The sequence below is a fragment of the Stenotrophomonas sp. ASS1 genome, assembly GCF_004346925.1.
Lineage (GTDB): Bacteria > Pseudomonadota > Gammaproteobacteria > Xanthomonadales > Xanthomonadaceae > Stenotrophomonas > Stenotrophomonas maltophilia_A.
In genome coordinates, this window is sequence record NZ_CP031167.1 from 2,080,738 (window position 1) to 2,138,408 (window position 57,671).

Consider the following 57,671-nt stretch of genomic DNA (forward strand, 5'->3'; position numbering starts at 1 on the left):
AAACCCTAGGATGCGCTCGCGCCCCACGCCATGGGCCCGGTTTACCGGTCCGGCCCCGCCCATGTGCCCCCTCGGACTTGATGAGACGACCCCATGTCTTCCCTGGCTCATCCCAAGCGTTCGCCCCTGCGCTTGAACCGTTTTGTCTTCTTCAGCTCTTCGGTGTCGATCGGCATCCTCGGGCTGCTCACCGTTCTTTATCCCGAAAGCAGCGAGCACTGGCTGCAGTGGGCGCAGGCCGAAGTCTCGGCGGCGTTCGGCTGGTGGTACATGCTGCTGATCGTGCTGTGCCTGGGCTTCGTGCTGTGGCTGGCGTTCTCACCGTATGGCCGCATCCGCCTGGGCCACAACGAGGAATCACCGGCGTTCGGTTACGTGGCCTGGGTGTCGATGCTGTTCTCGGCCGGCATCGGCATCGCGCTGCTGTACTACGGCGCCTACGAGCCGCTGGACCACTTCCTCAATCCGCCCGGGCAGCCCGGCGGGACCGTGGCCGCCGGCCGCGAGGCGATGGTGCTGACCTTCCTGCACTGGGGCCTGCACGGCTGGGCGCTGTATGCGCTGGTCGGCGTGGCGCTGGGCTATTTCGCCTACCGCCGCGACCTGCCGCTGGCGCTGCGCTCGGCGCTGTACCCGATCTTCGGTGAGCGCATCCATGGCCGCATCGGCGACATGGTCGATGGCTTCGGCATCCTTGCCACGCTGATCTCGATGGTGACCAACCTCGGCATCGGCGCGCTGGTGGTGCAGTCCGGCCTGGTCTACCTGTTCCACATCCCGGATACGCCGCAGGTGCTGGTGGCAATCGTGCTGGTGATGATGGTGGTGGCCACCATCGGCGTGGTGGCGGGTGTGGAGAAGGGCATTGCCTGGCTCTCCAACCTCAACGTGCGCCTGCTGTGCGGCCTGCTGCTGTTCGTGCTGGTCACCGGCCCGACCCTGCACCTGTTCGATGGTCTGATCCAGAACACCGGCGATTATCTCGGCGCATTCGTGCGCAAGAGCTTCGACATGTACCTCAACGACCCGAAGGGCCGTGAGTGGATGGGCTCGTGGACGCTGTTCTACTGGGCGTGGTGGATCGCCTGGGCGCCGTTCGTCGGTCTTTTCGTGGCGCGCATCTCGCGTGGTCGCACCATCCGCGAAGTGATCATGGGCGTGCTGCTGATCCCGCTCGGCTTCACCCTGGCCTGGCTGTCGATCTTCGGCAACACCGCCATCGACCTGGTGCTCAACCACGGCCAGGCGATCCTGGGGGACGTGGCCCAGCATGATGCGGCGATGACGCTGTTCAAGCTGCTGGAGTACCTGCCCGCCGCGCCGTACGTGGCCGGCGCCGCAGTGGTCATCGGCTTCGTGCTGTTCCTGACTCCGGTCGATTCGGGCACGCTGATGATCGCCAACCTGTGCACCCGTCGCGTTGACGACGGCGTGGAGGATGGCCACGACGCGCCGATCTGGCTGCGCGTGTTCTGGGCGGCCGGCATCACCGTGGCCAGCGTCGGCCTGCTGCTGGCCGGCAACTTCAGTGCGATGCAGACCGCGGTGGTGCTGTGCGGCCTGCCGTTCTCGTTCACCCTGGCGTTCTACATGTGGGGCCTGCTGAAGGCCCTGCGCACCGACCCGGACGCCCCGCGGCGGTGATCGGGCACCTGGCATCTATCCCGATGCCGTCGGTGACGCAGTAGAGCCAGGCCATGCCTGGCTGCGGAGAAACAGGAAGGGCCGGATCTGTGAGGATCCGGCCCTTCTTCTTGTTGTAGAGCCGAGCCATGCTCGGCTGATGCTGTGGCAATGTAGCCGAGCGCAGGCTCGGCTCTACAGGTGACGCGTTACTTGCTGGCCAGCTGGCGCAGTACGTACTGCAGGAGGCCGCCGTGGTGGGCGAGGAGGCGCGCTTGCGAACCACTGGTTCGCGCGTCCCCGCAGCGCCCCCGCGCTGGCGCGGGGGCCGGGCTTCCGCCCTTTGATACTGCAGGACGGTTCAGCGACCTGCCAACTGGCGCAGTACGTACTGCAGCAGGCCGCCGTGGCGGAAGTACTCGACTTCCTTCGGGGTCAGCAGCATCACCGAGACTTCGAAGGTCTTCCTGGTGCCGTCGGCCTTGGTCGCGGTGACCGTAGCGCGCTTGCTGGCACCGTCCTGCAGGCCGGTGATGTCGATCACTTCCGAACCGTCCAGGCCCAGGCTCTGTGCGTTCTCGCCGTTGCGGAACTGCAGCGGCAGCACGCCCATGCCGACCAGGTTGGAGCGGTGGATGCGCTCGAAGCTCTCGGCCACGACCGCCTTCACCCCCAGCAGCAGGGTGCCCTTGGCCGCCCAGTCACGCGACGAGCCGGTGCCGTATTCCTTGCCGGCCAACACCACCAGCGGCACCTTGTCAGCCTTGTACTTCATGGCTGCATCGTAGATCGCCAGCTTCTCCGGCTGGCCGCCGCCGGCCGGGTAGTACAGGGTGTTGCCGCCTTCCTCGCCACCGAACATCAGGTTCTTGATGCGGATGTTGGCGAACGTGCCGCGGACCATCACGTCATCGTTGCCGCGGCGGCTGCCGTAGCTGTTGAAGTCGGCCGGCTGCACGCCGCGTTCCTGCAGGAAGCGGCCTGCCGGCGAGTCCTTCTTGATGTTGCCGGCCGGGGAGATGTGGTCGGTGGTGATCGAATCACCGAACAGGCCCATCACGCGTGCACCGTGCACATCGTCGATGCTGCCGGTCTGCATGGTCATGCCATCGAAGTACGGCGGGTTCTTGATGTAGGTAGAGGCATCGCTCCACTCGTACAGGTTGCCGTCCGGAGAATCGATGGTGTTCCAGCGGGTATCACCCTTGAACACATCGGCGTAGTTCTGCTTGAACATCTCCGGGCCGATGGTGGCGGCGATGACGTCGCCGATTTCCTTGTTGCTCGGCCAGATGTCGCGCAGGAACACCGGCTGGCCATCGCTGCCGGTGCCCAGCGGCTGGGTGGTCAGGTCGATGTCGGTGGTGCCGGCGATGGCATAGGCCACCACCAGCGGCGGGCTGGCCAGGTAGTTCATCTTCACTTCGGGGTGCACGCGGCCCTCGAAGTTGCGGTTGCCGGACAGTACCGAGGTGACGACCAGGTCGCCGGTGGCGATGCCGGCGCTGACTTCGGTCGGCAGCGGGCCGGAGTTGCCGATGCAGGTGGTGCAGCCGTAGCCGACCACGTAGAAGCCGATCTTCTCCAGCTCCTTCAGTACACCGGCCTTTTCCAGGTAGTCGGTGACCACACGCGAACCCGGCCCGAGCGAGGTCTTGACCCACGGCTGGCGGTTCAGGCCCTTGGCGGCCGCATTGCGGGCCAGCAGGCCGGCGCCGATCATCACCGCCGGGTTGGAGGTGTTGGTGCACGAGGTGATGGCCGCGATGACCACCGCGCCGTCCTTCAGGCGGACCTTGCGGCCTTCGGTTTCGATGTCGGCGTAGCCCTTGGCCAGCTGCTCGTTGCCGACCGCGGCACCGCCGCCTTCGTTGACGAACGAGGAGACATCGTCGCTGCGCTTGTCACGGTTGGCGGTCATGCCGACCAGGGCTTCGCGGTAGTTCTTCTGCACGTCTTCCAGCAGCACGCGGTCCTGCGGGCGCTTCGGGCCGGCCAGCGACGGCTTCACCGTGCCCATGTCCAGTTCCAGCGTGGTGCTGTACTGCGCGTGCGGGCTGCCCGGTTCGTGCCACAGGCCCTGCGCCTTGGCATAGGCTTCGACCAGATCGATCTGCTCTTCGCTGCGGCCGGACAGGCGCAGGTAGTTCAGCGACTCGGCGTCGATCGGGAAGATGCCGCAGGTGGCGCCGTATTCCGGCGCCATGTTGCCGATGGTGGCACGGTCGGCCAGCGGCAGGTGCTGCAGGCCGTCACCGTAGAACTCGACGAACTTGCCGACCACGCCCAGCTTGCGCAGCATCTGGGTGACGGTCAGCACCAGGTCGGTGGCGGTGGCGCCCTCGGGCAGCTTGCCGGTCAGCTTGAAGCCGACCACCTGCGGGATCAGCATCGACGACGGCTGGCCGAGCATGGCCGCCTCCGCTTCGATGCCGCCCACGCCCCAGCCCAGCACACCGATGCCGTTGATCATGGTGGTGTGGCTGTCAGTACCGAACACCGTGTCCGGATACGCAATGGCCTTGCCGTCCTTGTCCGCGGTCATCACCACGCGGGCCAGGTTCTCCAGGTTCACCTGGTGGACGATGCCGGTGTTCGGCGGCACTACCTTGAAGTTATCGAAGGCCTTCTGGCCCCAGCGCAGGAAGCCGTAGCGTTCCTGGTTGCGCTGGAATTCGATCTTGCCGTTGAGGTCCAGTGCGTCCGGCTTGCCGAACACATCGACCTGCACCGAGTGGTCGATGACCAGTTCGGAGGGAATCTGCGGGTTGATCTGCTCAGGCGAGCCGCCGAGCTTGACCACCGCGTCGCGCATCGCGGCGAGGTCGACCACGCAGGGCACGCCGGTGAAGTCCTGCAGGACCACGCGCGCCGGCATGAAGGCGATTTCGGTGTCCGGCTCGGCCGCCGGGTTCCAGCGGGCCACGGCTTCGATGTGGTCCTTGCCGACGGTGATGCCGCCGTCCTCGTGCCGGAGCAGGTTCTCCAGCAGGATCTTCATCGAGTAGGGCAGGTGGGAGATATCGAAGCGCTGGCCCAGCGTGGGCAGGCTGAAGTAGTCGTAGGTCTTGCCGCCGACGTTCAGCTGGCTGCGGGTGGAGAACGAATCGCTCATGCGGGGTAACTCCTTCTTGCGGATGGCTTGCAGTGGCCCGCGCATGGGCGGACCTGCTTGCGGTCGCCGCAGGCCTGACGGCCCCGGTGGTTCCAGTATGAACCCGAAACTGAATGGATTCACCCGGGCCGGGTTCCGGCCTGCGGCATCGGTTCCAGACTACAGGGGAAGGTGTATGGCGTGTGTCACGTTTGTGGCCGATCCTTTGCGAGGCAAGGGCTGGCGGGGTGCCGGTCCTGTTCAGGGTGGAAGTATGCCCGGGGAAGTATGTATAATTTGTGCATACTCTGGAGGGCCTACCGATGGAAGCCACTGTTGCAGAACGCGGACAGATCACCCTGCCCAAGGCGGTGCGTGATGCCCTCGGCCTGACCAAGGGCACGCTGCTGAAGGTCGAGCTGGACGGCAGCCGCATCATCCTGCGCAAGAGTGTTGACGATGCCATTTCACGGGCGCGCGGCAAGTTCGCGCTGGACGGTTTCGAATCGTCCGACGCAGCGGTACGTGCGGTGCGTGACGAGGAATAAGCCGTGATGATCGCCGTCGACTCTCCGGTGCTGGTCGAGCTGCTCAGCAATGGCCCGCAGGCCGATGCCGTGGAAGCCATCCTCAGGCAGAGCCTGGTCGGTGGCCGCGTGGTGGTCTGCGGCGCGACCCTGGCCGAAGTCTGCGCATCGCTGCGTGGCGGTGCCGAGGTGCTCGAAGCGCTGGAAGAAATGGGCGTGCACTTCAACCCGATGGAAGCCAAGTCGGCGCTGCGCGCCGGCGAGATGCACCGCCGCCACCGCCAGCGCAGCGGCAGCCGCCGCAGCCTGGACGAATTCATGGTCGGCGCCCACGCACTGCTGCAGTGCGATGGCCTGATCACCTGGAACGACACGTTTTACCGCGACTACTTCAAGGGCCTGAAGCTGATCGTGCCGCAAGCCTGAGCCCACTTTTTTTCAACCTACGCATTACCCGGGAGTTGTCATGTTGGAAGCCTACCGCCACCACGTCGCCGAGCGCGCTGCGCTTGGCATCCCGCCGCTGCCGCTGAGCGCGCAGCAGACGGCCGATGTCATCGAACTGCTGAAGAACCCGCCGCAGGGCGAGGCCGAGTTCCTGCTCGACCTGCTGACCCACCGCGTGCCGGCCGGCGTCGATGACGCGGCCAAGGTCAAGGCCTCGTACCTGGCGGCGATCGCCCTGGGCAGCGAGCAGAACCCGCTGATCAGCCGCGAGCGCGCCACTGAACTGCTGGGCACCATGCTCGGCGGCTACAACGTTGCCCCGCTGGTGCAGCTGCTGGACGACGCCAGCGTCGGCACCATCGCCGCCAACGGTCTGAAGAAGACCCTGCTGGTGTTCGATGCCTTCCACGATGTGCAGGAAAAGGCCAAGGCCGGCAACGCCAACGCCCAGGCCGTGCTGCAGAGCTGGGCCGACGCCGAGTGGTTCACCAGCAACCCGGAAGTGCCGCAGAGCCTGACCGTCACCGTGTTCAAGGTGCCGGGCGAAACCAACACCGACGACCTGTCGCCGGCGCCGGACGCGACCACCCGCCCGGACATCCCGATGCACGCCCTGGCGATGCTGAAGAACAAGCGCGACGACGCGCCGTTCACCCCGGAAGAAGACGGCAAGCGCGGCCCGATCCAGCAGATCCTGTCGCTGAAAAACAAGGGTCACCTGGTCGCCTACGTTGGCGACGTGGTCGGCACCGGTTCCTCGCGCAAGTCGGCCACCAACAGCGTGCTGTGGTGGACCGGCGATGACATTCCGTTCATCCCGAACAAGCGCGCCGGTGGCGTCTGCCTGGGTTCGAAGATCGCCCCGATCTTCTACAACACCATGGAAGATGCCGGTGCACTGCCGATCGAGCTGGACGTGTCGAAGATGGAGCACGGCGATGTGGTCGAGCTGCGTCCGTACGAAGGCAAGGCGCTGAAGAACGGTGAAGTGATCGCCGAGTTCCAGGTCAAGTCCGAAGTGCTGTTCGACGAAGTGCGCGCCGGTGGCCGCATTCCGCTGATCATCGGCCGTGGCCTGACCGGCAAGGCGCGTGAAGCGCTGGGCCTGGCCCCGACCGACCTGTTCCGCCTGCCGGTGCAGCCGGTCGATACCGGCAAGGGCTTCTCGCTGGCGCAGAAGATGGTCGGCCGCGCCTGTGGCCTGCCGGAAGGCCAGGGCATGCGCCCGGGCACCTACTGCGAACCGAAGATGACCTCGGTCGGCTCGCAGGACACCACCGGCCCGATGACCCGTGACGAGCTGAAGGACCTGGCCTGCCTGGGCTTCTCGGCCGACCTGGTGATGCAGTCGTTCTGCCACACCGCCGCTTACCCGAAGCCGGTGGACGTGAAGACCCACCACACCCTGCCGGAGTTCATCTCCACCCGTGGCGGCGTCTCGCTGCGCCCCGGCGACGGCGTGATCCACAGCTGGCTCAACCGCATGCTGCTGCCGGACACCGTCGGCACCGGTGGTGACTCGCACACCCGTTTCCCGGTGGGCATTTCGTTCCCGGCCGGTTCGGGCCTGGTCGCCTTCGCCGCTGCCACCGGCGTGATGCCGCTGGACATGCCGGAGTCGGTGCTGGTGCGCTTCAAGGGCAAGATGCAGCCGGGCGTGACCCTGCGTGACCTGGTCAACGCGATCCCGCTGTACGCGATCAAGTCGGGCCTGCTGACCGTGGCCAAGGCTGGCAAGAAGAACATCTTCTCCGGTCGCATCCTGGAAATCGAAGGCCTGCCGGAGCTGAAGGTCGAACAGGCGTTCGAGCTTTCCGACGCCTCGGCCGAGCGTTCGGCGGCCGGTTGCTCGGTGCGCCTGAACAAGGAACCGATCATCGAGTACCTCAACAGCAACATCACCCTGCTGAAGTGGATGATTGCCGAGGGTTACCAGGATCCGCGTTCGCTGCAGCGCCGTATCGAGAAGATGGAAGCGTGGCTGGCCAACCCGGAGCTGCTGGAGCCGGATGCCGACGCCGAATACGCTGCCGTCATCGAGATCGACCTGGCCGACATCCACGAGCCGATCGTGGCCTGCCCGAACGACCCGGACGACGTGAAGACCCTGTCCGAAGTGGCCGGCGCCAAGATCGACGAAGTGTTCATCGGTTCGTGCATGACCAACATCGGTCACTTCCGCGCCGCTGCCAAGCTGCTGGAAGGCAAGCGTGACCTGCCGACCCGCCTGTGGGTGGCCCCGCCGACCAAGATGGATGCCTCGGAGCTGACCAAGGAAGGCGTGTACGGCACCTTCGGCGCCACCGGTGCACGCATGGAAATGCCGGGCTGCTCGCTGTGCATGGGCAACCAGGCGCAGATCCGCGAGGGCTCCACCGCGATGTCGACCTCGACCCGCAACTTCCCGAACCGCCTGGGCCGCAACACCAACGTGTACCTGGGTTCGGCGGAACTGGCGGCGATCTGCTCGCGCCTGGGCCGCATCCCGACCAAGGAGGAGTACATGGCGGACATCGGCGTGATCAACGCCAATGGTGCGGAGATCTACCGCTACATGAACTTCGACCAGATCGAGGAATACCAGGACGTGGCCAAGACCGTCGCCGCCTGATGCGGTAACGAAAAGCCCCCGGCTCGCGCCGGGGGTTTTTTGTGAGCGGACGACGCATGGTAGTGCCGGCCGCTGGCCGGCAACCCGTTGAAACGAAGAACCTCCGGTGAAAGCCGGGTTTTTATTGTGCCCGGCCAGGTGGCCTAGCCCATGCGCATCGCGGTTCGGGTCTGCTCCTGGGCGTGGTCTTGCTGACCGACCTGCTGTGCCTGCGCAATCTGTTCGGCCTTGGCGATCGACTGCTCTACCGGCGTATTGATTGCCTCGCTGATCGGAACCGACGCCCGCAGGTGTGCCGGATTGCCCGGTGCTCCCTGAACAACGAACAGGCGAGGGCCCGAGCCATCGCTGGGTGGACTGCCCAGGACCACATGATCAACGCGTTCGAGGCCGCTGCTCTTGGCCGTCGCAAGCAGGCTGGCCGTCATGCGCTCACTGGTTTCATCGAAGCTGCGCCCGTGCCTGGCATCCACGGCGGATACACCATCGCGGATCTGCTGGTAGAGCACATGGTCTGGATGGCCTTCCTTCCTGGGATCCAAGCCTGCCTTGTCCAAGGTTGACTCAATGCTCTCCTGCAATGGACTCCTGGGAGAGAAGCCGGGATTGCCGAGAGAGGGCGAGCCCTTGTCGGTTGCATCCTGGGTCAGTTGCTCCCCCGGCCTGAGCGCATTCTGGGCCCGCTGCTCCGCTTCAGCCTCGCGGCGGGCATATGCACCGGCTTCCTCAATACCGCGCAGGTAATTGACCCCGTCGCGCAGCAGGCCAGGTCCGCCGCCGACCAGCACGGTCGCGCCTGCGCGCAACTGATGAACATCACTGCGGTAGTCGACAATCCGGCGCAGGTCTTCAGGATCTGTGATCCGGGCCTGGGGATTGTCCAGTACAGACTGCACCGGGCCCTTGTCGGTCACGCGATCAAGGAAATGAACCAATCGATGGGAGTCGCCCAACTGGACCGCCACCGCGGCGGACATGACATGGCCGCTTTTCATCCCAGGTGTTCCAAGCGAGGCGATGCGCTGGCCGTGCTCGGCGTTGCGCAGGACCTCCAGTTCCCTGGGCAGCGCATACATCTCGACCTTGCCGTAATGAGGACCGCCCGCACTGACCAGGTCGCCTGCCATCACATGGTTGGTGAAGGGCGCCGCGTTGGCCGGCTGGCCCTCAGGAAGGCGATACGCCAGCCCGGCAGCACCGTAAGGATTGAATGCGTTGCCGGGGAGGTTGTAGTGGTGTGCAGTGATCTGGGCGAGCGCGCCGCCCAGCGAGTGGCCGGTGACGTACACCGGACCATACCCATTCTCTTTAGCCAGATCGATCGCCTGCTTGGTCAGTGCGAGGGCATCACCGAGTTGTGCGTTGACTCTTGCGGTGACCATCGCAGCGTCGATGCCGCCGTCAATCAGAGGCTGGCGATCAAACTCGGTACCGCGATGGGTGACGATTACTTCTTTGGATTCGAGATTATGGTAAATGACGCCTTGGTAGCCGGTGGCGGAGTTTAGGCTGGCCAATACACGATATTCCGTCCCGGCAATGGTAACAATGGCCTTGGGCGCAGGGAGCGGATCCTTGTAGACATGATCTGAGAGGGCTGCATTTGCTCCAGGATTCATTGGGCTGTTCCTTCAGTCCGTGTGGAGATTTCGATTGGGAAGTAATCCTTTCGCTTATCTTGAGGCATCTTCTCGTACCAAGTCGAAGGCTCGGTAGGCGTCCACTCTGGCGATCCCCCTGAAGTCATGGGGCGTAAGGCGCGATGTACGTAGGTAGTAGCGAGTTTCTCGGTTTCAAGCTTTGTGAATGAAGTCCATGCGGTTGCTTGGATAGGGCGATCATCGATGATGAAGGCGAATGAAGCTTCCACGAGCACGGGTGTCCAAGTGCACGGGCCGCGACCGTAATAGTCGGCAACTTCCATGCCATCGTTGAATACAACACTGCTGAATTCAGTGGCACTGAGGCGCTGTGCCTGAAGCTCAACCTTGTGCTGGTTCGGCTCGTACTGCACCCCCTCCCAATTGTTGACCGGAGGGAGACAGAGTGGGTCTATCTCATACGTGACGAAGACCGAAGGAACGGGGACATCCACGGGTGCATCATGGACCCGAATCACAATCGGCAGCGCATCCTTTGGCGCCGGATTCTCGCGATAGACCGGGTATGAGCGTTCCTTGTTGCAGCCCGGAACGGCCATTGTGATCGAGGCGATCAACCAAACGTGAGCAAGGGTCGGGAGAACTTTCAGCATGAGCGGTCCATGTCGCTGCAGGATTTTCCTTGATCCCTGGAACATGCGGTCTCATCACGAACGACGGCGCCCCATCCGGGCAAATGCGACAGGTTGCGCAGTGGGTATTGCCCGTTACCCGGACATCCCTCCCTGCGTACCCGAGCAGCGCGGCCTTGCGGGGTAACGTTCATCGGCGTTCCATTGCTGTGCGATACCTGACTATACGACCCGCTCCAGCCGCGCTCCAAGTCGGTGTCCTGCGGGCCTCCCGTTTGGCGCGCATGGCTTGCGGCAGGGTCCAGCCTCGAGCAGCGCCGTTGAAACATCAATGGTCGAAGGTGCTGCCGGCGGATCGGCAATTGCGCCTGACGTCTCTTGGAGGTGTCCAGCAGGGTGCAGAGCCGAGCGTGGGCTCGGCTCTACAGAGGCCTGTCAGCCGCGGGCGAGGGCCAGCAACCGCTCGGCAATCCGCTCCAGCGGCACCTGCTCTTCGGCAGCGCCGAGCTTGAAGGCGGCACCGGGCATGCCCCAGACCACACTGGTGGCCTCGTCCTGCACCAGCGTCGGGGCGCCGGCCTCGCGCATCTCCAGCAGGCCACGGGCGCCGTCATCGCCCATGCCGGTGAGAATGGCGCCGATGGCGTTGCCGCCGGCGTTCTGCGCGACCGAGCGGAACAGCACGTCCACCGCGGGCTTGTGCCGGTTCACTGCCGGGCCGTCGTCGACCCGGCAGCGCCAGCGTGCACCGTCGCGGATGATGCGCAGGTGCTTGCCACCCGGTGGCAGGTAGGCGTGGCCGGGCAGCACTGCTTCGCCGTCGCTGGCCTCACGCACTGCCATGGCGGAATGGCGATCCAGTCGTTCGGCGAAGGCCGTGCTGAAGCTGGCCGGCAGATGCTGGGTCATCACCACGGCCGGGCCGTCGGCGGGCATGCCTTCCAGCACTACACGCAGGGCCTCGGTGCCACCGGCCGACGAGCCGATCGCGATCAGGCGGTCGGTGGTACGGAACTGCGGCGCGGCGGGGCGCATCGCCGGGGCGGCGTCCAGTGTCAGTTTGGGCAGGGCGGCACGCACCAGCGGGCGCACACGCGAGCGCGCCGCCATCTTCACCTTGGCGATGATCTCGTCGGCGTAGGCCTGCAGGCCGCGCGCCACGTCCAGTTTCGGCTTGGAGACGAAGTCCACCGCGCCCAGCGCCAGTGCCTGCAGGGTGGTGTCGGCGCCGCGTTCGGTCAGCGAGGAGATCATCACCACCGGCAGCGGGTGCAGGCGCATCAAGTTTTCCAGGAACGCCAGGCCGTCCATGCGCGGCATTTCCACGTCCAGCGTGATCACGTCCGGAGCCAGGCGCTTGATCTTCTCGCGCGCCAGCAGCGGGTCGGCGGCGGTGCCGACTACGTCGATGGACGGATCGCTGGACAGGATTTCCGTGAGCATCTGGCGCACGACGGCGGAGTCGTCGACGATCAGGACCCGGCAGGGGGCGTTGCCGGTCAGGGTCATTCGAACAGCTCCACGCCACCGGTGACCGGGGCCTTGGACAGGCGTGCACGCACGGCCGATTCGGTCGCGGCCACTTCGGCTTCATGGGCATGCGGCAGGCGCTGCACCACCACGCGGCCGGTATCGGCGAAGAACCAGATCTTGCGCGGATGGATGCCGCACAGATCCTCGGCAATGATCGGAATGTGCTCGGCCTGCAGGTACTGGCGCACGAACTCGGCGTTGCGGGTGCCGACCGGGTTGCTGGTGAAACCCTTCAGCACGTTGGCACCACCGAACACCTTGGCTTCGATGCGCTTGCGGTGTGCGCCGCGCTTGAGCATGTCGTTGATCAGCAGTTCCATCGCGTAGCTGCCATAGCGCGCAGGTGCGCCGTCGCCGGCATTGCCCTCGGGCAGCAGGAAATGGTTCATGCCGCCGATCTTCAGCACCGGGTCGCGCAGGCAGGCGGCCACGCAGGAACCCAGTGTGGTGGTCAGTGCGGTGGTGTCGTCGACCACCAGGTACTGGGTCGGCAGCAGCTTGGCTGCAATGGTCTTGAAGCGCGCGTCCTGGTAACGCATCACATCATCGGTGCGCAGCGATGCGTTCATGCGCCGGCCTTTGCCGCACGGCGGTACAGAGTGCGCCCGCAGGGCTGGATCAGGTCGGCGGCGTGCAGGTAGTTCTCCGAGTGGCCGGTGTAGAGCAGGCCATCGTCGGACAGGTGCTGTACCAGCCGGCCGAGGATCGCGCGCTGGGTCGGCTTGTCGAAGTAGATCATCACGTTGCGGCAGAACAGTGCGTCGAACGGGCCGCCGACGTCGTAGCGCGGGGCAAGCAGGTTCAATGGGCGGAACTCGATCAGCTCGCGCAGCGCCGGCAGCACGCGGCACTGGCCCTCGTTGGGGCCGCTGCCGCGCTGGAAGTAGCGGCGGCGCAGATCCGGATCGAGGCTGGTGACGCGGTCGATGTTGTAGACGCCACGGCCGGCGGTGGCCAGCACCTGGGTATCGACGTCGGTGGCGATGATGCGTACCGGTGGCTTCAGGGTGCCGAAGGCTTCGCAGGCGGTGATCGCCATCGAGTAAGGCTCTTCGCCGGTGGAGGCGGCGCACGACCACAGCAGCAACGGTGTGCGGCTGGAGCGCTGCTGCAGCTCCTCGCGCAGCTTGTCGAAGTGGTGCGGCTCGCGGAAGAACGAGGTCAGGTTGGTGGTCAGCGCGTTGGTGAACGCCTGCCACTCGTCACCGTCTTCCTGCTCCAGATGGTCCAGATACTGCTGGAAGCTGCGCATGCCCAGCGTGCGCAGGCGGCGCGACAGGCGGCCATAGACCATATCGCGCTTTGCCGGGGCAAGGGCAATGCCCACGCGCTGGTAGATCAAGTCGCAGACGCGGCGGAAATCACGGTCGGCGAACTCGAATTCGCGCGGGCCGGTGACGATGGGAGTAGGACTTTGCACGGGGGACGTGTCCATCGGCAGAGGCGGCGGCCGAAGCCGCCGCGGGTGGGTCTCAGAATTCCTGCCAGTCGCTGTCGCTGGCGGCGAAGGTGCTGGCGTTGCTGCTGCGACGTACCGGCGTGGGCGTGCTGGTCGGCTGCGGACGTGCCACGGTGGTGATGCGCGCCGGTTCCACGCGTTCGGCGACAGCCTTCACTGCGGCGGAGACCTGGTTGTCGAGGCGGAAGATCGCCACGGCGTCGGCCAGCTGCGCGGCCTGGTCTTCCATCGCACGTGCGGCGGCGGTGGCTTCTTCCACCAGTGCAGCATTCTGCTGGGTGGTCTCGTCCATCTGCACCACGGTCTGGTTGACCTGCTCGATGCCGGCCGACTGTTCCTGCGAGGCGGCGGAGATCTCGGCCATGATGTCGGTCACGCGCTGCACCGAGGCGACGATCTCGCCCATGGTGCTGCCGGCCTGGTGCACCAGGCTGGAGCCTTCGGCGACCTTGCCGACCGAATCATCGATCAGGCCCTTGATCTCCTTGGCCGCGGCGGCCGAGCGCTGGGCGAGGGTACGCACTTCGCTGGCGACCACGGCGAAGCCACGGCCCTGTTCGCCGGCACGTGCGGCTTCCACTGCGGCGTTCAGCGCCAGGATGTTGGTCTGGAAGGCGATGCCGTCGATGACCGAGATGATCTCGGCGATCTTCTTCGACGAGGCTTCGATGGCCGACATGGTGTTGACCACCTGGCCGACCACGCTGCCGCCTTGAGAAGCAACACCCTGCGCGCCGATCGCCAGCTGATTGGCCTGGCGGGCGTGCTCGGCGTTCTGGCGCACGGTGGAGGTCAGTTCCTCCATCGACGCGGCGGTTTCTTCCAGATTGGCGGCCTGCTGCTCGGTACGGCGCGATAGATCGCTGTTGCCCGACGCGATCTCGCCAGCGGCGAGGGTGATGCTGGACGCGCTGGCCTGGATCTGGCCGACGATCTGGGTCAGCTGGGTGACGGTGGTGTTGGCGTCGTCCCGCATGCGTGCGAACACGCCCTGGTAGTCGCCGTGCATGCGCGCGGTCAGGTCGCCTTCGGCGATGGCCGACAGCAGCTGCGAGAGCTTGCCGAGGTTGTCATCGCTGACCGCCATCATCGCGTTGAGGTTTTCCAGCATCAGGCGGAAATCGTGATCGAAGCGCTGCGCGTCGCCACGGCGGCTGAAGTCGCCTGCGGCGGCGGCACTGGCCAGCTGCTTGATCTCGGCGTTGATGCGGCCGAGGTTGGCCTTGACCGTGTCGACGGTGGTGGTCATCGCGGCCTTCTCGCCGGGGTAGCGCGCGACGTCGCGGCTCAGATCGCCCACCGCGTACTGCTGCACCACGTCCAGCACATCGTGCAGGGTCTGCACGTGGCCGCCGACCAGGGCATTGGTTTCCTGCACCATCAGCCCGTACTCGCCGGGGAAGGCGCTGGCGTCGATGCGGTAGCTCAGTTCGCCGCCGTCGTGGCGACGCGCCATCTCGCGCTGGCCGCTGATCACCGCGTGCAGCTGCTGCTGCATGCCGGACATGGCGTCCAGCAGGCGGCCGGTCTCGTCATGCGGCTGCGGGCCGATGTGGCTGTCCAGCTTGCCGCGGGCGATACCCTCGGCGACGGCCGTTGCCTGCTTCAGCGGTACGGCGATGCGGTTGCCGATGAGCCAGCTCAGGGCCAGCACGATCAGTACCAGCACGCCACCGGAGACGGCCATGATGGCGGTGAACACCAGTGCCTGCTTCTGCACGTCGTCCATGTAGACGCCACTGCTGACCACCCAGTTCCAGGGCGCGAACAGGCCGGCGTAAGCCACCTTCTCGACCTCGCCCTTGCTGCCGGGCTTGGCCCAGCGGTAGTTGACGAAGCCGCCACCGGCCTTGGCTGCTTCCACCTGGTCGTAGTAGATGCGCACGCCGTCGTCGGTGCGGAAATCCTTCATGTCCTTGCCGACCAGGTCCTTGCGGAACGGGTGCATCAGCAGGCGGTAGCCGGTGTCGTAGATGTTGAAGTAGTAGGCATCGTTATCGGCGCGCATCACTTCCAGCGCCTGCAGGGCGGCGGCCTTGGCAGCGTCCTCGCTGAGCTCGCCGGTACCGGCCAGGCGATGGTAGTGCTGGAGGATGCCGTAGCTGAGTTCGACCTGGGTCTTCAGCGCGGTCTTGCGGGTCTCGGTCAGGTCGAGGTACTGCATGCGGGCGGCGATCACCGAGAGCGCGATCACGCCAAGCGCGATGAGCAGCGTCAGCAGGTTGAGCTTGCGCCGGACGGAGAGGTTGCTGAAGTAGTGTTGCCAGCGATGCATGAGATTCATCGAGCAGGACCAGGTCGAAGCGGGCGGGCGGCGCCGTGCCGGTCACAGCGGGACAAGCGGTGACAACCCCGTTATCGGCCGCGCGGGCGGGGGATTGAGGTGCGGTGTCCGAACGTATTCAGGTTTCCTTGCAGCGGCGGCTGCGACGCTGCCTGCGGCAGGCTTTTGAAGCAACAGCAACAGCAACAGCGGTTGGTCGGCTCTGAATTTTCAGTGGGAGGCTGGGTCGGGGTGGGCTGGCGGGACACGCCGTAAACCCCGCTCCGCGGTCCGGCCCAGCCGCTGGCGGCTGGGCGTTCGGGCGCTTGCGAAGCAGTGCTTCGCAAGCAAAGCGCCCTCACCCTTGGGGGCTCGATGGCGCCATCCATGGCGCCAACGGTCCCGCCAGCCCACCCCGACCCAGCCCTCTCGGCATTCCTGTGACGGACGGCAAGAGCGTTGGGTTTCCAACTGGGAAGAGGGGGCAGATGCGTTTTCCTGCGGAAAGCGAATCTGAACCCGGAAGCGGTGCTGTTGCTCTTGCTCTTGCTCTTCTTTCTTCAATCCGGGGTGGACGCGCACGGAAACTGTCCGTGGCCGGGAGGGTGGGCTGCGCAGGGGCGTGAGCCGCATGGATGCGGCGACCGAGCTTACATGGACGTACTTGCAGCGGCCCCTGCGCAGCCCACCCTCCCGGCCAACCCTCAGTAGCCACGCGCCTACCGCGACCACCCCGAGGGGCTTCGCCGTTGGCTGGATATCCAGATACCCCGTAAACAAAAACGCCCCAGCGCAGGGCCAGGGCGTTCTCGTACGTCAGGTCAGGCAGGCATCAGAACTCCTGCCAGTCTCCGTCGGCCAGTTCGGTGGCCATGGGGCGACCACCGGCGATGCGGCGGGCCGGCGAGGCGACCGGGGCCGGTGCGGCCGGTGCGGCAGCACGCGGGGCCGGGGCAGCGGCGATGCGTGGGGCAACCACGGTCTCGGCTTCATCCACCACGAAGATCGACACGGCCTCGCTGAGGTGACCGGCCTGTTCTTCCATTGCGCGTGCGGCGGCGGTGGCTTCTTCCACCAGCGCGGCGTTCTGCTGGGTGGTTTCGTCCATCTGCACCACGGTCTGGTTGACCTGCTCGATGCCAGCACTCTGTTCCTGCGAAGCCGCGGAGATCTCGGCCATGATGTCGGTCACGCGCTGCACCGAGGCGACGATCTCGCCCATGGTCGCGCCGGCCTTGTGCACCAGCGCAGAGCCGTCGTTGACCTTGCCGACGGAGTCGTCGATCAGGCCCTTGATCTCCTTGGCTGCCGCTGCCGAGCGCTGGGCGAGGGTACGCACTTCGCTGGCGACCACGGCGAAGCCACGGCCCTGTTCGCCGGCGCGTGCGGCTTCCACCGCGGCATTCAGCGCCAGGATGTTGGTCTGGAAGGCGATGCCGTCGATGACCGAGATGATCTCGGCGATCTTCTTCGACGAGGCTTCGATGGCCGACATGGTGGTGACCACCTGGCCGACCACTTCACCGCCCTGCGAGGCGACGCCATGGGCGCCGATGGCGAGCTGGTTGGCCTGGCGGGCATGTTCGGCGTTCTGGCGCACGGTGGAGGTCAGCTCCTCCATCGAGGCGGCGGTTTCTTCCAGGTTGGCAGCCTGCTGCTCGGTGCGGCGCGACAGGTCACTGTTGCCCGAGGCGATCTCGCCGGCGGCCGAGCTGATCGCGCGGCTGGACTGCTTGATGCGGGTGACGATCTCGCTCAGCTGCGCGGCGGTCGCGTTGGCGTCGTCTCGCATACGGGCGAACACGCCCTGGTAGTCACCGTGCATGCGCACGGTCAGGTCACCCTGCGACAGTGCGGCAAGCAGGCCGGAGATCTGTTCGATGCTGCCGGCGTTGGCATCCAGCAGGCCGTTGATCTGCTGGGCCAGCTGCAGGAAGAAGCCTTCCTTGTCGGTGGCATCGATGCGGCCGGACAGGTCGCCGGCAGCGGCCTGGGCGATCACGCGGGCCACTTCGGCTTCCACCTGCGCTTCCTGGGTGCGGTCGCGCCATTCCACCACGTAGCCGACGGTGTCGCCGCCTTCATTGCGGATGGTGGAAACCACCTGGGCGAACTGGGCATCGCCGTACTGCATCGGGCGACGGGCGACGCCGTGTGCCTTCAGGTTGCCCAGCAGGGTCTGGTCCATCTCGCCGCGATGCTCCAGCACGGTGACCGGCTTGCCGATCAGCGAGGCCTGCGCGTCGAAGTCCGGCAGGTCGCGGCGCACGTCGTCCTGGTACTGGCTCAGGGTCTGCTGCAGGGCGCGATTGGTGTAGACGATGGTATTGCTGGTGTCGGTCAGGTACACGCCGGTGGAGCTGTAGTCCAGCGCGGTGCGGATGCGCAGGTTCTCGCGGGCGACGGCCTGGTCGGTTTCGGTGCGCTCGCGCAGGTCGCGCTGCATGCGCTGCATCGCCTGCATCAGTTCGCCCACTTCGTCCTGGCGGCTGACGTCGATGTGGCCATCGAGCTTGCCGCCGGCCACATCGTTGGCAACCGAGACGGCGCCGCGCACGCTGCCGACCAGGGCACGGGCAAACAGCCAGACCAGCACCAGGCCGAGTGCGGCGCCGCCCAGCAGGGCGATCACGGTCAGCACGGCCGAGGCGGAGTAGGTGGATTCGGCCTCTTCGCGCGAGGCGCGGGCGAGGCGGTTGTCTTCGGCGATCAGCGCTTCCAGCGCCGACGCGGCCTTGCGGTGCTTGGTGCGGGTCTCGCCGACGAAGGTATCGATGGCGTCGTCCGGCAGGTCCAGTTCCAGCATCTCGGTGACGCTGTCATAGGAGGCCAGGGCATCCTTCCACTCCTTGGCGAAGGTGTCGAACAGCTTCTTCTGCTGTGCGTTGTCGACCAGCTTCGGATAGTCCTTGATCGACTTGTCCATGCTGGTACGCAGCTCGACGGTCTGCTTGCGTGCATCAGCCTTGACGTCGTCACTGGCGCGGATCAGCTGCTGGTAGGCGGCGTTGCGGTATTCACCCAGCATGCCGCGCATCTCGCCGGCCATGCGGATGCTCTCCATGCGAGAACCCGCCAGCTCGGTGGTGACGTTGTTCAGCGAGTGCAGGCCGCGATAGGCGACGATACCCTGCAGCAGCATCACCAGCAGGAGGACACCGAAGGTCAGCAGCAGCTTCGGCATCAGTTTCAGGTTGTTGATCCACGGCATGGGCGTTGCGAGCTCCTAAGGCAGACGCGCCCGGGCATCGGGCCCGGTTGCAGCAGAAACCACGCCGGCACCAGGTCCGGCGTGGTTCGACGGACAGCGGATTACTTGATGTTGGCCAGCTTCAGGCCGGCCGGCGAGCTGACTTCGATTTCGGCGCGCGAGGCGTCGCGCTGGATCTTTCCGATCACGCAGACGGTCTTGCCTTCCAGGGTTTCCAGCGGGAAGGAGAACTTGCCGCGGTTCTCGCCAGCGATGCGGGCCGAGAAGGTGTGGCGCGGGAAGGCGCCGCCCATGTACAGGAAGGTCGGCTGGCCTTCGGAACCTTCTGCGTAGCGGGCCTTCTCGACCTTGCCGCAGACCATGCCGTCCTTGCCGACCGAGCGCGGTGCCAGTTCCGGCGGGATCATGTCGGCCGACTGGGCGAACGCGGCGGAAGCAGTGGTGGCCAGGACAGCGGCCGAAACGAACGCAAACAGGGACTTCATCGAGGTGTATCTCCGGGGATGGTGATGGTCGTTCCGGTCCTGCGCGCTCCTGCGCGACCGGCTTCTGTCCCCCTATCGGCACTGCCGGAGGGAACTGAAGGGGTTTGTGACCAGAACGTGAAGCAGGTCCGTTCGATCAGGCAGCGGCGTCTTCAACGACGCTGGCCTGGCCCATGTCGGCGCTGTCCAGCAGGGTCTCGATGTCGAGCAGGATCAGCATGCGGTCGTCCTGCGTGCCGATGCCGGAGATGAAGCGGGTATCGACGGCGGCGCCGAATTCCGGGGTCGGGCGGATCTGCTCGGCCGACAGCGGGATCACGTCCGAGACGCTGTCGACGACGATGCCGACCACGCGGTCGTCGACGTTCAGCACGATCATCACGGTGAAGGCGTCGTAGCGGGCATCGTCCAGGCGCAGCTTCAGGCGCAGGTCGATCACCGGGACGATGGTGCCGCGCAGGTTGATCACGCCCTTGATGTAGTCCGGTGCATCCGGGACCCGGGTCACCGCGTCATAGCCGCGGATTTCCTGGACCTTGAGGATGTCCACACCGTAGTGCTCGGCACCGAGGGTGAAGCTGAGGAATTCGCCACCGGCGCTGGCGGCGGAGCTGGTCTTGTCGTTCATCGAGGGGTCCTGGTTCTGCCGGAAGTCCCGGTGTCAGGCTCGATATCGGCCCCTCGTCGGGGGACTTTAGGTGCCGGGGGAAGGCATCCACGCATGGCGTGGATCTACCGGGGAAGATGGGGGCATCCACGCATGGCGTGGATCTACACGGGAAGCGGTAGTGCCGGCCGCTGGCCGGCAACCTGGCAACAATGTGGATACGACCACAGCCGGCCAGCGGCCGGCACTACCGGTCGGATGGCCTTACAGCTCGCCGTTGCGGCGCGCCTTGCGCTGGCGGTCGATGCGGAAGATGTAGCGCTGGATGGCACTGTCGGCGCCACGCGGCAGGATGTCGAAGCGCATGCCCACGCGCTTGATCTCGATGCCATTGGGTTGGCGCTGCGGCAGCAGGTTGCAGACGACCAGCTCGATCTCCAGGTCGGGGCCGTCGGGCAGCGACAGCATCGCCGGGTAGCGCTTCTGCAGGCTGAACACCGCGCAGTCGGTAGGTACGGCCACCGCCAGGCCGCCGCCGCTGATGTCCACCACCCGCATCGACAGCGCTTCGGCACGGCTCTCGCCGGCGGGGATCAGCAGCTGGGGCGAATCGGTGACTGGGGTCTCCAGCCGGTACATCTCACGTCGTTGCAGATGGACCAGTTCAATCGGCAGAGGGGCACGGAAGGCGACGTGGCCGTCGTTGTCCACACGCTGCAGTGCCTGCAGGCGGAACCGCACCAGCACGCGTTCGAGCTGGGCAAAGCACAGCAGATGGTCGGCCTGTTCGGCGGCGCGGTTGGACGCCTCCTGCGGGCTGCCATCGAGCAGCAGGGTGTCGTCGTCCTCGTCGAGTTCAAGCAGCGCGGTCGGGAACGAGCGGTCGCGGCCGTCGATATGCGCATTGATCAGTGATCGCTGGTCGATCAACGATCGCAGCAGCTGCCGCAGCTGGCGCGGATTACGGACCAGGAAACGTTCGTCAGCGGCATCAGCCGCGTGGACATCATGCACTGCAGTGTCGTTGCCGTCGGACATGGAATCTACGGTCAGGGGCGGGCGCCAGCACGCGTTGGCGCGAGGCTCGATGGGGATATCGGCCACTGTGCCCGATTATGAAGTGAGAATTGCATCACTTTCCATGCGTCAGGGGTCGGATCCCTTTCCCGAAGGAAAGGGATCCGACCCCGGGTACATCAGAACTCCTGCCAGTCGCCGTCTGCGGCCAGCGCCGGCTGGGCCGTCGCCGTGCGCAGCGTACGCGCCGGGACCGGCTTTGCGGCCGATGCGGCGGCTGCGACCTGGCGCGGTACCGGTGCCGCCAGCGGGCGTGCCGGGATGGCCGTCGTGCCCTGTGATGCCAGCCGGAAGCGGGCCACGGCTTCACCCAGCTGCACGGCCTGGTCTTCCATTGCACGTGCGGCAGCGGTGGCTTCTTCCACCAGCGCAGCATTCTGCTGGGTGGTCTCGTCCATCTGCACCACGGTCTGGTTGACCTGCTCGATGCCGGCACTCTGTTCCTGCGACGCTGCGGAGATCTCGGCCATGATGTCGGTCACGCGCTGCACCGAGGCGACGATCTCGCCCATGGTGCTGCCGGCCTGGTGCACCAGGCTGGAGCCTTCGGCGACCTTGCCGACGGAGTCGTCGATCAGGCCCTTGATCTCCTTGGCGGCCGCAGCCGAGCGCTGGGCGAGGGTGCGCACTTCGCTGGCGACCACGGCGAAGCCACGGCCCTGTTCACCTGCGCGGGCAGCTTCCACTGCAGCATTCAACGCCAGGATGTTGGTCTGGAAGGCGATTCCGTCGATGACCGAGATGATCTCAGCGATCTTCTTCGACGAGGCTTCGATGGCCGACATGGTGGTGACCACCTGGCCGACCACTTCACCGCCCTGCGAGGCGACGCCATGTGCGCCGATGGCGAGCTGGTTGGCCTGGCGGGCGTGTTCGGCGTTCTGGCGCACGGTGGAGGTCAGTTCCTCCATCGACGCGGCGGTTTCTTCCAGATTGGCGGCCTGCTGCTCGGTGCGGCGCGACAGATCACTGTTGCCCGAAGCGATCTCACCGGCGGCGAGGGTGATGCTGCCGGCGCTGGCCTGGATCTGGCCGACGATCTGCGTCAGCTGCGCGACGGTGGTGTTGGCGTCGTCACGCATGCGTGCGAACACGCCGTTGAACTGGCCGTCCATGCGCGCGGTCAGGTCGCCGGCGGCGATCGACTGCAGCAGCTGCGAGAGCTGGCCGAGGTTGCCGTCGGCCACCTGCATCATGCTGTTGAGCTGCTCGATCATCACGCGGAAATCGTGATCGAAACGCTGCGCATCACCGCGCTGGCTGAAGTCGCCGGCGGCAGCCGCCGAGGCCAGCTGCTGGATCTGCGTGTTGATGGCCAGCAGGCTGGCCTTGGCCGCATCCATCGACTCGTGCAGGATCGCGCGGCTGCCGGGCAGGCGGCGTGCGTCCGGGGTGAGGTTGCCGGTGGCGTACTGGTTGAGCACGTCGATGGCATCGCGGATCGCGTCGAGATGTTCGAAGATGACCGTGTTGATGCCGCTGGCCAGCTGCCCGTAGACGCCCGGGAAGTCTTCCGGAATGCGATGGCTGATGTCCGGACCGGCGTGCATCTGCGCCATCAACTGGGTCTGCTCGGAGAAGCGGCGCAGCATCGCGGTCATTTCGGTGGTGGCGGCCAGCATCTTGCCGGCTTCGTCCTTGCTGGTGGCCTGGGTGCTGACGCTGAGATCGCCACGGGCAACGGCCTGGATGGCATGCACGGCCTTACCGAGCGGGCCGGTGACGGCGCGCGAGATGACCGTTGCCAGGGTTGCGGCGACCACAACCAGCAATACTACGGCGGCAATGATCGCCAGCATGCTGTTGCGGTGGGTGGCGTTGGCGTTGTTGATCTTGTCCTGCATCAGCGAGCTGCTGTACGCGCCCAGTGCCTTGAGGTCTTCAAAGGCTTTGCGGCGCAGCGGGCGTGACTGGTCGTCGGAGATCTGCCGTGCGACGACGCCATCGCCGGCGGTGGCCGCTTCGCGCAGCTTGGCATTGGCTGCGAAGTAGCCATCGACGTCGGCCTGCACGGCGCGGTAGAGCTCGCGCTCCTTGGCGCCGGCCGGCAGCTTGGCGTACGCGGCCAGCTGTTCGCGCACGACGGCGGCGGTGTCGTCCATGCGCTTGTTGTAGTCGGCCACCTTCTCGGGCTGGTCCAGCATGCTCAGCTGGGCCAGCTCATAGGTTCGGAACTCACCTAGCTGCGAGCGCACTTCGCCGAGGTACTGCACGGACGGAATATCGTTGGAGGCCATCGCGCTCAACTGCGCGTTGGCCTCGGACAGGCGGACCAGAGCGAAAGCGCCCAGTACGACGGTCATCAGGGTGGTGAGGGTGAACCCCACGGCCAGCTTGCGGGCGATGGGCAGATCGTGGAACCACTTCATGCAGGGTGCTCCAGGTGGGCAGGGCGCCGGCGTCGTTGCGTCGGCTGGGGGTGGTTGCAGAGCGAACGGTGGTGCCCGGTGGGGGTTCGGTGACGGCCGTCAAAGCGAAATAGCGGCGCAGTTCGGATGGACTTTATGGACGCAGATCACATTCGGTTGCGTAGGGACGGCGGCGCGAAAGTGGCGCCATGACAGGGATTTCGCTTGAACGGCAAGGTTGCGCCCGAAACCTTCGTGCAGACGGAGTTCACGGTATGCCTGGCGAAGCGAGCGCGGTCAGATCGTGGCCGTGCGCGCAAACGAAAACCGCCGCCCCGAAGGGCGGCGGCTCAGTGCACGCATGCAACGTAGATCAGGCGGCCTGCGGCATCCGCAGCGAGCGCACCAGACCGCCGATGTCGACGATCAGGGCCACGCGGCCATCGCCAAGGATGGTGGCACCGGATACCCCGCCGATGCGGCGGTAGTTGTTCTCGATGTTCTTCACCACCACCTGCTGCTGGCCGACCAGCTCGTCCACTTCCAGCGCAATTTTCTGGCCATCACCTTCAACCACCACCACCAGCGATTCGCTGCCCGGTGCGCGGTTGCCGTAGCCGTAGTACTCGCTCAGCGACAGGATCGGCAGATACTCGCCACGCACGCGCAGCACGCGGCCTTCGCCGGCCATGCTGCGGATGTCCTCGGCCTGCGGCTGCAGGGCCTCAAGCACATAAGCCAGCGGCAGGATCAGGGTTTCACCGGCCACCGCCACGGTCATGCCGTCGAGAATGGCCAGGGTCAGCGGCAGGCGGATCAGCGTGCGGGTGCCAGCGCCGAGGCTGCTTTCGATCTGGACCTCGCCCCCCAGCGCCTGGATGTTGCGGCGGACCACGTCCATGCCGACGCCACGGCCGGACAGGTCGGTGACTGCATCGGCGGTGGAGAAACCCGGCTGGAAAATCAGGTCCCAGACCTGCGAATCGGTCGGGTTGTCCGGCACCGCCAGACCGCGTTCGGTGGCCTTGGCCAGGATCTTGGCACGGTCCAGGCCGCGGCCGTCATCGCTGACTTCGATGACGATATGGCCGCCCTGATGCGAGGCTGCCAGGGTGATCGTGCCGGTCTCGTCCTTGCCCGCACCGCGACGTACGTCGGGCATTTCCAGACCGTGGTCGATCGAGTTGCGCACCAGGTGCACCAGCGGATCGGCGATCTTTTCGATCAGGCCCTTGTCCAGTTCGGTGCCTTCGCCGACGGTGCGCAAGCGTACCTGCTTGCCGAGGCGGCTGGACAGGTCGCGGACCAGGCGCGGGAAGCGGCGGAACACCGCATCGACCGGCAGCATGCGCACGCCGATCACCGCTTCCTGCAGGTCGCGGGTGTTGCGTTCAAGCTGGTCCAGGCCGGCGAACAGGCTCTCGGCGTGCACCGGGTCCAGCGCGTGCGAGACCTGCTTGAGCATGGCCTGGGTGATGACCAGTTCGCCGACCAGGTTGATCAGCGCATCGACCTTGTCGACGCTGACCCGGATCGAGGTTTCGGCTTCCTGGCCGCCAGCGCTGCTGGCAGCGGCGGCGGGTGCCGCCGGTACAACGGCAGCCGGTGTGGAAGGGGCGGGTGTGGCAGGTGCCTCGGTGGCAAGGCTCGGCGGCGCAGCCGGACGGATGTCCAGTTCGCAGTCGTCCAGCACCCAGGCGAAGGTGTCTTCGATCTTGCTGCGCGGCACCTTGCCGACCAGGCCCAGGTCCCACGCCAGGTGGGCCTCCAGCGGGTCGAGCTGGGCGAAGCCGGGCAGGCGTTCCATGCGCGCGGCGACCTGCAGCGAACCCAGGTGCTCAAGTTCGCGGATGATGCGCAGCGGGTCGTTGCCGCTCATGAATAGCGATGGCGCCGGGGTGAAGCCGATCTGCCAGGCTTCCGGCGTATCGTCCACCTTGGCTGCGGCGGCCGCGGGGGCGCTCGCTGCGGCCTCCCCGGAAAGAACCGCCTCCAGGCGCGCCTTCACCGCAGCAACTGCGGCGGGATCGGCGGCCTGGCCGTGTTCGGCTTCGCGCAGCAGGGCGCGCAGCACGTCCACCGAGGACAGCATGGCGTCGACGGCGTGGCCTTCCAGCGCCCGCTTGCCGGCACGCAGCTCATCGAGCAGCGTTTCCAGCACATGGGTCAGGCCGGCGATCGCGTCGAAGCCGAAGGTGCCGGCGCCGCCCTTGATCGAGTGGGCGGCGCGGAACACCGAATTGATGATCTCCGCGTCCTGCTGCCCCGATTCCAGGGCCAGCAGGCCAGCCTCCATCGCGTCGAGGCCTTCGCGGCTCTCCTCGAAGAAGGTGGCGTGGAAGCGTTGCAGGTCCATGCTCATGGCAGTGGTGGTCCGGAAGCGAAGAGGGGGAGCGGTGGCGGGCGATCAGCCCAGCACTTTCTGCACGGTGGCGACCAGCTGTTCCGGATTGAACGGCTTGACCAGCCAGCCGGTGGCACCGGCGGCCTTGCCTTCGGACTTCTTGTCGGCGGCCGATTCGGTGGTCAGCATCAGCAGCGGCGTGAACTTGTAGTCCGGCAGCTGGCGCAGTTCGCGGATCAGCGCGATGCCGTCCATGTTCGGCATGTTGACGTCGGTGACTACCGCATTGAAGCGCTGGCCCTTGGCGCGACCGAGCGCGACCGCGCCGTCTTCAGCTTCTTCGACGGCAAAACCGGCCGAGGTGAGGGCGAAGGACACCATCTGGCGCATTGACGCCGAATCGTCCACCACCAAGATACGTGCGCTCATGCAGCGTTCTCCACAGATTTCAGGTTGTCATGGGTTACGTCCAGGCCCAGGGCCTGGGTGACGCCCAGCAGGCGCGCGGCGTCACGGAAGGTTGCAGTGCAACCGAGGAAGCCGGTGCCGAGGCCTGCCTCGCGGCGGGCCTGCACGAACGCACACAGCACCTGCACGGCGGCCGTGTGGATGCGGGCGACCTGGCTGGCATCCAGGGTCAGCTCGCCTGCCTGCGCCACCAGCGGGGCGAGGCGGTTCTTGAGCTCGGTGGTGCTCTCGATGCCGAGATCCCCACCCAGTTCGACAGTGCTCATCGTTGCTCCGGACAAACGGTTCCGTGATCCATAACGGCACCCCGGTGGGGTTCTTTAGGGGAATCGACGCGGTGCGTCGATGCGGGCGCAGCTGAAAAGGGGACGGAGGGGATCAAGTCGCAAGCGACCTGGCTCTACGGCAGCCCCCTCGGCAACGGCGACCGCGCAGTGGGGACGTAAGGTGTTGATCCAACGGATCAACTCCTTGCGTCCCCGACAGGCACCGCGTCGGCGCAAAGCGCCGAGCCACTTGCGACTTAATCCCCTCCGTCCCCTTTTTTCGTTCAACTCAACAGCCGGGTGGCATCCAGCAGGATCATCGGGCGCTGGCTGACCCGGGCGACGCCACGGAACAGGTCGTTGGAGATCTGGCAGATGCGCGCGGTATCGGGCGGTTCGATCTGCGAATCGGTGAGGTTGGCGACATCTTCCACTGCCGACACGCGCAGGCCGATGGTCTCGCCGTCTTCCTCCAGCACCACGATGCGGGTCTGTGAGTCGTCTTCGGCGGCCGCGGCGCCCAGGTGCAGGCCGAGATCCATCACCGGTACCACCTGGCCACGCAGGTTCATGATGCCCAGCATGGCCGGCGCAGTGCCGCGCAACGGCAGCAGCGGCACCGGCAGCACCACTTCCTGCACTTTCAGCAGTTCCAGTGCATAGGCCTGGGTGCCGCAGCGCAGGCGCAGCCAGCGCGAGGTGCGCTCGCCGGCGCGTCGGTTCTGCGGATGCGGGCTGCTGGCGGGCCGATGTGCCTGTGCCTGCAGCTCCTGCCAGCTGCTCGGGCGGTTGCCTGCTGGCGCGTCCACGGCCACGCGCGGGGGCGGTGCGGCATCGGTGCGCGCAACTGGAGCGGGTGCTGTGACCACGGCCGCTGGTGGCGCAGGAACGTCCTCGCCGCCGGCAGCGGCCTCGAACGCGGCCTCCAGGCCGGGGCTGTCGGTGTGGGCGAGTCGATGGCTGTCGGCCGGATCGGTCTCGTAGATCACTTCGTCCGGCAGGTCGTCCCATGTAGGTTCCGGGCCAGACTTGGCGGTGGCGGTGGCGGTGGCGGTGGCGGGAGCAGGGGCCGTCTCGTGGATCACCTCGTCAGGCAGGTCATCCCAGGTCGGTTCGCGCTCGGGGGCGGCGACAGGCATTGCGGCGGCCTCGAAGGCGGCCTCCAGTGCTGCGTCGTCCTCTGCCGCGGCAGCAGCAACAGTCTCCGTTTCGTAGATCACTTCGGCGGGCAGATCGTCCCAGGTGGGTTCGCGCTCAGCCGTTGCGGCCGCGTCGAAGGCGGCTTCGAGTGCGGCGTTGTCGACGGCAGGCGCAGCGGCGACGGTCTCGGTTTCGTAGATCACCTCGGCCGGCAGGTCATCCCAGGTCGGCTCGCGTTCGGCGTCGGCTGCAATTGCCGGGGACGCTTCGTCGCTCGCCGGCGGCGGTGCAGCCGGTGGTGCCGCGGCGATCGCTTCGCCCAGCAGTTCGTCCAGGTAGTCGTCCAGTACACCGGTGCTGTTCATGCGGCCTGCTCCAGAGCGCGGGCATCCTCGCCGAGGATCCAGTTCAGCGCGCGGCGATAGGCGGCCAGGCCGCGGCCCGGGTAATCCTCACCAACGCTCGGCAGGGTCAGGCCGGCGGCGTTGCTGATGCGGGTGTCGATCGGAATCGCGTCTTCCCACACACGGGTGCCGTGACGATCCTGCATCGTGCGCAGCGACTCGTTGCCTGCGCGGGTGCGGCGGTCGAACAGGGTCGGCAGGATCGAGATCGGCAGCGGGCGGCGGCGCGAGCGTTCGACCATCTCGCCGGTGCGGACCATGCCATCCAGGCCATGCAGGGCCAGCGGCTCGGCCTGGGTGGGGATGATCAGGCGATCGGCTGCGGCCAGCGCATTGATCATCAACAGGCCGAGGGTGGGGGCGCAGTCCAGCAGGATGTAGTCGTGCTGGCCCTGGTGGCGGGCAAGCGCATTCTGCAGTGCCAGGCCAAGGCCGGGCTGGTTGGCGCTGCGTCGCTCCAGCGTGGCCAGCGCCGACTGCGCGCAGACATAGTCCAGGCCATGGATGCTGCTGGCATGGCACAGGCTGGAAAGATCGGCGGGCGGGGCGCCGAACAGCTCCAGCACGCCAGCCGGCGGCGGGTCCACCGGTACGCCGAACGCGCGGCTGAGCGAGGCATGCGGATCGAGGTCGATCAGCAGCACGCGATGGCCAAGTGCGGCCAGTCCGCGGCCGAGGGCGAGGGTGGTGGTGGTCTTGCCGACTCCGCCCTTCTGGTTGGCGACTGCCCAGATGCGCATCGGATTACTCCTTCATTGCCGGGGGAACGGCGGCGCCGACGCGGCTGCCAGCCGGCACCGGCGGCAACTTCACCGGTGCGATGGGGGAGGTGGGGGCGGTAGCCGGAGTTGCCGCGGCTTGTTCGGTATCGGTGTTCCGGGTGGCGCCGGTGGCTGCGTTCAGGCGCTGGCCGAGTGGGTCCACCGAGTGCGAGGTGTCGGCCAGGATGATGACCATCACCCGGCGGTTGCGGTTGCGGCCCTGTGCGCTGTCGTTCTCTTCGCGCGGGCGGAACTGGCCGTAGCCGACCATCGCCAGCCGCGACGGCTGCACGCCCTGGTCGGCGAACAGGTGCACCACGCTGGCCGCGCGCCCGGCCGACAGTTCCCAGTTCGACGGGAAGGTGGCGGTGGCGATCGGCACGTTGTCGGTGTGGCCTTCCACGCGCACGCTGTTGGGCACGTCGCGCAGGACCTCGGCCAGGCTGGCCAGGGTCTGCCGCGCATGCACGTCCAGCGCCGCCGAGCCGGTGGGGAACAGGATGTCGCTGTTGATCTCGACTTCGATCCACAGCTCGGTGCGGCGCACGCTGATCATGCCGCGGTCGATCAGCGGCGCGAGCGCGGCGGTCAGGCGGTCGGCGATGCTGTTGAGCTGGCGCTCGGCGCGCGCGATCTGCTCCTGGTTGTGCACCGAAACAGGCATGCGCATCTGCGAGGTCATCGACGGCAGCAGGGTCGGGTCGTGCGACGGCGCAGGCGCCGAGGGCCCGATCTTGGTGCCGGACTTGATCACCGAGGGGCTGTCCCAGCCGCCACCCTGCACCTGCTTGTTGCCGACCTGTACCGGATTGATCGTGCGCGGCGCGCCCCCGAAGGCATCGGTCAGCGCGTCGGCCATGATCCGGTACTTGCCTTCGTTCACCGAGGAAATCGCGTACATGACCACGAAGAAGGCGAGCAGCAGCGTCATCAGGTCGGCATAGGGGATCGCCCATGCTTCGTGGTTGGCGTGCTCTTCGTGGTGCTTGCGGCGGGCCATGTCAGTGCAGGAAGCCGGAGAGGTTGGTTTCGATGTTGCGCGGGTTTTCGCCCTGGGCGATCGAGATCAGGCCTTCAATGACCATTTCGCGGTCGCGGGTGTTGTGCGAGATCACACTCTTGAGCTTGGCGGCCACCGGCAGGAACAGCAGGTTGGCCGAAGCGATGCCGTAGATGGTGGCGGTGAACGCTGCGGCGATGCCATGGCCGAGCTTGCTCGGGTCGGCCAGGTTCTTCATCACCGCGATCAGGCCAAGCACGGCACCGATGATGCCCAGCGTCGGTGCATAGATGCCCATCGCTTCGAAGACCTTGGCACCGGCCTGGTCCTGGTGTTCCTGGCTGCCCAGTTCGATTTCCAGCATGTGCCGCATCGATTCGGGTTCGACGCCGTCCACCAGCAGCTGCAGGCCCTTGCGCAGGAACGGGTCCTGCTGTGCTTCCACCTGCGATTCCAGGCCCAGCAGGCCCTGGCGGCGGGCGATGTTGCTCCACTCGACGATCTGCTGGATCAGTTCGCGGCGATCGCTGTGCGGCGGGCGCACGACCCAGCGCACGATCTTGAAGGCATGCTTGAACACCGCCGGCGAGGTGTGCAGCAGGATCGCGGCGACGGTGCCGACGATGACGATCACGAACGCCGCAGGCGACCACAACGACGCCAGGCCGGCGCCCTTGAGGATGCTGCCGCCGACCAGCGAGGCCAGGGCGAGAAAGAGTCCAATGAGGCTGAGTCTATCCATGGTTCCGGTATCGGCGTGTATGAATGGGACTTGAGACACCGGTAGATCGCGTACAGACGGTAGTCACAGTTTTCGGGGCGCCGGGCATGGCCCGGCGGGGTTCATCGCAGCCCGTCCACGTCCAGGATCAGCGCCATGCGACCATCGCCGATCAAGGTTGCACCGGCATAACCGCGCAGGCCGCGCAGCGCTTTCGGCAGCGGCTTGATGACCACTTCCTCACGCCCGCGTACCTGGTCCACGACCAGCCCGAAGCGCGCTTCGCCAGCCTGCAGCACCACGATGGTCAGCAGGGGCGAGGCGGCCGGTGTCACATCCAGCCACTGGCGCAGATCGACCAGCGGCAGCGTGTGCGAGCGGCGGTCGAGCACGGCACGGCCATCGAACCAGCCCAGCGAGGTGCGCGGCGCGTGCAGCACTTCCATCACGCGGGCCAGCGGCAGCGCATAGACGTCCTCGCCGGCCTGCACCAGCAGGGTCGGCAGGATCGCCAGGGTCAGCGGCACGCGGATCAGGAAGCGGCTGCCACGGCCCAGCTCCGACTGGATCTGGATCTGGCCGCTCAGTTCGCGGATGCGTGACTGCACCACGTCCATGCCGACGCCACGACCGGAGATGTCGGTGACCTGCTGCTTGGTCGAGAAGCCGGGCAGGAACACCAGGTGCAGGCACTCCTCGCTGCTCAGGCGCGCGGCGGCTTCCGGATCGATCAGGCCCTTCTCGCGCGCCTTGGCACGCAGCTTTTCCGGGTCGATGCCGGCGCCATCGTCCTGCACCTCGATGCTGACGTAGTCGCCTTCCTGCTGTGCGGACAGGCGCACATGGCCCATCCGTGGCTTGCCCTGTGCCTCGCGCAGGTCGGGCATTTCCACGCCATGGTCGATGGCGTTGCGGACCAGGTGCACCAGCGGGTCGGCCAGCGCTTCGACCAGGTTGCGGTCGAGCTCGGTCTCGGCGCCGATCAGTTCCAGGTCCACTTCCTTCTTCAGCGAGCGGGCGACGTCGCGGGCAACCTTGGGGAAGCGCGAGAACACCTTGCCCACCGGCTGCATGCGGGTGCGCATCACTGCCGACTGCAGGCGGGCGGTGGCGATATCCAGCGTGGACACGGCGCGGTCCAGCTCTTCATCGCGCAGGCGTGCACGCAGGGTCTTGAGCCGATTGCGTGACAGCACCAGTTCGCCGATCAGGTTGACGATCGCGTCCAGGCGCTTGGTGTCCACGCGCACGGTATGTTCGGCCTCGGCCAGCGGCTTGGCGGCCGGCTTCGCCACCGGTGCCGGTGCGGCGACCGGGCGCGGCGCTGCGATCGGTGCCGGTGCCACCACGGCCGCAGGCTTGGTGCCCGGTGCGGCGCCACCGTGCAGCTGGTCGAGCAGGGCTTCGAACTCGTCTTCGCTGATCAGTCCGTCGTCGGCCTTCTTCGCTGGCGCGACCGCGGTCGGCGCGTTGCCACCATGCAGCTGGTCGAGCAGCGCCTCGAATTCGTCGTCGGTGATCAGGTCGCTGCCACCCGCGGTGGGTGCTGCTGCGGCGGCGGGTGCAGCCACGGCACCGCCGTGCACGTCGAACTGTGCGATCAGGTCCGGCGGCGCATAGCCCGGCTCGGTGCCGGAGGAAACCGCGTCCAGCATCGACTGCAGGTAGTCCAGCGATTGCTGGGCCGCGTCGAAGTGGTGGGCCTGCAGCACGGCCTGGCCGGCACGTGCGGCGCCCAGCGCCTCTTCAGCGGCATGGCACAGCTCTACCATGGCGGTGACGCCGAGGAAGCCGGCGCCGCCCTTGAGCGTGTGGTAGCCGCGGAACACCGCGTTGAGCTGGTCGCTGTCCTGCGGTGCCTGCTCCAGCGACACCAGCTGTTCGCCGAGGCGATCCAGGATCTCCTGCGCCTCGATGATGAAATCGGCAGTGATGTCGTCGGATACCGCGCTCATGCTTACAGCCCCAGATCCGACAACAGGTCGTCGGCGTCGTTCTGCGAGACCGCGTGGCGGTCCAGTCCCTTCAGTGCCGGCCCGGCCAGTTCCGGGTCGGTGCGATGCTGTTCCGGCGGCAGGCCGAGCGCGCCGAAGCCTTCGTGCACGCGGCGGACGATGCCGACCACGCGACGGATGATCTGCCCGGTCAGGTCCTGGTAGCTCTGGGTCAGGGCGATCTCGGTCAGGTTGTGGCGGATGCGCTCGAGCTGCGCGTCCTGGCCCGGCTGCAGGCCTTCAGCGCGCAGCTGTTCGGTCAGGCTGCGGCATTCCTCGGCCAGGTCCAGGGTGCGGTGCGTGGCCTGTTCGGTCATCGCCACCACGTGGTCCAGTCGCGCGCAGGCGTCGTCCAGTTCGCCGGCTTCGCTCGGCACGGTCGGCAGTTCGCCCAGCGCCTGTCCCAGCTCGCGGGCCAGCCGCGAGAGGCCGCTCATCATCGGCTGCGTGCGCAGCGCGACCAGCCCGTCGATGCGCTGCCGCCAGGCGGCCTCGTCACCGGATTCGAGCGCGTCCAGGGCCTCCTGCAGGCGCAGGGCGAGGGCGTTCTTGTCGACCGTGGTATCCATCAGGCGCTGGCCGCCAGGCGTTCGAAGATCTTGCCGAGCTTCTCTTCCAGCGTCTGCGCGGTGAACGGCTTGATGATGTAGCCGTTCACACCGCTCTGGGCGGCTTCGATGATCTGCTCGCGCTTGGCTTCTGCCGTGACCATCAGCACCGGCAGGGTCTTCAGCTTGGCATCGGCACGGATCGCCTTGAGCAGCTCGATGCCGGTCATCACCGGCATGTTCCAGTCGGTGACCACGAAATCGAACGGCTGGCTCTGCAGCAGCGACAGCGCGGCATGCCCGTCCTCGGCTTCGGCGGTATTAGTGAAGCCCAGATCGCCCAGCAGGTTCTTGACGATTCGACGCATGGTCGAGAAGTCGTCGACGATCAGGATGCGCATGTTCTTGTTCAAAGCAGAATTCCTTTGTTGTTCATTCCGGACGGCCGGGGGCAGCCGCCTCGGGGATGTTCATTCTTCGAGGCCTGCGTCGGCAGCCTCGAACAGCTTCAGCCGGCCACGCAGGCGCAGTACCGCCTGGCCGTGGATCTGGCAGACCCGCGACTCGCTCACGCCGAGCACTGCGCCGATCTCCTTCAGGTTCAGTTCCTGCTCGTAGTACAGCGAGAGCACCAGTTGTTCGCGCTCGGGCAGGTGGCCGATGGCCTTGCCCAGCTCGCGACCGAACTCACCGCGCTCCAGTACCTGCTGCGGGGTCGGCCCGCCTTGGGCGACGGTGTCCAGCTCGCCCTGGTCCTCGATGCGCGATTCCAGGCTCAGCACCTGGCCACGTGCAGCGTCTTCCATCAGCCGCAGGTACTCGGGCAGCGGCATCTCCATCGCGGCGGCCACTTCAGTGGCGCTGGCGGCACGGCCACTGCTCTGCTCCAGGCGGCGGATGGTGGCGGCGGCATCACGTGCACGGCGGTGCACCGAGCGCGGGACCCAGTCACCACGGCGGATCTCGTCGATCATCGAACCACGGATGCGGATCGAGGCGTAGGTCTCGAAAGAAGCACCCTGGTCGGCGTCATAGCTGCGCGAGGCTTCGATCAGTCCCATCATGCCGGCCTGGATCAGGTCATCGACCTCGACGCTGGCCGGCAGGCGCGCGGCCAGGTGGTGGGCGATGCGCCGCACCAGGTCCGAATGCTGGGCGATGACTTCGTTCGCCGCCGAGCGCTGCACTTCCCTGTACTGGGCTGCGCCTTTCATGCCGTCACCCCACGCTGCTTGAGGATGCGTTCGAGGAAGAACTCGACGCCGCCACGCGGTTCGGTCGGCGCCTGCCAGCGCGCGGTACGGCGCGCGATCTCGGTGATCGCCAGCGCCGCCGGGCTGGACGGATAGGCCTTCACCACCGGCTGCTGGCGCTGCACCGACAGGCGCAGCCAATCGTCCTGCGGCACGCAGCCCAGGTAGTTCAGCGAGACATCGGCAAGGAACTTCTCGCAGACGCGGGTCAGCTTCTCGTACAGCACGCGGCCCTCGTTGGGGTCGCGCACCATGTTGGCCACCACCTGGATGCGGTCCACGCCACGCTCGCGCGACAGCACCTTGATCAGTGCGTAGGCGTCGGTGATCGAGGCCGGCTCGTCACAGACCACCACCACGGTGTCCTGTGCGGCCTGGCAGAAGGTCAGCACGCCATCGGTGATGCCCGCGGCAGTGTCCACCACCATGATGTCCAGCTCGCGCTCCAGTTCGGAGAACACGTTGACCAGGCCAACGTGCTCGGCCGGGGCCAGCTCGGCCATGTGGCGGCGGCCGGATGCGGCCGGGACCACCAGCACGCCGTTCGGGCCTTCGACGATGACGTCATCCAGCGTGCAGCGGCCGGCGACCAGGTCGGCCAGCGTAAAGGTGGGGTTCAGGCCCAGGATCACGTCGATGTTGGCCAGGCCGAGGTCGGCGTCCAGCAGCAGCGTGCGCTTGCCCATGCCAGCCAGCGCCACGGCCAGGTTGGCCGACACATTCGTCTTGCCCACGCCGCCCTTGCCGCCAGTGACCGCAATGGTGCGCACAGGGCCGAGCGGCTCGCTGCGGGTGGCCGACAGCGGGAAGGTCTTGGTCAGCTTGGCGTACTCACGCGACGGCATGGTTCAACTCCGGGTTGCAGGGCATATCGGCCGCGCGGCGCAAATCTTCAAGGCGAAGTACAAGATTGGCTGCACTGGCCCGGTGCAGGTCCTCCGGGACGTCCTGGCCATCGGTCACCCAGGTGATCGGCAGGGCATGATCCACGGCCACCGACAGGGCGTTGCCGAAGCGGCCGGTCTCGTCCAGCTTGCTCAGTACCAGACCCTGCAGGTTGGCGGCGCCGAAGCGGCGGACCACCTCGTCCATGTCGCCGAAGCTGGTGTTGGCCGGCAGCACCAGCAGGGTGCGGACCTGGCGCGCGGCACGCAGCCACTGCAGCTGGGCGGCCAGTGCGCGGTCGCGCGGGCCCAGGCCGGCGGTGTCGATCAGCACCAGCTTGTAGTCCTTCAAGCGTTCCAGCAGCTGGTCCAGGTCGGTGCCGCTGTTGGCCTCATGCACCGCGATGCCGAGCTGGCGGCCGTAGCCGTACAGCTGCTCGCGGGCACCGATGCGGGTGGTGTCGGTGGTGACCAGGGCCACGTCACGCGGCGCGTGCTTCTCGGCGAAGCGCGAGGCCAGCTTGGCGATGGTGGTGGTCTTGCCAGCGCCGGTCGGGCCGACCAGGGCGATCACGCCGCCTTCTTCCAGCGGGTCGACCGGGGCGATCGGCAGCTTGCGCGAGATCAGCCCCAGCATCAGGCCACGGCCACGGTGGGCTTCGGTCTCCAGCGGGATCTGCATGGCCACGTCGCGGGCCAGGCCGGCATCGAAGCCATACTCGTCCATCAGGTCCAGCGCGGTGGCGCGCACCGGGCAGCCGCGCAGGCGCTCGTCGGTGAAGCGGTTCATCTCGCGCTCGATCACATGGCGCATGCCGGCCACTTCCTGGCGCAGCTGGCGGATCTCGGCGTCGTCCTGGGCCACCAGGGTCAGTGCCGGGGCTGGGGCCAGCACGGGGGCAGCGCCGGTTTCGTCGCTGGCTTCGACCGGTGCCGGTTCGCTGGCGACGATCCCGGGTTGCGCTTCGGTCACGGCAGCGGTCGGCAGCGGCGGCGGCTGCACGGCCGGGGCCGCGCTTTCGTGATGCGTCTCGTGCGGCGGGTCGATCTGGAAGCGGGCGCGGTTGGCTGGTGCGGCGGTGCTGGGCGCCGGTGCGACGATGGCTTCGGCGAACGGAGCGAAGATCTGATCCGGCAGCGCCGGTTCGTTGACGGCGGCGCGTGCCAGGGTGGCGGCGAAGCCGGTGCTGCCGCGGGTCGGCACGATCTCGTCGGCGCTGTCCAGGGTGCGGCCGGTGGCGCCGACCGCAGCGCGGGCGAGGGCAGCCACGGCCGAGGTGGTTGCGGCGACCGGTTCCGGTGCCGGGGTATTGCTGCGGCGGCGGGTGACCGCGGCGATCACCGCGTCGGCGGCGGTGCGCGGCTTCGGCGCCGGCGGCGGAGCGATGTCACGACGCGAGGCTTCCAGTGCACGCTGCACGGCGCTCTCGTCGTAGTTGGCGGCGGCGACGATCTCGATGCCTTCCTCGATCCGGCGGTTGGACAGGATCACGGCGTCAGGACCATGTTCCTTGCGCACCAGGTTCATGGCCGAGCGCATGTCGGCGGCGACGAATCGTTTGATTTTCATGCTGTGGTCACGGGACGAAGACGGCGGGGTGGCGGTCGGAGAACTCGGGTGGTCGGTGGTCTGCACGGTGCGGGTTCCCCTTGGTATCTGTCTGTTGCGTTGGTTCGAAAGTGGTGTCTGTTTTCTGGCGCATCGGAGGGCGGCGTCAGCTGATCGTTCCGACCAGCTTCAGGCGCTTGTCCTCCGGCACCTCGCTGTAGGCCAGGACCGACAGCGACGGAACGCTGTGGCGGACCAGGCGGGCCAGCGCGGCACGCACCGGGCCAGGTACCAGCACGACCGCGGGCTCGTTGCGGGCTTCCTGCTTGCTGACACATTCGGCCAGGCTCTGGTGCAGTCGCTCAGCGAGTCCGGGTTCCAGCGCGGCGCCGTTGCCCTGCGTGGACTCCTGCAAGACACGTTCCAATTGTGGGTTGAGCGTGAACACCGGCAGCTCCGCCGACATTCCGGCGATCTCCTGCACGATGAAACGACCCAGTGCGGTGCGCACGGCGGCAGTCAGCACGGCCGGGTCCTGGCTGTTGGGCGCGTGTTCGACCAGTGATTCAGCGATCTTGCGCAACTGGCGGATCGGAATGCGCTCGATCAGCAGGTTCTGCAGCACGCGTACCACCGCCGACAACGGCAGTGCCTTCGGCGTCAGATCTTCGACGAGCTTGGGTGCGCTCTTGGCCAGGTTGGCCAGCAGGTGCTGCACTTCTTCGTGGCCGAGCAGTTCCGGCGCGTGTTCGCGGATGAGGTGCGAGAGGTGGGTGGCCACCACGGTGGCTGGATCGACCACGGTATAGCCCAGCGTTTCAGCCTGGGCACGCTGGTGCGGTTGGATCCAGGTGGCATCCAGGCCGAATGCGGGGTCCTTGCCGGCGATGCCTTCCAGCGCGCCGAGCGCGCTGCCCGGGTCCAGGGCCAGTTCGCGGTCGGGGTGGATCTCGGCGGTGGCCACCGGTACGCCGTGCACCAGCACGCGGTAGCCGTTGGCCGGCAGTTCCAGGTTGTCGCGGATGTGCACCGACGGGATCAGGAAGCCGACGTCCTGGGTCAGCTTGCGCCGCACGCCCTTGATGCGTGCCATCAGTTCGCCGCCCTGGCTGCTGTCCACCAGCGGAATCAGCCGGTAGCCGACCTCCAGGCCCAGCGGATCGACCGGGCGCAGTTCGTCCCAGCTCAGTTCGGCAGTCGGAGCCGGCGCGGCCGGGCGGCCGAGTGCGTTGAGCGCGGCAGCGTCATTGCCTGCGGCTGCCGGATCGGTGGCCGCGGCCTTGCCCTTGCGGTAGACCTTCCAGGCGATGAAGCCGAGGATCGCGGACAGTGTCAGGAAAGCGACGTTGGGCATGCCCGGCACCAGGCCGACCACGCCGATGATGCCGGCGGTGATCGCCAGCGCGCGGTACTGGCCGAACACCTGGCCGGTCATGGCCTGGGCCATGTCCTGCGAACGCGAGGCGCGGGTGACCAGCATGGCCACGGCGCTGGAGACCAGCAGTGCCGGCAGCTGCGCCACCAGGCCATCACCAATCGACAGCAGGGTGTAGGTGGCAGCGGCATCGCCGAACGGCATGCCATGCTGCAGCACGCCTACGGCCAGGCCGCCGAGCATGTTGATGAACAGGATCAGGATGCCGGCAATGGCATCACCACGGATGAACTTGCTGGCACCGTCCATCGCGCCGTAGAAATCGGCTTCCTCGCGGACTTCCTCGCGGCGCAGCTTGGCTTCTTCACGCGTCAGCAAACCGGCGTTGAGGTCGGCGTCGATCGCCATCTGCTTGCCGGGCATCGCGTCCAGGATGAAGCGCGCGGTCACTTCCGAGACGCGGCCAGCGCCCTTGGTGATGACCACGAAGTTGATGATGGTCAGGATCGCGAACACCACGATGCCGACCGCGTAGTTGCCGCCGATCACGAACTCGCCGAAGGCGGCAATGACCTTGCCCGCGGCGTCATGGCCGTTCTGGCCGTTCAGCAGGATGACGCGGGTGGAGGCCACGTTCAGCGCCAGCCGCAGCATGGTGGTGATCAGCAGCACGATCGGGAAGATCGTGAAGTCCAGCGGGCGCTTCACGTAGACCACCGCCAGCAGCACCATCAGCGAGATGGCGATGTTGAAGGTGAACAGGGCATCGAGCACCGGTGCGGCCAGCGGCACCACGACCATGGCCAGCAGGGCCAGCACGATCAGCGGTGCGCCAAGGCCCTGGCGGATCATTTCCAGCGCGCGGCGGGTGTTGAAACCGGTGGAGGGCTGGGCGCTCACGGGCGGCCTCCCTTGCCGAATTCATCCACCTGGATGTGCGGGGCGTCCGGCATCGGGCCAGTGCGCCAGGCGCGCAGCTGGTAGACGTAGGACAGGACCTGGGCGACGGCCGAATACAGTCTCACGGGGATTTCCTTTCCGAGTTGGCCTTCCCGATACAAGGCGCGTGCCAAAGGCGGGGCGGAGACAATAGCGACCTTGTTGCCGTCGGCCACTTCACGGATGCGCAGCGCGGTCTCGTCCACACCCAGGGCGACCACTTTGGGGGCGTTCATGGCGCCGCCCTCGTACTTAAGGGCGACCGCGTAGTGGGTGGGGTTGACCACCACCACATCGGCAGTGGGCACCGCCTCCATCATCCGGCGGTTGGCCATCTGCTGCTGCAGCTGGCGGATGCGGCCCTTTACCTCGGGGCTGCCCTCGCTTTCCTTCATTTCCCGGCGCAGCTCTTCACGGGTCATCTTCAGCTTGCGCATCCAGTTCCAGCGCTGGTAGGGCGCATCGATGGCGGCCAGCACCAGCATCGCGCCGGCGGTGGCCAGCAGCAGGCGCAGGGTGAAGCCGAGGCCGTCGGTGATGGCGGTCTCCAGCGGGTGGTGGATCAGCCCGCGCAGGGTGTCGAAGCCGGTCCACACCACCAGCCCGGCGGCGACGCCGACGAAGGCCACGCGCAGCAGCGATTTGGTGAACTCGGCGATGGCTTCAGGGCCATACAGGCGCTTGAGCCCGCTCATCGGGTTCATGCGGTTGAAGTCGGGCATCATCGCCTTCTGCGACCAGCGCAGGCCGCCCATCACCAGCGGGGCGACGAAACTGGCCAGCAGGCAGACCAGCACCAGCGGCGCGATCACCAGCATGAACTGCAGCAGCAGGTCGCCGAAGTGGCCGAACAGTTCCTTCGGGTTCTGCCGCAGGCTCTGTTCCGGGCTGAGCGCATGCTTCATCCAGGCGCTGGCGCCACGGCCGATCGAGCCGCTCATGGCCATCACCGCTAGTACGCCGGCGCCGAACACGGCGGCGGTGCCAAGTTCGCGCGAGCGCGGCAGGTTGCCCTGTTCACGGGCGTCGCGCAGGCGTTTTTCGGTAGGTTGTTCGGTCTTTTCGCCGGCGGATTCGTTCTCGGACATCACGGGCACTGCGGCAGGGGATGCCGGGGTGCGTGCAAGAAGTGTTCCGTGATGGGTTCATGTGCCAACCAAGGTTGGCATCTACCAGAGCAGGTGCAGGTGGGAGCGCAGCCTGGATTTACCCCGGCGGGTGCTGCGTCGGCGGGCTCTGCGCCAGTTCCACCCGAGGCCGGGGCAGGTCATGCAGCTGCATGAAGCGCGCCGCATCCACCGGGCGGCCGAGCAGGTAGCCCTGCAGGTAATCGCAGCCCAGCCGCTCCAGGTAGGCGCGCTGCGCGGCGGTTTCCACGCCTTCGGCCACGATGTCCATGTCCAGCGCGTGGCCCAGCGCCACGATCGCCGAGACGATCACCACGTCCTCGGCGCTGTGCTCCAGATCGCGCACGAAGGCGTGGTCGATCTTGATTTCGGTGGCCGGCAACCGCTTCAGGTACAGCAGGCTGGAATAGCCGGTGCCGAAGTCATCGATGGAGATGCCCACGCCCAGTGCCGAGAGCGCCTGCAGCAGGCGCAGGCTGGTATCGGTATCGCGCATCACCGTGCTTTCGGTGATCTCCAGCACCAGGTGGCGTGGGGCAATGTCGTAGCGTTCGATCACTTCACGCACATCCTGCAGCAGGTGCGGCGAACTGAACTGCACCGGCGACAGGTTCACCGACATCGACCAGCCCTCGTGCCCGGCATCGTGCCAGCGGCGCAGCTGCTGGCAGGCCTGGTCCAGCGCCCAGCGCCCGATCTCATTGATCGCACCGCTGCGTTCGGCCAGCCGGATGAAGCGGTCCGGCGGGATCAGGCCATGCTCCGGATGGCGCCAGCGGATCAGCGCTTCGGCACCGGCCACCTTCTGCGTGGCTACCTGGATCTTCGGCTGGTAGTGCAGGAACAGCTGCTCGCTGCCGATGGCCCGGCGCAGGTCGGCCAGCAGCCGGAACTGTTGTTCGGCGCTGTCATTCATCCAGTCGGCGAACAGCACGAAGGCGTTGCGTCCGGATTCCTTGGCCTGGTACATCGCTGCATCGGCAAAGGCCATCAGCTGCCGCTCGCTGGCAGCGTGATCCGGACAGATCGCCACGCCGATGCTGGCGGTCACCTGCAGTTCGTTGTCGGCCAGCAACGGCCCGCTGCCGACCGCCTGCAGGATGCGCCGGGCCAGGGTCGGCAGGTCCTCGTCGTGCTCGATGCGCACCACCAGCACGAACTCGTCGCCGCCCAGCCGCGCCAGCATGTCGTTGGGCCGAAGCAGCTGGCGCGTGCGTTCGGCCACCGCAACCAACAGTGCATCGCCGGCCTGGTGGCCATAGGCATCGTTGACCTGCTTGAAGCCATCCAGGTCCATGAACATCACCGCGAAGCGGCTGCCGCCCTGTTCGGCCTCGGCCAGCGCCTGCACGATGCGCCGCTGCAGCAGCAGGCGGTTGGGCAGGCGGGTAAGCGGGTCGTGCAGTGCGGCCTGGGTCAGTTCCTGCTGTGCGTCGGTCAGCGAGGTACTCAACAGGGAATTGCGCAGGCGCAGCAGTTGCGCCTCCACCCGCTGGTCCAGCCAGGAGACCACCAGCACCACGGCCAGGATGGCGACGGTCAGCACCACCACCAGCATGGCCAGCCATTCGCTCTGCAGCCCATCGCCGACGGCTGCGCCGCAGATGCTGCCTTCCGGAAAGCGTGCGGCGGCCATGCCGGTGTAGTGCATGCCGACGATGGCCAGCCCGAGCAGGCCGGCAGCCGCGAGCCGGTCGCCGACACGGGTGCGCTGCGCGCGCAGGCGGAACGCCACGTACAGCGCCGTCCACGAGGCGGCCACCGCCACCATCAGCGAAAAAAGCAGCCAGCCCGGGTCGTAGTCGATGCCCGGCTGCATGCGCATTGCGGCCATGCCAACGTAATGCATGCCGGCAATGCCAGTGCCCATCAGCAGCGCGCCACCGGCCAACCGCGGGTGGGGCAGGGTACGCAGCGAAACCAGCCATAGCGCGAACACCGATGAGGCGATCGCCAATGCGAGGGAAAGCAGGGTGATGGGCAGGTCGTAGCCGAGCGGAATGGGCAGATCGAAGGCGAGCATGCCGATGAAGTGCATCGACCAGATGCCCAGGCCCATGGCGAAGCCACCACCGAGGCGCCACCACCACGCCGCGCCCTTGCCGGGTGCAGTGACCGTGCGCCCGGCCATCGCCAGCGCGGTGTACGAAGCCATCACGGCCACCAGCAGCGAGATCGCCACCAGCCACGGGTTGTACGTGCCTACCAGCATTCGTCAGTCTCCCGGACCTGCCTGTCGACGGAAACCACGGTGGGGCATGCATGAGGCAGGCCGACGCAAGGCGCCGGCCACGTGCGACATCCCCCCGGTTGCCGCGTATTCACTCTAACGCGCAGACCCGGGGGAAGGGCAAGCAGTAAAACGTGATGATCCGGTCAGTGTGTGACCGTGTCCGCAGCCTGGAAGGCGGCATCGAACAGGCGCTGTACCGGCGGACCCATTTCCCCGGCCAGCAGCGCCAGCAGGAACAGGCCCAGCAGCAGCGACACTGGCAGGCCGAGCTGGATCGGGTTCAGCGCCGGGGCCGCACGGGCCAGGACGCCGAACGCCAGGTTCACCGCCAGCATTGCCACAGTCAGCGGGATCGCCAGGGTCAATGCGCCGCGCAGTACGGTCAGCAGGAAGGTTGGGGCGATGCTGAAGAAGGCGTGCGGGTCCGGCAGCGGGGCGCCGATCGGCAGCGCCCGGTAGCTGTCCACCACCAGCGAGATCAGCGCCAGGTGCCCGTTGGCGGTGAAGAACAGCAGGCCGAACAGCAGATAGAACCACTGGCCGATCACGCCGGAGGTGCCGCCACGCAATGGGTCACTCATCTGCGCGAAGGCCAGGCCGGTGCCCTGGGCGATCAGTTCGCCGGCCATCGCGCCGGCCTCGAACACCAGCCGAAGCAGGAAGCCGATGGATACGCCGATGGCCAGTTCACGGGCGATGGTAAGGACCGTGGCGGCATCGAAACCGGTCCAGTCCGGTACCGGCGGCAGCAGCGGCGCCAGTGCGATGGCCAGGGTGCCAGCCAGCACCACGCGCACCCGCGCGGGAACGGCACGGGTACCGACCATCGGCATGGCCATGGCCACTGCGCCGATGCGCAGCATGGTCCACAGCACGGTGCCGATCATGCCGAAGGCCTGCAGGCCGTCGGCAGCCATCTGGGTGGCGGCGTCCATCGAAGCGCGTGTCCTAGCCGATCAGGTGTGGAATGCGCTGGAACAGCAGCGTGGTGAACTCCACCAGGTGGCCGATCAGCAGGCTGCCCAGCGCGAACAGCACCGCGGTCAGCGCCGCCGCCTTGGCGACGAAGGCGATGGTCGGCTCATTGAGCTGGGTCGCGGCCTGCACCACGCCCACCACCACACCGACCACCAGCACGGTGAGCAGCAGCGGGCCGGCCACCCACAACACGGTGATCAGGCCGCCACGCAGTTCGGTCAGGGCAAGTTCGGGAGTCATTCGGGTTCCATCTGCTCATGTAGCGTCGAGCCATGCTCGACTGTGCTTCTGTAGAGTCGAGCCATGCTCGACTGCCTCTCGATCACGCCGGATTGAAGCTCGCCGCCAAGGTACCGACGGTCAGCACCCAGCCATCCACCAGCACGAACAGCAGGATCTTGAACGGTGCCGACACCAGCATCGGCGACAGCATCATCATGCCCATCGACATCAGCACGCTGGCCACCACCAGGTCGATGATCACGAACGGGATGAAGATCAGGAAGCCGATTTCGAAGGCGGTCTTCAGCTCGCTGGTGACGAACGAGGCGACCAGAACCGGGAACGGGATCGCATCGGGGCTGGCGTAGGTGCCGTGCCCGGCGATGCCGGCAAAGGTCATCAGGTCGGTCTCGCGGATCTGCGCCAGCATGAAGCCGCGCAGCGGCGTGGTGGTCAGCGTCCAGGCGGTCTGGAAGTCGATCTCGCCGTTGAGGTAGGGCGCCATGCCGGTGCTCCAGGCCTTGTCCCAGGTCGGCAGCATGATCATTGCGGTGAGGAACAGGGCCAGGCCCAGCAGCACCTGGTTGGACGGCGTCTGCCCGGTGCCCAGTGCCTGGCGCAGCAGGCCCAGCACGATGATGATGCGGGTGAACGAGGTCAGCACCAGCAGCATCGACGGGATCAGGGTGATCGCGGTCATCAGCAGCAGGGTCTGCAGCGGCAGGCTGACCGGTGCACCGCCGATCTTGCCGACATTGATGTCCGGCAGCGGCGTGGTCGGGGCACCGGGGGCGGCGAAGGCCAGTGCCGGCAACAGGCACAGGGCGAGCATCAGCAGCCACGGCATCAGGATGGCAAGACGAGTACGGGTGACACGCATGTCAGGGGTCCTTGCGCAGCCGCTGCTGCAGCAGCTGGGCGAAATTCGGCAGGTTCTTGAAGTCCGGCACGCGCACCGGCGCGGGCGGCGGCAGCGGTTCGGGCAGGGTGTGCAGGGTGTTGATGCCGCCAGCGGTGACGCCCAGCAGCAGCTGCTGGCCGTTGACCTCGACCACCACCACGCGCTCCTTGGCACCGACACTCAGGCTGGCCACCACCTTCATGCCGTCGGCCGGGCGGAAGCCGCTGCCGGGCAGGCGCTTGAGCAGCCAGCCGAGGCCGATGACCAGCGCCAGCACTGCCAGCAGCGCCAGCACCGCGCCGAACAGGCTCGGTGCGGCGGCTGCGTGCTGGCCGATCTGCGGGCCGACCGGAGCGGCGGTCTTGCCGACCGCCAACAGGGTGGAGGCCAGCAGGCTCAACGCAGTCTCCGGATCCGCTCGCTCGGGCTGACCACGTCGGTCAGGCGCACGCCGAAGCGGTCGTTGATCACCACCACCTCGCCGTGGGCGATCAGGGTGCCGTTGACGAACACGTCCAGCGACTCGCCGGCACCGCGTTCCAGTTCCACCACCGAGCCCTGGTTGAGCTGCAGCAGATTGCGGATCGGCAGGCGGGCACGACCGACTTCCAGCGACAGGGTCACCGGCACGTCGAGGATCACGTCCAGGTTGAGGTCGGCGCCGGCCCCTTCTTCGGCCTGCAGGGTGCCGAACTGGGCCGGGGTCGGTTCGAGGGCGTCGATATCGTTCATTGCGGGTCTTCCTGGATGACGGGTGCGCGCGGGCGGGTGCCCGGCGGATGGGTAGCGGTGATCTTCACGGCGTTCATGCCGTTGGCGATGCCGAACTCGCCGGTGAACACCGGGATGTTCTCCACGCACAGCGGCACCTGCGGGCTGAGCTCGATCGGCAGGATGTCGCCGACCTTCAGCTGGGTCAGGTCACGCAGGGTCATGCGCTTGCTGGCCAGTACGCTGGACAGGGTCACCTCGGCGATGTTGAGCTGTTCACGCAGGGTCTGGCCCCAGCTTTCGTCGCGATCATTGCGGTCGCTCTGGATGCCAGCGTCGAGCAGCTCGCGGATCGGTTCCAGCATCGAATACGGCAGGGTCACATGGATGTCGCCGCCACCGCCGTCGAGCTCGACGTGCAGCCGGCACACCACCACGTACTCGCGCGGCGTCACGATGTTGGCGAAGTGCGGGTTGATCTCCGAGTTGATGTATTCGAAGTCGACATCCATCACCGGTGCCCAGGCCTCGCGCAGGTCGGCGAAGGTCTGCTTCAGCAGCAGGTGGATCACCCGCATTTCGGTGGCGGTGAACTCGCGGCCTTCAATGCGGGTCGGGTAGCGCCCGTCGCCGCCAAAGAAGTTGTCGACGATGGCGAACACCAGGGTCGGTTCGAACACGATCAGGCCGGTACCGCGCAGCGGCTTGAAGCGGATCAGGTTCAGGTTGGTCGGCACATACAGCGAGTGCATGTAGTCGTTGAACTTGATCAGCTCGATGCCGCGCACCGACAGTTCGGCCGAACGGCGGATCAGGTTGAACAGGCCGATCCGCCACAGGCGCGCGAAGCGCTCGTGGACCATTTCCAGGGTCGGCATGCGACCACGGATGATGCGGTCCTGGCTGGCGAAGTCGTACGAACGTGCTTCGCCTGACGGCGGTTCCGCATCGGTCTCGACCGCGCCACTGTCCACGCCGTGGAGCAGGGCATCGATCTCGTCCTGGGACAGCAGATCATTCATCGGTGGGCCCTTACTGGGTCACGAAGCTGGTGAACAGCAGATCGTCGGCGCCGCTGCTGCCGGTCTCGGCCTTGAGCACTTTCTGCACTTCGGCCAGCGAAGCGGCCTGCAGCTTCTGCTTGCCGGCGATGTCGGCGATCTGGTCGGGGCTGACCTGCGAGAACAGCATCAGCAGGCGTGCGCGAATGGCTGGCGCATGCGTCTTGATCGCTTCCAGTGCGGCCGGATCGCGGGTCATCAGCTGCACTTCCAGCTGCAGGTAGCGCGGGCCGTCGACCGGGCCGTTGAGATTGACCACGAAGGCCGGGTCCAGGGCGAAGTACTGCGCCGGTGCCGGAGTACTGGCCTTCTTCGGGGCCTGCGCGGTCTTCTCTTCGTGCTTGGACTGGGTGAAGAACCAGACGCCGCCACCGGCGGCAGAGGCGGCGAGCACAGCCACCAATGCGGTGATCAGGATCGGACTGCGCGGCTTGGCGGCCTTGTCCTTCTCGGCGGTCTTCTTGGTTTTGTCAGCGGCTGCGGCCACGGGGTGAAGCTCCTGAGGGTTGCTTCACCGGGATATGCAAGGGGTGTGCCGGAGCCGGGGCAGAGGGGTGCGACGGAATTCCGTCGGGGTGCCGGTGGGGCCGTGCGGAGCAAGCTCCGCACCCACCAACGCGATACGGGTAGCTGCTGCTCTATTGCCCCGGTGCCCTGGTGGGTGCCAACCGTCCCGCTCTGGTGGGTGCCAACCTTGGTTGGCACGCTTGTCAGGCGTATGCGTCCAGCAACCCGCGCTGGCGGATCAACTGCGCGGACGACACGCTGGCCTCGCCCGGCGACGGTTCTCCGTCACCCGCGATGCCGCCGCTACTGGCCTGGCCTGACGCATTGCCGTCACCACCAGGCGCCTGATGACCAACATCAGCATGAGCCAGCTGGAAGCCTTGTTCGCCGAGGAGTTCGCGCAGGCGCGGCAGGCTGCTTTCCAGTGCCTGGCGCACATCCACGTGTGGGCTGCTGAAGCTGGCATGCACCTTGTCGCCGTTCAACTGCAGGCGCACATCGACCGGGCCCATGTCGTCCGGGCTCAACCGGATGTGGGCGTGGCCGATCTTCTGGTCGGCCAGCCAGCCCAGGCGCGCGCCGATGGCCTGGTCGAAACCATCGTCACCGAGCACCGGCTTCGGCGTCGGCTCGCCATTGAAGATGGCATTGCCGGTGGCCAGCGCGGCCTTCAGATCCTGCGCGGCCGCATTGCCCGGCGCATGCAGCAGCGGCGCTGCGGCACGGTCGCCGATGAGGGGTGCGTCGCTGTCTTCGCCACGTTCATTGCGCTTGCCGGGCAGCACCAGTTCAGACAACGGCAGCGTGGCTGTCTGGTCGGTGCCGCTGCTGGTGGTGGACGATGTGGCAGCCGCCGCTGTGGATGGCAGGGCTGCGACGGCCGGCAGTGCGGCGGGGGCGGGTAGTGCGTTGCCGTCTGCGTCGGTAGCCGTTGCAGCCATTGCTGGCAGAGCGGCGACAGGATCGGCAGGCGCCGGTACCGCCAGCACCAGCCCGGCCAGGCCGAGTGGCGGCCACGGGGCTTCCTCGGTCGCCGCCGGGGTGTCCTTCTCGGCAACCGGCTTGGCCGGTGCTGTGGGCACCGTGGCGGCGGTCTCTTCGGGGACGGCAGTGCTGTCCGGCCTGCGCTCGGCGCCGGCTTGGCCAGTGCTGTCCGATGCCGGTCCCTGCGTGGACGGCATGGGCGAGTTCGAGGGTTTCGAGGATGCATCGGCACCCGGCGAGCCACCCTGCAGCAGTTGGCTGAACCCCTTGTTGCCATCACCGCGTGGCGCGCGTGGTGCGCTGCTGCCGGAATGCGGTGGCTGCGCGTTGGCGCTGCTGGCCAATGGCGCGGGCATCACGAGCGGCCTCCCTGCTCGGCGCCGTCCTGATCTTCGGCCTGTACCAGGCGGGCGCGACGCGCGCCAATGTCGTCCATCTCGCGCTGGTCGCGGCGGTCCGTCACCACCTTTTCCTGTGCGCGGTAGCTGGCGGCCAGCTGTTCCAGCACAGCTTTGTCACGGCTGGCCAGGATCAGGCGGGCGCGCTCGGCTTCCACTTTTTCGCGGTTGCCGTTGACCGTGGCCTGCTGCTGCTCCACCGCACTGTCGAGACGGTCGAGGAAGGCGCGCCGGTTCAGCAGCTGCGCCGGGCTGGTCGCTGCCATCTGCGCGTTCGCATATTCCTCGGCATAGCGGCGCAGTTCGTCCAGTCGCGATAGATGGGTATCGAGCACGCGCTGGCGTTCGGCCAGATCGCGGGCGACTGCGTCCTCGTGTTCCTGGGCCCGCTTGAGCAGGGGATCGATGCGCTTGGACTGGTTCATGGCTTAACTCTCTTGTTCCACCAGGCGCTGCAGTGCCGCCTGGCTGTGCGGGAGATCTGCGGCCTTGGCGACGTCCTGGCCGAGGAACTCCATGATTTCCGGCCAGCGTTCCAGGGCTTCGTCGGTGGCCGCGTCGTTGCCGCGCTGGTAGGCACCGATGGCGATCAGGTCGCGGTTGGCCGAATAGGCCGAGACCAGCCGCTTCAGCTTGCGGATGCGCAGGCGCCACGGCTCGTCGGCGATTTCCGTGACCACGCGGCTGACCGACGATTCAACGTCGATGGCCGGGTACAGGCCACTGTCGGCCACGCGCCGCGACAGCAGGATGTGGCCGTCGAGGATCGCGCGCGCTGCATCGGCGATTGGATCCTGCGGATCGTCGCCTTCGGTCAGCACCGTGTAGAACGCAGTGATCGAGCCACGGCCCTTGGCACCATTGCCGGCACGCTCGACCAGCGCCGGCAGCTTGGCGAACACCGACGGCGGATAGCCGCGGGTGGTCGGCGGTTCGCCCACCGACAGGCCGATCTCGCGCTGGGCCTGGGCGAAGCGGGTCAGCGAGTCCATCAGCAACAGCACGTTCAGGCCCTGGTCGCGGAACCACTCGGCGATGGCGGTGGCACGGTAGGCGCCGTGCAGGCGCGCCAGCGGCGGACGGTCGGCGGGGCTGGCGACCACCACGGCGCGGCGCAGGCCTTCTTCGCCCAGCGTGGTCTCGACGAAATCGCGCACTTCGCGGCCACGTTCACCGATCAGGCCGACCACGATCACGTCGGCAGCGGTGTAGCGGGTCATCATGCCCAGCAGCGTCGACTTGCCGACGCCGGAACCGGCGAACAGGCCGACGCGCTGGCCGCGGCCGATCGGCAGCAGCGCATTGATCGCGCGCACGCCCACGTCCAGCGGCTGGGTAATGGGTTCGCGCGCCAGCGGATTGATCGACACGCCGGCCATGCCGACGTGGCCTTCTGCGCGGATCGGGCCCTTGCCGTCCAGCGGCACGCCGTCGCTGTCGATGACGCGGCCAAGCAGGCCTTCGCCCACTTCCACGCCACCGCGGCGCGCCGATGGCACCACCCGCGCATTGGGCAACAGGCCATGCAGCTCTGCGCTGGGCATCAGGTAGGTGCGCTCGCCGGCGAAGCCGACCACTTCGGCATCGACCCAGCCACCATCAACCACTTCCACCTTGCAGCTGGCGCCCAGCGGCGCCTCGCAGCCGACGGCTTCCAGGGTCAGGCCGACCGCGCGGCGCAGTACGCCTTCGCGGATCAGGCCGCGGCCATGGGCGGTATCCACACGCAGGCCATCGAGGCGACGGGCCAGGCGCAGGTTGCGGGCCATGGCCCAGTCGGCCGGTGGCGGCGTCGGCTGCTGATCGGGGTTCATGCATTGGCTCCGGTCTGGCGGATCACCGCGTCCAGCGCGCCGCGCAGGCGGGCTTCCAGGGTGCCGTCGATGCGCACGGCTTCGGCGTGCACGCGAAGATCGCCGCGGCTGAGGCTGGTGTCTGGCACCAGGCGCTGTTGTGGCGGCAGGCTCAACAGCGGGGCGAGGGCGGCGATGTCGTCCGGGTGCAGGCGCACTTCGACCTCGCGGGTGCTGCCACCCACCGCGTCGATGGCCTCACCGACCAGCTGTGCCAGCAGTGCCGGGTCGGCTTCATAGGCGCGGCCGACCAGCGCACCGGCGATGCGTACCGCCAGCTCGCCCAGTGCGCCGACCACTTCGTTCTCCAGCCGCACCAGCGGTCGGCTGAAGTTGTCGAGGATGCCTTCGATCTGCGCGGCGAGGCGACGCACCTCCGCCTGGCCCTGGCCGTAGCCTTCGGTATGGCCGTGCTGGAAGCCTTCCTTCTCTGCGCTGTCCTGGATCGCCTGGATTTCCTCCAGGGTCGGCAGCTGCAGCGGCGGCTCCGGCTCGTGTTCCGGGTCCGGCTCGGTGAGTTCGAACGCATCCTCCTGATCCAGCACCGGTTCGGGCTGGGCCAGAAGGTCCGGGGCAAGCCAGCGCACGACGTTGCTCACAGCATGGCCTCCGCGCTGCCACCGATGGTGACCGTGCCTTCATCGGCCATGCGCTTGACGATGGCCAGGATCTCGCGCTGCGCGCCTTCCACGTCGGACAGGCGCACCGGGCCGCGGGCTTCCATGTCTTCCAGCAGGATTTCGGCCGCGCGCTGCGACATGTTGCGGGTGATCTTGTCGCGCACCTTGATGTCGGCACCGCGCAGGGCCAGGCCCAGGCGCTCGCCGCTCACTTCGCGCAGCACCAGCTGCATTTCGCGGTCGTCCAGGTCTACCAGGTCGTCAAACACGAACATCAGGTCCTGGATGCGGTTGCTCAACGGCGCATCGATGCGGGCGATCTCGCCCAGAATCGCCTGGTCCTGGCCGCTGTCCATGAAGTTCAGGATGTTGGCCGCGCACTGCACGCCGCCAATGTTGGACGACTTCAGGTTCTGGTTGCCGGCGAACTGGCGCTCCATGATCTCGTTGAGTTCATTGAGTGCGTTCGGCGGAATGCCGTCGAGGGTGGCGATGCGCAGCAGCACGTCCACGCGGGTACGGTCGGGCAGCAGCTTCAGCGCGTCGGCGGCCTGGTCGGTCTCCAGGTGCGCCATCACGATGGCGATGATCTGCGGGTGCTCGTTGCGCACCAGGTCAGCCACCGCACGCGGGTCCATCCACTTCAGCGCGTCCAGGCCGGTGGTGTTGCGGCCGAGCAGGATGCGGTCGATCAGGTTGCCGGCCTTCTCGCTGCCCAGTGCCTGCACCAGCATGTTGCGGATGTAATCGTCCGAGCCCACGCCCAGCGAGGTCTTCGAGCCCAGCTCCTGGCCGAACTGGTCCATCACCCGTTCCACCTGTTCGCGGGTGATGTCGGTCATGGTGGCCATGGCGATGCCGATTTTCTGCACTTCCTTGGGTTCCATGTGACGCAGCACTTCGGCCGCATCCAGCTCACCCAGCGAAAGCAGCAGTACGGCGGCGCGCTGCACGCCAGTCAGTGCGGCCTCAGTCATTGGCCACCCAGCCCTTGACCACCTGGGCCACGCGCTTGGAGTCGGTCTTCACGGCTTCACGCGCCATCCGCAGTCGTTCCTCATATGAATCCACCGGCAGGGCCAATGCATCCGGCCCGCCCAGGCTGGCCCGGTCGGCGCCCAGCGCCGGCAGCGGCATGCCATCGTCATCGACCAGCTGCACGTCCGCGGTATGCGGCTCCAGTGCCTGTTCGTCGTTCTTCTTGTTCTGGCCGGTGATCGCGCGCAGTGCAGGGCGCAGCACACCGAACAGCAATGCCAGCACTACCACGGCACCCAGCAGCATGCGACCGGCGTCGTGCACCCACGGCAGCTCCCACCATGCCGGGCCTTCGACCGGCGTGGTGTCACGCACGAACGGGGCATTCATCACCGACACGGTGTCGCCACGCTCGGCGTTGAAGCCGACGGCCTGCTTGACCAGCGCCTCGACGCGGGTCAGTTCGGCGGCCGACAGCGGCTGCGGGCTCATCTTGCCGTTGGCACCGGCGCGCGGGACGTTGTCCACCAGCACCGCCACCGAGACGCGCTTGATGCGGCCGGCCGGCTGGCGGGTGTGCTGCAGGGTGCGGTCCAGCTCGTAGTTGCGGGTCGCGTTCTTGCTGCTTTCGGTCGGGGCCTGCGCAGTGGCCGGTGCGGCCTGCTGGCCCGGCGGGCTGTTGCTGGTCGCGCCCGGCACGCCCTGCGGGCCCGGGGTGCTGGTGGTGTTCTCGCTCATCTGCTCGCTGCGCAGCTTCTGCGGTTCACCGTTGTAGAGCTCACGGGCTTCCTCGGTCACCGAGAAGTCCATGTCCACGCTCACTTCCGGATTGACGCGGCCAGGACCGGTCATCGGCTCCAGCAGCTCGCGGATGCGCTGGTTGAACGAGGTTTCCTGGCGGCGGACCTGCTCGAACTGGGCCGCATTGACCGCCGCCTCGCTGTTCGGGTCGGTGATGCTGAGCATGCGCCCGCTCTGGTCGACCACCGTCACCCGTTCCGGAGCGAGGTCCGGAATGCTGGCCGCGACCATGTGCACGATGGCGTCGACCTGGCTGCGTTCCAGCTGCTGGCCGCCACGCAGTTCCAGGGTGACCGAGGCGCTGGCCACGTCACGCTGCCGGGTGAAGGCGCTGGGCTTGGGAATAGCCAGGTGCACGCGCGAATCGCGCACCGGGCGCAGCGTGTTGATGGTGCGCGACAGCTCGGTTTCCAACGCATGCTGGTAGCGCGCGCTTTCCACGAACTGGCTGACGCCGAATCCCGGGTCGCGCTCCATCAGCTCGAAGCCGAGCTTGCCGCTGTCGGTCAGGCCGGAGCCGGCCAGCTTCAGGCGGGCGTCGTGCAGGTTCTTTTCCGGCACGGTGATGCCACCGGTGGCCGGGTCGAGCGCGAACGGGATCTGCGCGGCGCGCAGCAGGTCGGTCGCTTCAGCGGTGGCCTTCTGGTCCAGGCCGGTATACAGCGGGACCATGCCGGGCTTCTGCGACCAGAAGAACACGGACAGGCCTGCCGCCACCGCCACCGCGATCATCGCCATCAGGCCCAGCCGACGGGTGATCTGCAGACTCTGCAGGCGGTCGAACCATTGCCCGGCCTTCTCGGCGTTCAGGCTGTCCTTGGAGAGCGTCAGTGCCATGCGTCAACGTTCCTTACAGCGGCATGTTCATCACGTCCTGGTAAGCCTGGACGAGACGGTTGCGGACTTCCACGGTGGCGCGGAAGGCGATCTGGGACTGCTGCGAGGCGACCATCACCTTGGCCAGGTCGGCGCTGGGGTCGCCCATTTCGAAGGCCTTGGCGAGGGCGCCGGATTTCTGTTGCGCGTCGTTGACGCCGGCAATCGCACCACGCAGGGTTTCGGTGAAGCTGGCCGGCTGGGCCTGCGGTGCGTCCAGCACCGTGCCCGGCAGGGCATTGCTGCGCGGCGTTTCGCCCAGCGGGTTGAGCGCCGGCTGTCCCATCTGGGTCTGATAGGAGCGGATCTGCGAAAGGATCGAAGTGACGGAGTGGGACATCTGCAACGGTTCCAGAAACAGGGGATGGGGTTGTCTGCTGGAGCAGGTGCAAGTGCCGTGCCGAAACCGGTTTTCGATTCAGTGAAGTGAGGAGGTTGGGTGTGCGTGCGGGGTTGCACCCCGCTCCCCGCGGTAGTGCCGGCCGCTGGCCGGCAACCTCAGCAGCAACGGCCGAAGCCGAAGCCGAAGCCGAAGCAACGGCAGAAGCTGGTTATCCGTGGGATGGCGGGGTGGGTCCGGTTGCGGGGGACGCCGTAAATCCGTCCATGGAGGCTCGGTCGCCGCGTCCATGCGGCTCACGCCCCCGCAACCGGACCCACCCCGCCTTCGACAGTTGGCCGCGATCTGTTGGAGCCTGCTGCTGATGGTGGGTGCCGACCGTTGGTCGGCACGCTGCTCTTGGTGGGTGTCGACCTTGGTCGACACGCTTTGGTCGGCACGGGATCTGACCCCATTGAAGGCGCCATTTAACCGGCGTCGGTTTTCTGGCCTATGGCTGCAGGGTCCAGCGGCCGGAATTCTGGCGCTGGCGCGGTGCGATGGGGCCGTCGTGCTGGGTGTAGATGAAGCGGCCCTGGCGGTCGCTCAGGCAGGTCAGCAGCAGGGTGTAGCGGGCAGGGCCTGCCGGGTGGGCTTCGGTCATCTGGATCTCGGCGATGTGCGGGGCCAGGCGCTGGTAGCGGTAGCTGCCGCCGATGCGCAGATCGGTGCCGAGGATGTCCAGCACGTACTGGTTGCCGGCGAAGCTGAGCTGGACCATGCGTCCGGCATTCGGATTATCTGGCTGGTACAGCGGGTCGCTGAGGTTGGTGAACTGGCGTTGGTCCAGCGTGGTGGGCAGGGTGCAGTCGGCGGCGGTGGCCAGGGCCGGGCAGAGCAGGGCGGCGAGCAGGGTGAGGCGATGCATGGTCGGAGCTCCTTGGGATGTCCTTGCCATGCTCCGCACAGCGGCGGTGATGTCTTTAGGAAAACGTGCAAATGCAATGGGGTCAGATCCCTTTCCGCAGGAAAGGGATCTGACCCCAGGTACTGGAAACACCAACGCCCGGGCAAGCCCAGGCGTTCGTGCCCCCTTCATGCTGGCAACGCGGTTCAGCCGGCCAGTTCGGCCTGCTCGCGTTCGATGCCGTACTTGCGCAGCTTTTCCACCAGGGTGGTGCGGCGCAGGCCGAGCAGCTGGGCGGCGTGGGCGACGACGCCCTGGGTGCGTTCCAGTGCTTCGTTGATCAGGCCCAGTTCGATGTTGGCCATGTGGTTGCGCAGGTCCATGCCTTCATCGGGTAGCGCCGCCGGTGCTGCGGCGCGATTGACGGCAATGCCGTGCTCCAGTGCCGGTTGGCTGCCGCCGCCCGGGGTGTGGAACGAGAAGCTGCGCAGGTCCAGGCGTTCTTCGCTCGCCGTCGGCTGTACCGGTGCCGGTGCGGCCACCGCTGCCAGTGCCGCATCGCCACGGTAGCGGGCCGGCAGGTCCTGCACGCGCACCGAGCCGCCCGGATGCAGCACCGCAAGGCGCTCGACCAGGTTGGTCAGCTCACGCACGTTGCCCGGCCACTCGTAGCCGGCCAGGGCCTGCAGGGCTTCCGGAGTGAAGCGCACTTCGCCACGGCCGGTACGGGCCAGTTGCGCGGCAATGGTTTCGACCAGTGCCGGCAGGTCTTCGCGACGCTCGCGCAGGGCGGGCACGTCGATCGGGAACACGTTGAGGCGGTAGAACAGATCCTCGCGGAACTTGCCTTCGGCAATACGGGTTTCCAGGTCGCGATGGGTCGCGGCCACAACGCGTACGTTGCAGCGGATGGTCTGGTTACCACCGACACGCTCGAAACTGCGTTCCTGCAGCACGCGCAGCAGCTTCACCTGCATCGGCAGGCTCATGTCGCCGATTTCGTCGAGCAGCAGGGTACCGCCTTCGGCCATTTCGAAACGGCCCTTGCGCGCGGTCAGTGCGCCGGTGAAGGCACCCTTTTCGTGGCCGAACAGTTCGCTTTCCAGCAGGTCGGCCGGAATGGCGCCGCAGTTGATCGCCACGAACGGGCCGTCGCGGCGCGGCGAGCGCTGATGGATGGCGCGCGACACCACTTCCTTGCCGGTACCGGATTCGCCCAGCACCAGTACGGTGGTATCGAATGCGGCCACCTGTTCGATCATGGTGCGCAGTTCGGTCACCGCCGGGCCATTGCCGGTCGGGCCCTGGTCCTGGGCGGCGCCGGCCTGGTGCTCGGCGTCCAGACGCTTGAGGCTGGCGCGGCGCAGCAGGGCTTCCATCTGCGCATGGCGCAGCGGCGTTTCCAGCGGCCAGATGTTGGCTTCGTGCAGGCCGTGCTGATGGGCAAAGGCTGCGGCATCACCGTCGGCCAGCAGTACCGGCGGCGGCAGGCTGCTGCCGCCCAGCCAGTTGTACAGCGCGGTGCTGGCAGCGGTGTCGTCCAGGCTGCCGACGATCACGGCCATCCAGTCGTTCTGGCGCTGGCGACCCAGGTCGAAGTCGGCCGCGTCGGAAACCCAGCGCGGGTTGAAGTCCATGAATTCCAGCAGGGCAACGGTGCGCTCTGCGCGCACGGCGTCGTTGTCCAGCACCAGGATGCGCGATTCGCTCACGATCGATCCTCCCTGAGGCCTTCCAGGATCGGCATGACTTCCTGGATGTAGGACAGCTTGCTGACAAAATTGTCGGCGCCGGCACGCAGCGCGTGTTCGCGGTGCTCGGCGTCGTCGAAGTGGCTGGCGATCACGATGTACGGTGCATCGTCCTGCGACTTGATCAGGCGGGTGGCCTGCAGGCCGCCCATTTCCGGCATCGCCAGGTCCATCAGCACCACCTGCGGGCGCAGCGTTTCCGAGCGCTCGATCGCTTCCAGGCCGTTGCCGGCGCTGCCGACGATCTGCAGCCAGTCGATCTTGCGGAAATGGCGCATCGCCGCGTTGATGAAGCCCTCGTGGTCATCGACCAGCAGGACCGTGAGCTTGTTCATGTCCAACATCCTTTTCAGCCCACCCGGGCCAGCTGCGGTTGCCTGGCGCCAAGCCGGCGCCGTTCACGGGCCGGGGCGATGTCCAGTTGTTCTCGGTATTTTGCGACGGTTCGGCGGGCAATGTTCACCCCCTGGCGCGACAGCAGGCCGGCGATGGCCTCGTCGGCCAGCGGGCGGCCGGCCGGTTCGGCGTCGATCAGGCGGCGGACCATGGCCTTCACGGCCTGGCCGGAGACGCTGGCGCCTTCCAGGCGCACGGCGAAGAAGTGCTTCAGTTCGAAGGTGCCGCGCGGGGTCTGCAGGAACTTGCCGGTGGTGATGCGCGAGACGGTGGACTCGTGCATGCCGATTTCCTCGGCCACTTCCTTCAGGGTCAGCGGCGCCATGGCCTCCTCGCCACGCACCAGGAACGCGGCCTGGCGCTCGACGATCACCCGCGCGGTGCGCAGCAGGGTGTCGTAGCGCATCGACAGGCCGCGGCTGAACCAGCGCGCTTCCTGCAGCATTTCGCGCAGTGCCGGTGCGGCCTCGCTGGTCTCGGCCAGGGCCTGTTCGTACTGGCTGTTGATCGAGACGCGGCGGCTGGTCGCCGGATTCAGCGCCACCTTCCACTGGTCGTCGGCGTGCCAGGCGACCACGTCCGGCACCACCACGGCATTGCGTTCGGGCAGCAGGCTGTCACCCGGGCGCGGCTGCAGCGAGAGGATCAGGCGCACCGCCTCGCGCACGTCGTCGATCTCGGCGTCGTGCAGGCGAGCGAGGGCGGGGTAGTCGTGCGCGGCCAGCGCGTCGAGCGCGCCATCGAGAATGCGTGCCGCCAGGTGGCGGGCGGGGACTACGCCGTGCAGGCTGCGCAGCTGGGCCTGCAGGCCTTCGCGCAGGTCCTGAGCGGCCATGCCGGCCGGTTCGCCATGCAGCAGCTGCTGACGGATGGCTTCCACGCCG

At 67.0% G+C, this 57,671-nt stretch carries 50 protein-coding genes (1 of these 50 running past the window's edge); 4 read left to right on the forward strand and 46 right to left on the reverse strand.

All coding sequences use genetic code 11. The annotated features are described in order from the left end of the window. Positions 1-93: 93 nt before the first annotated feature. Positions 94-1,644, forward strand: coding sequence for a BCCT family transporter (locus MG068_RS09835; RefSeq protein ID WP_032129837.1), 1,551 nt, complete (start codon positions 94-96; stop codon positions 1,642-1,644). Between the two features lie 340 nt (positions 1,645-1,984). Here MG068_RS09835 and acnA read toward each other — a convergent pair whose 3' ends face one another. Next, on the reverse strand, positions 1,985-4,738 hold the full coding sequence (gene acnA / locus MG068_RS09840; RefSeq protein WP_132810045.1) for an aconitate hydratase AcnA: 2,754 nt from the start codon (positions 4,736-4,738) through the stop codon (positions 1,985-1,987). Positions 4,739-5,040: 302 nt separating this feature from the next. On the opposite strand from acnA, the gene MG068_RS09845 reads away from it, so the two are divergent. From MG068_RS09845 to acnB, 3 genes are read left to right on the forward strand one after another with little or no spacing between them, the layout of a single operon-like run. Then, entirely contained in the window at positions 5,041-5,265 is a 225-nt protein-coding gene (locus MG068_RS09845; protein WP_005409505.1) for an AbrB/MazE/SpoVT family DNA-binding domain-containing protein, read from the forward strand. Positions 5,266-5,271: 6 nt separating this feature from the next. Further along, on the forward strand, positions 5,272-5,670 hold the full coding sequence (locus MG068_RS09850) for a type II toxin-antitoxin system VapC family toxin (protein ID WP_008267153.1): 399 nt from the start codon (positions 5,272-5,274) through the stop codon (positions 5,668-5,670). Positions 5,671-5,710: 40 nt separating this feature from the next. Next, positions 5,711-8,302, forward strand: coding sequence for a bifunctional aconitate hydratase 2/2-methylisocitrate dehydratase (acnB, locus tag MG068_RS09855; RefSeq protein ID WP_071229329.1), 2,592 nt, complete (start codon positions 5,711-5,713; stop codon positions 8,300-8,302). 143 nt (positions 8,303-8,445) lie between these two features. Here the strand turns inward: acnB and MG068_RS09860 are convergent, their stop codons facing one another. The 45 genes from MG068_RS09860 to rpoN all read right to left on the reverse strand — a co-directional run. Continuing rightward, on the reverse strand, positions 8,446-9,921 hold the full coding sequence (locus MG068_RS09860) for an XVIPCD domain-containing protein (RefSeq protein WP_071229330.1): 1,476 nt from the start codon (positions 9,919-9,921) through the stop codon (positions 8,446-8,448). Further along, positions 9,918-10,556, reverse strand: a complete 639-nt coding sequence (locus MG068_RS09865; RefSeq protein WP_071229331.1) for a hypothetical protein — start codon at positions 10,554-10,556, stop codon at positions 9,918-9,920. Before MG068_RS09865 ends, MG068_RS09860 begins: the two co-directional genes overlap by 4 nt. 414 nt (positions 10,557-10,970) lie before the next feature. Then, positions 10,971-12,044, reverse strand: a complete 1,074-nt coding sequence (locus tag MG068_RS09870) for a protein-glutamate methylesterase/protein-glutamine glutaminase (RefSeq protein WP_132810046.1) — start codon at positions 12,042-12,044, stop codon at positions 10,971-10,973. Further along, positions 12,041-12,637: a chemoreceptor glutamine deamidase CheD gene (gene cheD, locus MG068_RS09875; protein WP_008264676.1), complete on the reverse strand. Its 597-nt coding sequence runs from the start codon at positions 12,635-12,637 to the stop codon at positions 12,041-12,043. The genes MG068_RS09870 and cheD overlap by 4 nt, the downstream gene beginning before the upstream one ends. After that, positions 12,634-13,503 carry a CheR family methyltransferase gene (locus MG068_RS09880; protein ID WP_050509861.1) on the reverse strand — a complete coding sequence of 290 codons (870 nt, stop codon included), beginning with the start codon at positions 13,501-13,503 and terminating at the stop codon, positions 12,634-12,636. The genes cheD and MG068_RS09880 overlap by 4 nt, the downstream gene beginning before the upstream one ends. 37 nt (positions 13,504-13,540) lie before the next feature. Then, complete coding sequence (locus MG068_RS09885; RefSeq protein WP_132810047.1) at positions 13,541-15,811, reverse strand: methyl-accepting chemotaxis protein; 2,271 nt, start codon at positions 15,809-15,811, stop codon at positions 13,541-13,543. Positions 15,812-16,622: 811 nt separating this feature from the next. Further along, positions 16,623-19,001, reverse strand: a complete 2,379-nt coding sequence (locus MG068_RS09890) for a methyl-accepting chemotaxis protein (protein ID WP_132810048.1) — start codon at positions 18,999-19,001, stop codon at positions 16,623-16,625. Positions 19,002-19,102: 101 nt separating this feature from the next. Then, a complete protein-coding gene (locus tag MG068_RS09895; protein ID WP_107432923.1) occupies positions 19,103-19,486 on the reverse strand; it encodes a hypothetical protein in 384 nt (127 codons plus the stop codon). A 136-nt stretch (positions 19,487-19,622) separates the two neighbouring features. Continuing rightward, positions 19,623-20,114, reverse strand: coding sequence for a chemotaxis protein CheW (locus MG068_RS09900; RefSeq protein WP_049401162.1), 492 nt, complete (start codon positions 20,112-20,114; stop codon positions 19,623-19,625). A 243-nt stretch (positions 20,115-20,357) separates the two neighbouring features. Beyond that, positions 20,358-21,131, reverse strand: a complete 774-nt coding sequence (locus MG068_RS09905; protein WP_049401200.1) for a flagellar brake protein — start codon at positions 21,129-21,131, stop codon at positions 20,358-20,360. A 158-nt stretch (positions 21,132-21,289) separates the two neighbouring features. Further along, on the reverse strand, positions 21,290-23,539 hold the full coding sequence (locus MG068_RS09910) for a methyl-accepting chemotaxis protein (protein ID WP_132810049.1): 2,250 nt from the start codon (positions 23,537-23,539) through the stop codon (positions 21,290-21,292). Positions 23,540-23,891: 352 nt separating this feature from the next. Continuing rightward, the gene (locus MG068_RS09915) at positions 23,892-25,880 is read right to left on the reverse strand and encodes a chemotaxis protein CheA (protein WP_032129224.1); all 1,989 of its coding nucleotides are present in this window, start codon (positions 25,878-25,880) and stop codon (positions 23,892-23,894) included. A 45-nt stretch (positions 25,881-25,925) separates the two neighbouring features. Beyond that, the gene (locus MG068_RS09920) at positions 25,926-26,291 is read right to left on the reverse strand and encodes a response regulator (RefSeq protein WP_005409521.1); all 366 of its coding nucleotides are present in this window, start codon (positions 26,289-26,291) and stop codon (positions 25,926-25,928) included. Next, a complete protein-coding gene (locus MG068_RS09925) occupies positions 26,288-26,596 on the reverse strand; it encodes an STAS domain-containing protein (protein WP_049461535.1) in 309 nt (102 codons plus the stop codon). The genes MG068_RS09920 and MG068_RS09925 overlap by 4 nt, the downstream gene beginning before the upstream one ends. Positions 26,597-26,880: 284 nt before the next feature. Beyond that, positions 26,881-28,101, reverse strand: a complete 1,221-nt coding sequence (locus MG068_RS09930; RefSeq protein WP_132810050.1) for a chemotaxis protein CheW — start codon at positions 28,099-28,101, stop codon at positions 26,881-26,883. Beyond that, a complete protein-coding gene (locus MG068_RS09935) occupies positions 28,098-28,880 on the reverse strand; it encodes a ParA family protein (protein WP_005413243.1) in 783 nt (260 codons plus the stop codon). The genes MG068_RS09930 and MG068_RS09935 overlap by 4 nt, the downstream gene beginning before the upstream one ends. A gap of 4 nt (positions 28,881-28,884) precedes the next feature. Continuing rightward, positions 28,885-29,901, reverse strand: a complete 1,017-nt coding sequence (motD, locus tag MG068_RS09940; protein ID WP_071229212.1) for a flagellar motor protein MotD — start codon at positions 29,899-29,901, stop codon at positions 28,885-28,887. Between the two features lies 1 nt (position 29,902). After that, positions 29,903-30,643, reverse strand: a complete 741-nt coding sequence (locus tag MG068_RS09945; protein ID WP_010482457.1) for a flagellar motor protein — start codon at positions 30,641-30,643, stop codon at positions 29,903-29,905. A gap of 101 nt (positions 30,644-30,744) precedes the next feature. Beyond that, positions 30,745-32,577, reverse strand: a complete 1,833-nt coding sequence (locus MG068_RS09950; protein ID WP_132810051.1) for a chemotaxis protein CheA — start codon at positions 32,575-32,577, stop codon at positions 30,745-30,747. Between the two features lie 2 nt (positions 32,578-32,579). Next, complete coding sequence (locus MG068_RS09955) at positions 32,580-33,185, reverse strand: protein phosphatase CheZ (RefSeq protein WP_006442968.1); 606 nt, start codon at positions 33,183-33,185, stop codon at positions 32,580-32,582. Next, entirely contained in the window at positions 33,185-33,577 is a 393-nt protein-coding gene (gene cheY / locus MG068_RS09960) for a chemotaxis response regulator CheY (protein WP_006365466.1), read from the reverse strand. The genes MG068_RS09955 and cheY overlap by 1 nt, the downstream gene beginning before the upstream one ends. A 57-nt stretch (positions 33,578-33,634) precedes the next feature. After that, the gene (locus tag MG068_RS09965; RefSeq protein WP_049401180.1) at positions 33,635-34,378 is read right to left on the reverse strand and encodes an RNA polymerase sigma factor FliA; all 744 of its coding nucleotides are present in this window, start codon (positions 34,376-34,378) and stop codon (positions 33,635-33,637) included. Beyond that, positions 34,375-35,262 (reverse strand): MinD/ParA family ATP-binding protein, encoded by an 888-nt coding sequence (locus MG068_RS09970; protein WP_049401182.1) that lies wholly within the window; start codon positions 35,260-35,262, stop codon positions 34,375-34,377. The genes MG068_RS09965 and MG068_RS09970 overlap by 4 nt, the downstream gene beginning before the upstream one ends. Further along, the gene (gene flhF, locus MG068_RS09975) at positions 35,249-36,871 is read right to left on the reverse strand and encodes a flagellar biosynthesis GTPase FlhF (RefSeq protein ID WP_049401184.1); all 1,623 of its coding nucleotides are present in this window, start codon (positions 36,869-36,871) and stop codon (positions 35,249-35,251) included. The genes MG068_RS09970 and flhF overlap by 14 nt, the downstream gene beginning before the upstream one ends. Before the next feature lie 145 nt (positions 36,872-37,016). Further along, a complete protein-coding gene (flhA, locus tag MG068_RS09980; protein ID WP_177179529.1) occupies positions 37,017-39,077 on the reverse strand; it encodes a flagellar biosynthesis protein FlhA in 2,061 nt (686 codons plus the stop codon). 44 nt (positions 39,078-39,121) lie between these two features. Then, positions 39,122-40,252 (reverse strand): flagellar biosynthesis protein FlhB, encoded by a 1,131-nt coding sequence (gene flhB, locus MG068_RS09985; RefSeq protein WP_107432403.1) that lies wholly within the window; start codon positions 40,250-40,252, stop codon positions 39,122-39,124. A gap of 118 nt (positions 40,253-40,370) precedes the next feature. Then, the gene (locus tag MG068_RS09990) at positions 40,371-42,503 is read right to left on the reverse strand and encodes a putative bifunctional diguanylate cyclase/phosphodiesterase (RefSeq protein ID WP_121503205.1); all 2,133 of its coding nucleotides are present in this window, start codon (positions 42,501-42,503) and stop codon (positions 40,371-40,373) included. A 164-nt stretch (positions 42,504-42,667) separates the two neighbouring features. Beyond that, positions 42,668-43,459, reverse strand: coding sequence for a flagellar biosynthetic protein FliR (gene fliR, locus MG068_RS09995; RefSeq protein ID WP_012510964.1), 792 nt, complete (start codon positions 43,457-43,459; stop codon positions 42,668-42,670). Positions 43,460-43,472: 13 nt separating this feature from the next. After that, complete coding sequence (locus MG068_RS10000; protein WP_012510965.1) at positions 43,473-43,742, reverse strand: flagellar biosynthetic protein FliQ; 270 nt, start codon at positions 43,740-43,742, stop codon at positions 43,473-43,475. An 82-nt stretch (positions 43,743-43,824) separates the two neighbouring features. Further along, complete coding sequence (fliP, locus tag MG068_RS10005; RefSeq protein ID WP_132810052.1) at positions 43,825-44,604, reverse strand: flagellar type III secretion system pore protein FliP; 780 nt, start codon at positions 44,602-44,604, stop codon at positions 43,825-43,827. Position 44,605: 1 nt separating this feature from the next. Further along, the gene (gene fliO / locus MG068_RS10010; protein ID WP_032129212.1) at positions 44,606-45,025 is read right to left on the reverse strand and encodes a flagellar biosynthetic protein FliO; all 420 of its coding nucleotides are present in this window, start codon (positions 45,023-45,025) and stop codon (positions 44,606-44,608) included. Then, positions 45,022-45,357, reverse strand: coding sequence for a flagellar motor switch protein FliN (gene fliN / locus MG068_RS10015; protein ID WP_012510967.1), 336 nt, complete (start codon positions 45,355-45,357; stop codon positions 45,022-45,024). Before fliN ends, fliO begins: the two co-directional genes overlap by 4 nt. Further along, the gene (gene fliM / locus MG068_RS10020) at positions 45,354-46,358 is read right to left on the reverse strand and encodes a flagellar motor switch protein FliM (protein ID WP_032129211.1); all 1,005 of its coding nucleotides are present in this window, start codon (positions 46,356-46,358) and stop codon (positions 45,354-45,356) included. Before fliM ends, fliN begins: the two co-directional genes overlap by 4 nt. Positions 46,359-46,368: 10 nt before the next feature. After that, a complete protein-coding gene (locus MG068_RS10025; RefSeq protein ID WP_132810053.1) occupies positions 46,369-46,884 on the reverse strand; it encodes a flagellar basal body-associated FliL family protein in 516 nt (171 codons plus the stop codon). A 223-nt stretch (positions 46,885-47,107) separates the two neighbouring features. Beyond that, positions 47,108-48,244, reverse strand: coding sequence for a flagellar hook-length control protein FliK (locus MG068_RS10030; RefSeq protein ID WP_132810054.1), 1,137 nt, complete (start codon positions 48,242-48,244; stop codon positions 47,108-47,110). Then, complete coding sequence (gene fliJ / locus MG068_RS10035) at positions 48,244-48,711, reverse strand: flagellar export protein FliJ (protein WP_005416437.1); 468 nt, start codon at positions 48,709-48,711, stop codon at positions 48,244-48,246. Before fliJ ends, MG068_RS10030 begins: the two co-directional genes overlap by 1 nt. 3 nt (positions 48,712-48,714) lie before the next feature. Next, a complete protein-coding gene (locus tag MG068_RS10040; RefSeq protein WP_032129207.1) occupies positions 48,715-50,100 on the reverse strand; it encodes a FliI/YscN family ATPase in 1,386 nt (461 codons plus the stop codon). Next, complete coding sequence (locus MG068_RS10045; RefSeq protein WP_099479183.1) at positions 50,097-50,738, reverse strand: FliH/SctL family protein; 642 nt, start codon at positions 50,736-50,738, stop codon at positions 50,097-50,099. Before MG068_RS10045 ends, MG068_RS10040 begins: the two co-directional genes overlap by 4 nt. Next, positions 50,735-51,721 carry a flagellar motor switch protein FliG gene (fliG, locus tag MG068_RS10050; protein WP_024958226.1) on the reverse strand — a complete coding sequence of 329 codons (987 nt, stop codon included), beginning with the start codon at positions 51,719-51,721 and terminating at the stop codon, positions 50,735-50,737. The genes MG068_RS10045 and fliG overlap by 4 nt, the downstream gene beginning before the upstream one ends. Before the next feature lie 7 nt (positions 51,722-51,728). Further along, positions 51,729-53,375: a flagellar basal-body MS-ring/collar protein FliF gene (gene fliF / locus MG068_RS10055; RefSeq protein ID WP_132810055.1), complete on the reverse strand. Its 1,647-nt coding sequence runs from the start codon at positions 53,373-53,375 to the stop codon at positions 51,729-51,731. Positions 53,376-53,388: 13 nt separating this feature from the next. After that, positions 53,389-53,754, reverse strand: a complete 366-nt coding sequence (gene fliE, locus MG068_RS10060) for a flagellar hook-basal body complex protein FliE (RefSeq protein ID WP_005409552.1) — start codon at positions 53,752-53,754, stop codon at positions 53,389-53,391. A gap of 490 nt (positions 53,755-54,244) precedes the next feature. After that, on the reverse strand, positions 54,245-54,661 hold the full coding sequence (locus MG068_RS10070; protein ID WP_132810056.1) for a hypothetical protein: 417 nt from the start codon (positions 54,659-54,661) through the stop codon (positions 54,245-54,247). 185 nt (positions 54,662-54,846) lie between these two features. Then, entirely contained in the window at positions 54,847-56,352 is a 1,506-nt protein-coding gene (locus MG068_RS10075) for a sigma-54 dependent transcriptional regulator (RefSeq protein WP_132810057.1), read from the reverse strand. Then, positions 56,349-56,726, reverse strand: coding sequence for a response regulator (locus tag MG068_RS10080; protein ID WP_010485922.1), 378 nt, complete (start codon positions 56,724-56,726; stop codon positions 56,349-56,351). The genes MG068_RS10075 and MG068_RS10080 overlap by 4 nt, the downstream gene beginning before the upstream one ends. Positions 56,727-56,740: 14 nt before the next feature. After that, positions 56,741-57,671 carry the 3' portion of an RNA polymerase factor sigma-54 gene (gene rpoN, locus MG068_RS10085; RefSeq protein ID WP_132810058.1) on the reverse strand. Its footprint extends 479 nt past the window's final position, so only the last 931 of its 1,410 coding nucleotides appear in the window; the start codon falls outside the window, past its right edge — the gene reads right to left on this strand; the stop codon is at positions 56,741-56,743.

Coding starts and splice junctions, on each gene's coding strand:
- MG068_RS09845 (WP_005409505.1), top strand. CDS start 5,041: ATGGAAGCCACTGTTGCAGAACGCGGACAGATCACCCTGCCCAAGGCG.
- MG068_RS09945 (WP_010482457.1), bottom strand. CDS start 30,643: ATGGATAGACTCAGCCTCATTGGACTCTTTCTCGCCCTGGCCTCGCTG.
- fliJ (WP_005416437.1), bottom strand. CDS start 48,711: ATGAACCAGTCCAAGCGCATCGATCCCCTGCTCAAGCGGGCCCAGGAA.
- MG068_RS09895 (WP_107432923.1), bottom strand. CDS start 19,486: ATGAAGTCCCTGTTTGCGTTCGTTTCGGCCGCTGTCCTGGCCACCACT.
- fliE (WP_005409552.1), bottom strand. CDS start 53,754: ATGTCCCACTCCGTCACTTCGATCCTTTCGCAGATCCGCTCCTATCAG.
- MG068_RS09910 (WP_132810049.1), bottom strand. CDS start 23,539: ATGAAGTGGTTCCACGATCTGCCCATCGCCCGCAAGCTGGCCGTGGGG.
- cheD (WP_008264676.1), bottom strand. CDS start 12,637: ATGAACGCATCGCTGCGCACCGATGATGTGATGCGTTACCAGGACGCG.
- MG068_RS10080 (WP_010485922.1), bottom strand. CDS start 56,726: ATGAACAAGCTCACGGTCCTGCTGGTCGATGACCACGAGGGCTTCATC.
- MG068_RS10000 (WP_012510965.1), bottom strand. CDS start 43,742: ATGACTCCCGAACTTGCCCTGACCGAACTGCGTGGCGGCCTGATCACC.
- MG068_RS09900 (WP_049401162.1), bottom strand. CDS start 20,114: ATGAACGACAAGACCAGCTCCGCCGCCAGCGCCGGTGGCGAATTCCTC.
- flhF (WP_049401184.1), bottom strand. CDS start 36,871: ATGAAAATCAAACGATTCGTCGCCGCCGACATGCGCTCGGCCATGAAC.
- MG068_RS10040 (WP_032129207.1), bottom strand. CDS start 50,100: ATGAACCCCGATCAGCAGCCGACGCCGCCACCGGCCGACTGGGCCATG.
- MG068_RS09915 (WP_032129224.1), bottom strand. CDS start 25,880: ATGAGCATGGACCTGCAACGCTTCCACGCCACCTTCTTCGAGGAGAGC.
- acnA (WP_132810045.1), bottom strand. CDS start 4,738: ATGAGCGATTCGTTCTCCACCCGCAGCCAGCTGAACGTCGGCGGCAAG.
- MG068_RS10070 (WP_132810056.1), bottom strand. CDS start 54,661: ATGCATCGCCTCACCCTGCTCGCCGCCCTGCTCTGCCCGGCCCTGGCC.
- fliR (WP_012510964.1), bottom strand. CDS start 43,459: ATGGACGCCGCCACCCAGATGGCTGCCGACGGCCTGCAGGCCTTCGGC.
- MG068_RS09835 (WP_032129837.1), top strand. CDS start 94: ATGTCTTCCCTGGCTCATCCCAAGCGTTCGCCCCTGCGCTTGAACCGT.
- MG068_RS09990 (WP_121503205.1), bottom strand. CDS start 42,503: ATGCTGGTAGGCACGTACAACCCGTGGCTGGTGGCGATCTCGCTGCTG.
- MG068_RS09890 (WP_132810048.1), bottom strand. CDS start 19,001: ATGCCGTGGATCAACAACCTGAAACTGATGCCGAAGCTGCTGCTGACC.
- MG068_RS09965 (WP_049401180.1), bottom strand. CDS start 34,378: ATGAAAGGCGCAGCCCAGTACAGGGAAGTGCAGCGCTCGGCGGCGAAC.
- flhB (WP_107432403.1), bottom strand. CDS start 40,252: ATGTCCGAGAACGAATCCGCCGGCGAAAAGACCGAACAACCTACCGAA.
- MG068_RS09970 (WP_049401182.1), bottom strand. CDS start 35,262: ATGCCGTCGCGTGAGTACGCCAAGCTGACCAAGACCTTCCCGCTGTCG.
- MG068_RS09925 (WP_049461535.1), bottom strand. CDS start 26,596: ATGAGCACTGTCGAACTGGGTGGGGATCTCGGCATCGAGAGCACCACC.
- acnB (WP_071229329.1), top strand. CDS start 5,711: ATGTTGGAAGCCTACCGCCACCACGTCGCCGAGCGCGCTGCGCTTGGC.
- MG068_RS09865 (WP_071229331.1), bottom strand. CDS start 10,556: ATGCTGAAAGTTCTCCCGACCCTTGCTCACGTTTGGTTGATCGCCTCG.
- MG068_RS09860 (WP_071229330.1), bottom strand. CDS start 9,921: ATGAATCCTGGAGCAAATGCAGCCCTCTCAGATCATGTCTACAAGGAT.
- fliM (WP_032129211.1), bottom strand. CDS start 46,358: ATGAATGATCTGCTGTCCCAGGACGAGATCGATGCCCTGCTCCACGGC.
- MG068_RS09930 (WP_132810050.1), bottom strand. CDS start 28,101: ATGAACAGCACCGGTGTACTGGACGACTACCTGGACGAACTGCTGGGC.
- MG068_RS09850 (WP_008267153.1), top strand. CDS start 5,272: ATGATCGCCGTCGACTCTCCGGTGCTGGTCGAGCTGCTCAGCAATGGC.
- MG068_RS09880 (WP_050509861.1), bottom strand. CDS start 13,503: ATGGACACGTCCCCCGTGCAAAGTCCTACTCCCATCGTCACCGGCCCG.
- MG068_RS10030 (WP_132810054.1), bottom strand. CDS start 48,244: ATGCCCGCGCCATTGGCCAGCAGCGCCAACGCGCAGCCACCGCATTCC.
- fliN (WP_012510967.1), bottom strand. CDS start 45,357: ATGAACGATATCGACGCCCTCGAACCGACCCCGGCCCAGTTCGGCACC.
- MG068_RS09950 (WP_132810051.1), bottom strand. CDS start 32,577: ATGAGCGCGGTATCCGACGACATCACTGCCGATTTCATCATCGAGGCG.
- fliF (WP_132810055.1), bottom strand. CDS start 53,375: ATGGCACTGACGCTCTCCAAGGACAGCCTGAACGCCGAGAAGGCCGGG.
- MG068_RS09920 (WP_005409521.1), bottom strand. CDS start 26,291: ATGAGCGCACGTATCTTGGTGGTGGACGATTCGGCGTCAATGCGCCAG.
- MG068_RS09885 (WP_132810047.1), bottom strand. CDS start 15,811: ATGAATCTCATGCATCGCTGGCAACACTACTTCAGCAACCTCTCCGTC.
- MG068_RS09870 (WP_132810046.1), bottom strand. CDS start 12,044: ATGACCCTGACCGGCAACGCCCCCTGCCGGGTCCTGATCGTCGACGAC.
- MG068_RS09905 (WP_049401200.1), bottom strand. CDS start 21,131: ATGTCCGACGGCAACGACACTGCAGTGCATGATGTCCACGCGGCTGAT.
- MG068_RS09935 (WP_005413243.1), bottom strand. CDS start 28,880: ATGCGCATCTGGGCAGTCGCCAACCAGAAGGGCGGAGTCGGCAAGACC.
- MG068_RS09955 (WP_006442968.1), bottom strand. CDS start 33,185: ATGGATACCACGGTCGACAAGAACGCCCTCGCCCTGCGCCTGCAGGAG.
- motD (WP_071229212.1), bottom strand. CDS start 29,901: ATGGCCCGCCGCAAGCACCACGAAGAGCACGCCAACCACGAAGCATGG.
- flhA (WP_177179529.1), bottom strand. CDS start 39,077: ATGATCCGCCAGGGCCTTGGCGCACCGCTGATCGTGCTGGCCCTGCTG.
- fliP (WP_132810052.1), bottom strand. CDS start 44,604: ATGCGTGTCACCCGTACTCGTCTTGCCATCCTGATGCCGTGGCTGCTG.